The sequence below is a fragment of the Vibrio sp. D417a genome (genome assembly GCF_030248595.1).
GTDB classification, from domain to species: Bacteria; Pseudomonadota; Gammaproteobacteria; order Enterobacterales; family Vibrionaceae; genus Vibrio; species Vibrio alginolyticus.
This window is the reverse complement of the sequence record NZ_JAHGAM010000041.1, coordinates 1-57,671: the sequence shown is the minus strand read 5'-3', so window position 1 is coordinate 57,671 and position 57,671 is coordinate 1. Positions and strand designations below refer to the sequence as shown.

The window sequence follows — 57,671 nt, the reverse complement described above, 5'->3', positions numbered from 1 at the left end:
CTATATGCCAGACCCATCTTGTTCAGAGCCATCATCTTCGTGTAGGCCACATTCTCGCTTTAAGCCAAAGAATCGAGTTTCTTCCTCTGACATTCCCGGCTCCCATTTACGAGTAGTATGTGTATCACCAACTGAAAGGTAACCTTCATCCCACAATGGGTGGTATTTAAGGCCGTGTTGTTCTAAGTAGTAATGAACGTCTTTATTAGTCCAATCAATTACTGGTAGAAATTTAAACACACCGTTCTGAATTGATAGAATCGGTAAACCTGCACGAGATTTACTTTGCTCTCGACGCAGTCCAGAGAACCACGTTCCAACATTAAGCTCTTTTAACGCTCGACGCATCGGCTCAACTTTATTGAGCTTGTTGTATTTTTCAATTCCCTCTACGCCTTGCTCCCATAATTTTCCATATCGAGCTTCTTGCCAATTCGCACTTTCCTTGGCTCGATAAACTTTTAAATTTAGGTTGAGAGCATCTGTCAGCTCATCGATAAATCGGTACGTCTCAGCAAACAGGTAACCAGTATCGGTTAGAATGACGGGGATGTCCGCTTTGGCGCGAGTAACTAAATGAAGCATAACCGCGGCTTGAATACCAAAACTAGAAGAAACCGCGAACTCGCCTTCTAGATTATCTAAAGCCCACGCTACTCTCTCTTGTGCTGAAAGCTTTTCGAGCTCGACATTAATTTGAGCAAGACGGAGGATTTGCTCCGTCTTTGTTAATGTCAGTAACTCTGTGAGCTCCAGCTTGGATGCTACAGAATCAAGCATGAAAGTCCCTCTTTGATACGAGCACTTCTTGGATAATGCCAGCACGAATAGTGAAATCGCCAAAGGCTTCGCCTTCTTCACGCTCTTTCGACCATCGGGCCACCAGCAGATCAATCTCTTCTAAGATTTGCTTATCCGTGATGTTCTCTTTATACATTTTTGGTACTCGAGTACCGGCACGGTTACCACCTAGGTGCAAATTGTAACGACCCGGCGCTTTGCCAACTAGACCAATTTCAGCCAACATTGCGCGACCACAACCATTTGGACACCCAGTTACACGCAAAATGATGTTGTCATTTTCTGGTAGGTTGTGCTTCTCCAGAATCCCCTCCACATCAGTAACAAACTGAGGAAGGAAGCGTTCAGCTTCTGCCATCGCTAGCGGACAAGTTGGAAAAGCAACACAAGCCATTGAGTTCTTACGCTGTTCACTTACGCCGTCGTCCATTAAGCCATGTTCACGAGCGATCTTTTCAATCTTCGCTTTTTCGTTTTTAGGTACACCCGCAACAATTAGGTTTTGGTTTGCTGTCATGCGGAAATCGCCTTTGTGGATTTTGGCAATTTCAGCAACCCCCGTCTTAAGTGGTTTACCTGGAAAGTCTAATAAGCGACCGTTTTCGATGAAAAGCGCTAAATGATATTTACCATCAATTCCTTCTACCCAGCCAATACGGTCACCACGTTCTGTGAATTCATATGGACGGCTTTGCTCAAACTTAACACCAGCACGTTTCTCGACTTCCGCTTTAAAGACATCGCTACCTACACGATCCAATGTGTATTTGGTTTTTGCGTTCTTACGGTTTGAACGGTTACCCCAGTCGCGCTGAGTTGTTACTACAGCTGCGGCAACATCAAGTGTCTTGTCCAGCGGAATAAAGCCAAAGTCGTCAGCGCGGCGCGGATAAGTTGATGTATCGCCATGCGTCATCGCTAAGCCGCCGCCGACCAGGACGTTAAAACCAACCAGCTTGCCGTTATCTGCAATCGCTACGAAGTTGAGATCGTTAGCGTGTACATCTACGTCATTTTGCGGTGGGATAACCACTGTGGTTTTAAACTTACGTGGTAAGTAGTTCTTGCCTAGAATCGGTTCGTCTTCTTCCGTGCTTTCTACTTTTTCACCGTCTAGCCAAATCTCTGCATAAGCTCGTGTTTTCGGAAGCAGGTGTTCACTGATTCTCTTCGCCCATTCGTAAGCTTCTTGGTGTAACTCTGACTCCACTGGATTAGTGGTACACAACACGTTACGGTTTACATCACCCGCGGTTGCAATCGAATCAATACCAATACTGTTGAGCGTTTGATGCATCAACTTAATATTCGGTTTTAATACCCCATGAAACTGGAACGTTTGGCGAGTCGTCAGACGAATACTTCCATATAAAGAGTGCTCCGTTGCGAACTTGTCGATCGCTAACCATTGCGTTGGCGTGATGATGCCTCCAGGCATACGAGCACGAAGCATCACATTATGTAATGGTTCCAGTTTTTGCTTTGTGCGTTCATTACGGATATCACGATCGTCTTGTTGATACATACCGTGGAAACGAATTAACTGGAAGTTGTCGGCAGTAAAGCCACCAGTAATACGGTCCTGTAAATCTTGCTCAATGGTGCCACGTAATAAGTTGCTTTCTCGCTTCAGGCGCTCGTTATCAGATAGCGGCCCTAACTCTTCACCTAATACAACCTGCTTATTATTGTCCGTAGAAAAAGTCATTAGTACACATCCCTCTGATAACGTTTCGCTTTACGTAGGTCATTAATAAATTGTTCTGCATCGTCACGCGGCATCTTGCCTTCTTGTTCAGCAACGATAACCAATGCGTCGTGCACATCTTTTGCCATACGCGTTGCATCACCGCAGACATAGATATAAGCGCCTTCTTGGATCCACTGCCACACTTGAGCTGCGTTTTCTAAGATGCGATGTTGTACGTAAACCTTTTCTACTTGGTCACGACTAAAGGCAACATCCAATCGGCTTAGTACTCCTGACTTGAGATACTTTTGCCATTCCACTTGGTATAAGAAGTCTTGAGTGAACGTGCGATCACCAAAGAACAACCAGTTTTTGCCTTCAGCATCACGGTTTTCACGTTCCTGAATAAAGCTTCGGAATGGTGCGATCCCTGTGCCAGGACCAACCATGATAATTGGAGTGCTATCATCTTCCGGCAGTTTAAAGTTGTTGTTATGCTCAACAAATACTTTAACTTCATCTCCCTCTTCGAGACGCTGTGCTAAGAAACTAGACGCTCCACCATATCGTTTTTCGTCGTTTTGTTCGTACTCAACCAAAGCAACCGTTAGGTGTACTTCTTCATCGACCTCTTCTTGGCTTGATGCAATAGAGTAAAGGCGTGGAGTAAGACGACGAAGCAAACCAATCAATTCATCTGCGGTTAACTTGGTTTTCTTTTCTGCCAGTACATCAACGATTTGAGTATTTGCAGAGTACTCGCGAAGCTTATCTTTATCTTCAACTAACTTTTGTAGCTTCTTGCTACCGGATAACTCGGCAAACTTTGTGATGAGCTGTGGGTTAGATGTTGTGATTTCATATTTACTCACAAGAGCACTGTGGATTGACAAGCTTTCACCATCAACGTCAACAGTCTCAACCCCAGACAAACCGACCTTACCAAGAATGGCATTTGCAAGTTCCGAGCTATTTTCAAACCACACACCTAGTGCATCACCAGGCTGATACGTTAAGCCCGAGCCTTCTAAGTCGATTTCTATATGACGAACGTCTTTTCCAGAGTCACGGCCCGTGATTTTTTGACTGGTCAGTAACGTCGCAGTGTACGGATTTTGTTTATTGTAAGGAGAGTGCGCAGTCGCAGCTTGACCCACAGGAAGTTGAACCACATCCGCTTCAGAGCCAGAAGACAGTGTATCTTTTACCTTGTCTAACGCATTCTTACGCCATTCAGTTGCAGGGGCTTCATAATCCACATCGCAATCAAGACGCTCGATAAATGGAGTCGCGCCTAGCTTTGATAGGTAAGTGTCGAAGTCTTTACCGGTCTGACAGAAGAACTCGTAGCTAGAATCTCCCAATGCAATAACACCATATTGCAGGTTTGGCAGCTTAGGAGCCTTCTTCGATTGCAAAAACTCATGTAGCTCAATGGCATTGTCTGGCGCTTCGCCTTCGCCGTTAGTCGATGCCACAATAATGACATGCGTTTCTTTGGCTAAGTTTTTACCTTTGTAATCGCTTGCATCAAAAAGTTCGACTGCAATTCCTTCTGCTTTTGCTTCCTGTTCCAGAGCTTCAGCAACACCTTTAGCATTGCCCGTTTGGGAAGCAAAAATAATACTCAACTTACCTGCTGGCTTCGCTGATACGGCTGCCGTTGCTTGTGCAATTGGCGTTACCGCTGTGTTTGGTTGATTTTGAGCTAATCCCCAAAAATACCCACTGACCCAAGCAAGTTGCTGTGAAGACAACTCAGAGACAGTTTGTTGGAGTGAGCTAATTTGTTGGTCATTCAGAGGGCTTGCGATTGGAGGATTTCCTCCTTGCCCATTATTATCTTCAGACACATTCTTGTGAGAATACTCATTCTTTTGAAAAGACATTATCACGACATCCCTATTCATTGCGTGACGATAGAGTACCCACTCTCCTTAATAACAAGAAAGAATAGAAGTGAATGTTTTATAACTTTTTGGAAGTAAGAACGGCTTACTTTTTGCTCATCGATCTTCAATGCGGACTTGTTGAAAGCCTACTGCCATTGCCGATTTTGACGCAGCATCCAAATCTTCATAAAGACATTCTTCGCCGTGACTGTCCGTTAGAAAAACAAAACCACCGCGCGCATGTCTGAACTCTACAACCCAACCACCCTCTTGGATTGCAGGCTCAATAATCGCTTCGATAAGCTGATTTTCACGGAATAGATGTCGTAGTTCATTTATTGTCATCGCTATCCCTGCTTTAACTTTCACATTGCTCCTAGGTAAGCATGGTCTAAGTCAGCCAAATAGGGAGAAATTTCGATTAGATATAATGAAGTGATATAAAAAAACGCCGCTTATAAAGCGACGTTTTAAGTAAATCGAATATCTAATATGGCTGAGTTTAGAACGCGTATTCCGCACTCACAAAGAAGCCGTTAGCAAAAATAAACTCTTTCCCTAGATCCGACATGAATTTATCGGACTCTAAATCAATCACACGGTAACCTCCACGAAAAGCCAGTTGAGCTTTTTCGAGCGGTACATTGTATTGAACACCTGCCATGAAATCGGTGCTTTTGATACCTTTGTTGTCACCAAAGTTTATCTCACCAATCACATCAAAGTTTGTATCCGGAACTTGAATTTCTGCGTAACCATACCAAGCCCAAATCAGCTCATCAAATTCTTCTACACGCCTGCTTGAGCCAGCATCAATGTATTTAGTGTCACTTAAATTACTGAACGTGAGACCCGCATCAAAGTGCAATAAATCATGCTCTAGAACGTGGTAATACAAGGTTAAATCGAGCTTATCGAACCCCATGTAATCCGCATCAACACTTGAGTAACGAAGGCGCGCATTAGGGACATATTTAACATCATGTTCAATCGCCGCGTAAAAAGTGCCTGCGGTACTGCTATCTCGTCTCACTTCATTAACTTTAGTGTCGGCAGCCCATACCTCTGCGCCGACTTTTGTCGATACAGAGTACTCTGCAAAAACAGGAAAAGATACTGCCAACGATAATGCCGTTAAAGCGATGTTCGCTTTATTTGTCATGTAGTATTTACTCCGAGATAGCTGATATTCACGTAGAGGACGTGAGAGGAAATATACCATATTCTCACGCCTCTCCATCAACTAAATGATGTTACTCATTATTTATAGCGGGGCTGAGCGACGTAATTCTTGAAGAACCAAATACCCAATGCAATCACGATTAACCATGGTAATAGTTTAAGTACCGCTCCAACCATTCCCAGTAAAAACATCACAACTAACGCAATACCAGTTGCTGCGAATACGGTCATCATTGTGATACCCGTAACCAACAAGGTCGCCGCAAAGACTAAAATAAAGATTAGCTCCAACATAATCACTTCTCCATTTGTTTTCAATAAACAGAGCAGTTTCCATACCAACTTACAGAAACGAAGTTAAGATTATGATTTTTAATAAAAAAAAGTCAGAGGCATTTCTGCACTCTGGCTTTATCATTCTTTAGTTGGTAATTTTAGCCATTCACTGGCGAATTTTACACATTCAATTCTTTTGGAATCTTAGCTAGCGCGTCTTGCAATACTTCTAGACCAGAACCTGGTTTGTGCGCATTTTCACTGATATGACGACGCCATTGACGAGCACCGGGCATGCTTTGGAACAAGCCTAACATGTGACGGGTAATATGACCAAGGTACGCACCTTTCGCTAATTGCGCTTCAATGTATGGATACATCTCTTCAACAATTTCGCTGCGTTTCTTCACTGGAGCATTAGAGCCAAACAACTCTTGATCTACCGATGCCAGTAAATATGGGCTTTGGTATGCTTCACGACCAATCATCACACCGTCAAGATGCTGAAGATGTGCTTTTGCTTCTTCTAATGATTTCACGCCACCGTTAATCGCAATCGTTAGGTGTGAGAAGTCTTGCTTCAATTGGTAAGCGCGTGGGTAATCCAATGGTGGGATCTCACGGTTTTCTTTTGGGCTTAGACCACTTAACCATGCTTTACGTGCGTGGATAGTGAACTGCTCACAGCCACCCTTTTCTGAAACAATAGAAACGAAATCCGTTAGGAATTCGTAAGAGTCTTGATCATCAATACCAATGCGAGTCTTGACTGTTACAGGGATATCGACCACGTCTTTCATTGCTGCGACACAATCCGCAACTAACTGCGGTTCAGCCATTAGGCAAGCACCAAATCGACCGTTTTGTACGCGGTCAGATGGACACCCCACATTTAGGTTAATCTCATCGTAGCCACGCTCTTGCGCTAGCTTGGCACACGTAGCCAAATCTGCTGGGTTTGAACCACCAAGTTGAAGGGCTAACGGATGCTCTTCTTCGTTATAAGCCAGGAAATCTCCTTTTCCATGAATGATCGCACCTGTCGTCACCATTTCAGTGTACAACAGGGTTTCTTTGGTCATTAAGCGATGGAAGTAGCGACAATGACGATCAGTCCAATCTAACATGGGAGCGACAGAAAGGCGGGAAGATGGATACATAGTTAAAATCTCACTAAATTTCAGCGCCTTAGCTACATAATCCACTACGGCGAAACTGGGTAAAACTAGTCATTATCTCGCTGTTGTACCCCTAAATGTCCCTCAAGGGATTATTTTAGGGACACAAAAGGTACAGGACGAGCTGTGGGGTACGGGATTATACATACAGCTATCCAGTGCTTCAAATGTGGGCAATGGGAACTTTCATCAACAACCTCTCCTTCAATTAACGTATTTGAGAGGCTAAGTATGGCAACTATCGCTATTGAAAAAGTTGTAGGTAAAAAAGCTATTAAGCATAAAGCGCGAGTCAGACTAACGAGTAAAGGAAAGAGGCTTTTTGAACAGTCTAAAACCTTCCCTACTGAAAAGGAGGCGAAGAAGTGGGCGGATCAGCTTGTTACAAAGCTAGAATCAGAAGGTATACCATCTAAAGAGCCTAAGGCTCGAACCATACTCATTGGTGACCTGATTACAGAGTATCTAAATGATCCAATCACGTCCGCAGATATTGGCCGTTCAAAGTTCGCAGTTCTCAGCCGTTTAAGAGCCTATGACGTTGCTCTAGTTCGTGCAGATCACCTCACCGCCAATGACCTCGTGAACCATTGCCGTTACCGTAAATCTGAGCAGACTCAGCCTCTCCCTCAGACTATTTATCACGACATTACTTACCTAAAAAGTGTGCTCGACGTAGCCGGGCCTATGTTCGGATACGAAGCAAACACCAAAGCACACGATGATGCTATTCCGAGCCTGATAAAATACGGACTGATCGGTCGCAGTGTACGAAGAGAGCGCAGACCAACACCAAAAGAACTAGAACTCATGGAGCGAGGGCTAAAGAGAAGGCAATCACATAGAGCAGCCCATATCCCGCTAGTGGACATTTTTCACTTATCTCTTCTTACATGTATGAGATTAGGGGAAATTACCCGCATCACTTGGGACGACGTAAATTTCAAGGCATCTACATTAACCATCCGAGATCGTAAAGATCCAAGAAGCAAAAAAGGAAACCATTGCACCATCCCACTTTTTCCCAAAGCAAAAGAGATTATTCTTCGCCAACCACGAAAGGATGCTCGCGTCTTCCCATATAAAAAAGAATCTATCGGGGCGGCATGGCAAAGGGTGTGTAGAGAAGAGAGAATCGAAGATCTTCGTTATCACGACCTTCGGGCCGAAGGTGCTTGCCAACTTCTAGAGAGAGGATTGAGCATCGTAGAGGTTTCAAAAATTACAGGCCACAAAGATCTCAATGTGCTCAATAATGTTTACTTACGTATAAATATCCAGTCTATACATGAGCCAAATCAGGATAATTAAACCTACCCAAAGCTCGAAATGTGACAAGTGTCACTATTTTTGGTTTTAGTTGATTTTTTTTTATTACACCAAACCTACTTCTTAGATTACTGAAAGCAAAAGATCGTCAGAACCATGCGTTTTTTAGCCGTTTCTGGTGGTCTTTTCACTCCGAGACCAAAAACACCCCCACCGACCATTACCCCCTCAAAAACAGCCTTTTTTGAGCGTTTTTAGCGAATTGAGCATTTTCAAAAGTGCTCTTAGTATCAAAACCAACGCGGAATGACCGCATTTTTTATGATTTTCCCGAGGCGTGGCGAGTGGCAACTAAAGCTATTGAACCAGTAAATACCCAACGAGGCACGAGATACAAAGCTCGTGTTCGGGTTACGTCTCATGGGAAAACGCTAAGAGAGTGCAGCACAACTTTTGACACATATCCTGAAGCAGAAAAGTGGGCAGAGAAAACCGCAAAACTTGCAGATAGAGAAGGAGTTAAAGGACTACAAAAAGCAAAGAAGAACAAGCGAATTCTGATCGGTGATGTTATTAACATGACTCTCACCGAAGAACCAACAGCTAGCAACCTAAATCGAAGTAAAAGAGCAAATCTAAAAATGCTACTCAGCTATCCGATCGCTAAAGTTCCAGTAGAAAATTTGAGCGCAAAAGTACTATTTGAACACTGCAAAATTAGATGCGAGACAGTGAAGCCTCAAACTGTTTCGCATGATATTTCAAACCTGTGCACAGCATTAAAAGACGCAATCACATTCTACGGCATCTCATGTGATTGCACGGTATTTAATGATGCGCGATCTTCGCTGCAACGACATGGATTTATCGCTCGTAGCGATGAGCGTATTAGACGTCCAACACTTAAAGAGCTTCAACAAATTTCAGGAGCTCTAGAAACTAAAGAAAGTTGCTCAACGAGAATTCTTCCTTTGTCAGACATAGTCGACTTAGCGGTAGAAACTGCAATGAGACGTGGGGAAATAGTCAAAATGCAAAGAAGAGACTATTGCAAAAAAACGAAGACCCTTGTGATACGAGATCGTAAAGATCCGCGTAAATCGCAACGACATACAACCAAAATTTCTTTATCAGAAAAAGCTCTGGAGATATTAGAAAAGTACTCAGACAAAAAAGATGATGACTTAATCTTTGACTATAAAGCTGATGCTATTAGCAGGGCTTGGCGCAAGCTAACAAAAGACTTGAAGATTGATGATCTACGCTTTCATGATCTTAGAGCAGAAGCAGCTTCGCGTCTCTTTGAGTCTGGCCTAAGCGCCCCAGAAGTGGCACAGATAACTGGTCACAGAAGTGTAGATATTCTGAACAGACACTATCTGAGACTAAACCTAGTAGCTACAACATCCCATTAATTCTATTTCAGTGCGCTTGTAGCGAGCTGAATTTATAACTAAATTACAACGGAGAAAAAATGAATCCGACTCAAATTGATCTATTTAGCGGTAACGCTGCTCTACCTATTGAGCTAGTAAAACCAACTCAAAAGCGCTTCGGTAACCTAAAGTTCTCGATCGGCTCCTCTGGGTTTGACGCAGCTACAGAGTGGCTAGTCAAAGGCTTAATCCCGGCTTCGTCATTTGGGATGGTTTACGGCGCAAGCGGGTCTCTAAAGACATTTCTTACACTTGAGGTATCTTGCTCAGTTACAACGGGTAAAGCATGGAACAATAAACCCGTTCAACGTGGTGCAGTTGTATACATTGCAGCTGAGGGTCAGACAGGCGTCGCAAAGCGTGTTAAGGCATGGGAAATAGCAAATGGTGTTGAGACTCAAAACCTCTACATTCTAGGCCACAGTATGAACATTTCAGATGTAGATGATGTTACAACCCTAGCACATTCAATCAAAGAGCTAGAATTTAATGAAAACGTAAAAGTGCGGTTGGTCGTTATAGACACCCTCGCACGCTGCTACTCCGGTGACGAAAACACATCTCGCGATATGTCTGCATTTGTCAATGGCTGCGACAAAATCAAATCATTGATAGACACTACTGTTTTGTGTGTTCATCACTCTGGTCGCGATGAATCTAGAGGCGCACGGGGAAGCTCAGCACTGAGAGCGGCTTGCGATTTTGAATTTCAAGTGAAGCGTGACGGTAAGAGTAAAGTTCTGACGTTTTCCAACACCAAGCAAAAAGAAGGAAATGAAGCTCCTGATCTTGAAGTTGAGTTTGATTTGGTCGATCTCGGTATTCAATGTGATGAGAAACTGCCCGTAACATCTCTTGCAAGAGTAAAACCAGTGAAAGTCAAAGCGGAAAGGGATTATGAATCTGACAATCCCGTACTTACACTACTGAGTGAAAAATTTGACGGTACAGCTAACCGTATTGAGTTGCGTCAAGCTCTGTATTCATCGGACTCAAAACCAACTGACGCTCAGCGTAAAGCATTCAGTCGCTCACTCAAGAAGTTGCAATCGTCAGGTCGCATTTGTGTTGAGCAAGTATCATCACGCGCTTCTGACGAAGATATCATAAGTCTTACTCATTGATACTGTGACCATGTGACACACCTTTTGGTGTGTCACACAGTCACTGTAATAATGAGAAGACAACGCCTTAACCTTTCAACCGCGAATCGATAAAAAATGTATTTTTTGTCGGTTCGTGGTTACTTACCTCAGCCTACTCATGACAGGACAAATACACTATTGAGTATTTTCACACCCAAAAATCACAGCCAGAATGGGAAGGCTGAGAGCTTAATGTATGGGTGATTAAATGCTTTACAAATTTGTAAATAAACAGTTCATGGATGGATTCTTTGAACGTGGAAGTTTGAGACTTGGGACAATTTTAGACTTCAATGATATCGTCACACACGGCACAGCACGAGGTGACACGGGTGAAGGACAACATGGCATTGTTCGTCACATTGAAGGGGAATTAAAAGTTCAAGGAGGAAAGCAGGAACCAATCGTAGACGAATTTTTTAAAATTGAGGGCGGTGGCGAATTAACACTCGCTGATTTGAGCCTACAAACATCAAGACGTTGCGGGAATGGTTTCCTTTTCTGTACAAGCAATGAGTATACTAACGACCTTTTTAGACGCTGGAATCTAGAAGAACAGACAGACGCTTGCTACCAAATTTTTAATCCTCATGGCTTCTACCATGAAGTCACGAAAGTAATAAGAAACAGTGTGTCAGCGTATGGCTTTAGAGATGTAATATATACGCCAGATCCAATCCCTTACAACTCGCCACATGCTGAGGAGAGCCCTGCTTTCACAAAGGAAAAAACCAAATATTCTTGGCAAAAAGAAAACCGATGTGTTTGGCAACCGCTTTTCCCACCTACTATAGTCAAACCTTGGATTATTGAAGTTCCAGAAGCTCGAAAATACTGTCGACCATTTAAAGTTTGGGATAGAGGCTCTATCAAAAATTTTAGCGACACAATTGAAACCGTTTGAGTCTTCTTTAAATGAAATAACAGGGGGTCTCTTATTTAGTCGAACTCTGACAAGCTATATGCTTCATATCAACACTCTGCTTAGTGCTAAATGAAGATCCGGTACTACTTTTAGATTGGTTGATATCAGACTCCAAGACCCTCTTTGCAAGATTTCTTAAGATAGATGCCACTTTAGCCTCTATCTCGATTTGAACTTCCCCCATCCGCCTAGGATTCCCCTCGTCTATCATAACCTGCTCTAGCAAACTCAGAGATTGCAAGTTGAGTTCCAGTACCCTCTGATACCACTGATACCGAGGCGAATTATTTTCTTTGTCTTCAGTACTAAGAAAACCTGACTCTATACAATGTCTAAAAACAGCGGATTCAATTTGCTTTGTTTTTAATTTCGGCGTAGCTAAAGCATTCGCAAATCGCTTGTCAAAAGATTGATATTCCATACGTTTATTTTAAGCATATATATTCTAGGCTAGCCCTCAAAAATATTTAGGGGAGTTGAGAGGGGCCTCCTCTCACCAATGGACAACAAACGCACAGCGAAGCTCGAGGTTGTCCTATCTGGAATACCTGTGATACCACGACATTCAAATAGTGTTGTTGCATAAATGAGCAATAATTTCTTAATCTTTTAATAAAACATGATTAAGAACTGGACGATAACAACTGAAGCAATCAAAAATGGGGCCGATGGAGTTATGGCAACAGAACGCTACTTACTCTCAGAGAAGCACCCAAATCATAGAACAACAGAAAACATCATCTCTCTCATAGGAACGGCACATACATCGCAGCGAATAGCGCTACTGGGTGAGCAATTTCGAACAAAGCAACATCTCAACCGTCAAGGAGGTCGCCCTTTATCCAGTTATGCGATGAGCTACTGCTTAACTCTCCCCAAAGGACACAGACCAACGCCAGCACAATGGAAATCTATAATCAGTGATTGCTGTAAAGCAATTAGCGAACTGCTAGAACTGAAACCTGAAGAACTTAAGCCTTTTAAATCACAGATCCGCGCAGTGTTGCACCAACAGCAACAATCCGGAGTACGGGGGGCTGGTGATCATGTACATCTTCTAGTCGGAAAAGTGCTAAACGGAAGAGTTTTACGCGTTTTACAGCAAAAGAAGTGTACCGCTCTATTGAAGCAGGCCTTTAATACAGCTGTACTCAAGCACGCAGGCCTAGATAACAAGGAATACCAACCGCATGAATTAAACAGAGGGAGGCGGTTGGAGACTTGGAAGTATCGAGAGCAAAAAGCTGCTGATGCAGTGCACACCCAAAAACTTATCATTAAACTACAACATCAAGCTGACAAGTGGTTTACTGCAAAAGAAGAACAAGACTACAGGCAGCAGAACAGACAATTGAATCGACTACTGAAAACATTCGAGGAGCTGTCGACTTCTAATCTATCTACAACTCAGCAGCATCAAGTAGACAATCTAAAATCGAAAATAAGCCATGACAGATTAAAATGGTAAAAATGTCCCCTGAAATGGTGGAGAAGAGTAGAAGCAAACTCTATTAGGGGATAGTATTGATGTGAGGGTGTTGATGATGCCTGTGAATGTCCCCTCATGTCCCCTGCCTTACAACCACACGCTCAAGCCTTTGGTTTTATTGACGTTTATCGCCATAGAATCCAATCTAACATTGGTGCTACGGAGAGCCTGCAAGAATGAGTCATGATATAAACACCCGTTTTTATGTTGCCAAGGTCGAGCGCAGCAGTACGCTCAAAAAATAAGTCGGGTATTGTATACCCAAGCACCTCTGGGTGCTAGTTTCAGCGAGAATGATTTGGTTGGCTGACTAGCCAAGTGCTTAGGAATACGCAGAAGTAATACGAATCTGTCATTCGTTGATTCATTCTGTGATGATTATTCCGCCTTCACACCACCACCGACTTGCTTTAATTCATGATTTTCGTTCTGATAGTGGGTAAAATGAAGCATTTCTAAACGAACTTCGTATAGAAATGATTTATCATAGAGCACGTCCGATAGTTATGGTGAAAGGTTTGAACCCAACAATCATTGAACAAATTGAAAGTATCTGCGCAGAGCGTGGAGTACGACTGACTCCGCAACGCCGACGCGTATTTGAACTCATTTGTTCTAATCGCCGCGCCTCAAGTGCGTATGAGCTATTGGAGCAACTAAAAGAGAGTGAGCCTCAGGCTAAGCCGCCCACTGTTTATCGAGCATTAGATTTTCTCCTAGAACAAGGCTTCATCCACCGAGTGGAATCGACAAATAGCTTTATTACTTGTTGTTCTTTCAATACTCAGCAGCACTTTTTCCAATTACTAATTTGCGATAAATGTGGTGATGTCGTTGAACTCGAAGATGAGACGCTGATATCCTTGTTAGCCGAAAACGCCGAGAAGCATGGATTCAAACTGACCAACCAAGTTATTGAAACTCATGGTGAATGCCAGGCCTGTTCCTCCGAGACGAAAGAAAAAGTATAGAAGAACGTTATGCGCGCTGAATTTGTAAACCCGTTTTTAGCTTCTTTAATGAACGTGCTAAAAACTATGGCTTCTCTTGAGCTGAAGCCACAAAAACCGCGAATCAAAAAAGATGAGATCGCACGAGGTGACGTTTCTGGTCTGATTGGTATGGTAGGCCCACAAACTCGTGGTTCAATGTCGATCACCTTTGATGAAGCACTCGCCCTAGAAATCATGCAGAACATGCTTGGTGAACGTCCAAATGGGCTCAATGAAGAAGTGACCGATATGGTGGGTGAGATCACCAACATGGTTACTGGTGGTGCGAAACGCATTCTGGCGGAAAGTGGTTTTGACTTTGATATGGCAACACCGGTTGTGGTTTCGGGCCGAGGTCATACGATTCGCCACAAGTGTGAAGGCTCAATTATTATCATGCCTTTCTCTTCCCAATGGGGAAATGCCTTTATCGAAATTTGCTTCGAATAAAAGAGAAAGAATAGGTTGGCACTGGCCAACCTATTTTGTTTTTGCCTCAGGCAATAAAAAGGTCAGCATTTGCTGACCTTTTCTTTATCTATTCAAACATTAAGCTTTGAACGCTTTAAATGCGTTGATTAGACCGTTTGTTGAGCTGTCATGCGAGCTGATTTGAGACTCGTCTGCAAGCTCAGGTAGGATTTGGTTAGCCAGTTGTTTACCTAGCTCCACGCCCCATTGGTCAAAGCTGAAGATATTCCAGATAACACCTTGTACGAAAATTTTGTGTTCGTACATTGCGATCAAGTTACCTAGCGTACGAGGCGTGATTTGCTTCACTAGAATAGAGTTTGTTGGACGGTTACCTTCAAACACTTTGAATGGCGCAATCGCTGCCACTTCTTCAGCATTCTTACCTACTTTCACCAACTCTTCTTTCACGGTTTCTTCATTTTTACCAAACGCTAGAGCTTCAGTTTGCGCGAAGAAGTTAGACATCAGTTTTTGGTGATGATCGCTAGCTGGGTTGTGGCTAATTGCAGGTGCAATGAAGTCACATGGGATAAGCTTAGTACCTTGGTGAATTAGCTGGTAGAACGCGTGCTGACCGTTGGTACCTGGTTCACCCCAAATGATTGGGCCAGTTTGGTAAGTTACAGCATTGCCGTCACGGTCAACGTATTTACCGTTTGACTCCATGTTACCTTGCTGGAAGTACGCTGCGAAACGGTGCATATACTGATCGTAAGGTAGGATAGCTTCTGACTCCGCACCGTGGAAGTTGTTGTACCAAATACCAATCAAAGCAAGAATCACTGGAATATTGCTTTCTAGATCTGTTGATACGAAGTGCTTGTCCATCTCGTGAGCACCATCAAGCAACTCAACAAAATTGTCGAAACCTACTGCTAGTGCAATTGATAGACCGATCGCAGACCATAGTGAGTAACGGCCACCAACCCAGTCCCAGAATTCAAACATGTTCGCTGTATCGATACCAAATTCAGACACGGCTGTCGCGTTTGTTGAAAGCGCAGCAAAGTGTTTAGCCACATGAGCCTGATCACCCGCAGATTCTAGGAACCAATCACGAGCAGTGTGCGCGTTAGTCATGGTTTCTTGCGTTGTAAACGTCTTAGACGCGATCAAGAATAACGTCGTTTCTGGGTTAACTTTCTTCAACGTTTCAACGATGTGTGTACCATCAACGTTAGATACGAAGTGAAGGTTTAGATGATTTTTGTATGGCGCTAGAGCTTCCGTCACCATGTAAGGGCCAAGGTCAGAACCGCCGATACCGATGTTCACAATATCAGTAATTGCTTTGCCTGTGTAACCTTTCCATTCACCGCCGATAACGCGCTCAGTGAATGATTTCATTTTTTCTAGAACCGCGTTCACTGCTGGCATTACGTCTTCGCCGTCTACCATAACTGGAGTATTAGCGCGGTTACGTAGTGCAGTGTGAAGAACAGCGCGACCTTCTGTTTGGTTGATCGCTTCACCACTGAACATCGCTTCAATTGCAGATTTCAGCTCGGTCTCTTTCGCAAGAGCAAACAGGTGCTTCAGAGTTTCCTCATTGATGAGGTTCTTTGAGTAATCGACTAGGATGTCTGAGCCGAAACGTGCAGAGTATTTGTCGAAACGCGCTGCGTCTTGAGCAAACAGCTCTTTAAGATCCATATCTTGTGCAGATTCGAAATGCGCCGTTAGCGCTTTCCAAGCTTGTGTTTGCGTTGGATTGATATTTTTCAACATGGTCTTTATCCCGATGTTACAGTAGGTTCCATTCCTTACAGTCTAGCGAAAACTGTGGAATCCCCGATTTAGCAAATAGAATATAAATTAGATGTTTGGGCAAATTGCCACAAAACAAGTCTTTGTAATTTTTTTTCAGGCGCCAATTATGACCGAGAGCTTTTACACTCACATTGAGTTAGGTCACGTTCCCTGCCCTGAAATTGAACAATTCATTTACGATGACAAGAATCATATCATTTACTAATGACAGGCTCTAATTGGAATAGGATAGACGCCAATTTATAAATTTCCAAAGGAACACGTATGTGGGCACAAAAAACACTGCAATTAAAAGCGAGAAGCCGCGGTTTTCACCTGATAACTGATGAAATTGAACAACAATTACCACAAATAAACGAACTTTCAGTAGGTTTATTACACTTATTTATTCAGCACACCTCCGCCAGTTTGACCTTAAATGAGAATGCTGATCCAACCGTGCGTATGGACATGGAAGCGCACTTCAATAAGTTTGTGCCAGAGCGTGCTCCTTATTATCAGCACACCTATGAAGGTGACGACGACATGCCGGCACATATTAAAGCATCACTGCTTGGCAGTAGTGTGACGGTACCAATCCAAAATGGTCGATTAGCTTTAGGAACATGGCAAGGTATTTACTTGGGTGAGCATCGAGACTTTGGTGGTGGCCGCCGCGTTATTGCTACGATTAACGGTGAGTAGATAAAACAAAGGCTAACCTTGGGTTAGCCTTTCGTTGTTTATTTGGAGTATTCCATCTCGACGCGAGGCGTTAGCTTAGTCACGAGTTCATACGCAATCGTACCAATGTGACCCGCCACTTCTTCTACTGGGAGCTCTTTCCCCCAAAGAATCGCTTCGTCGCTGACTTTATCCGTTGCGTCTGGTCCCAAATCGACCGTCAGCATATCCATGGAAACTCGACCTGCAATAGGTACTTTACGGCCATTAACCCACACCGGCGTACCGTTTGGAGCACTTCTTGGGTAACCGTCGCCATACCCTACAGCGATGACACCCACTTTTGTATCTCGCTCACTGGTCCAAATACCACCGTAGCCAACACTTTCGCCCTTCTTCACTTCACGTACCGCAATAAGGTGGGATTTAAGTGTCATAACAGGTTGATACCCAAGATCTTGCGCCGTTTTGTCATCGAATGGCGACACACCATACATGATAATACCCGGACGAACCCAATCTAAATGGCTTTGAGGCCATGCCAATAACCCCGCAGATGCCGCCAGTGAACGTTCCCCTTGGCAACCAGAAGTCAACGATTTAAACAGCTCAATCTGTTGTGGGGTAATATCGCTATCCAGCTCATCTGCACAGCCAAAGTGGCTCATGTAACGCAACGGTTTCGCTACATTTGGACACTCCTTTAGCCGCGTTACAAACTCGTCATATTGTTCAGGACGAACCCCAAGGCGGTGCATGCCACTGTCAATCTTCAGCCACACGACAACCGGAGTTTCAAGGTCTGCTTGCTCCAAGGCGATAAGCTGCTCTTCACAGTGCACCACGGTTTGGATGTTGTTCGTCACAAGAACAGGTAAGTCACCAGGAGAGTAAAAACCTTCTAGCAATAGAATCGGCTTTACTACTCCACAAGCGCGCAGTTGCAATGCTTCTTCAATACGAGCCACACCAAACGCATCCGCATGGTTAGCATGTTTTGCAACATGACGTAATCCGTGACCATAACCATTGGCCTTGACGACAGCCATCACTTTACTTTGTGGCGCTTGAGCTTTTACGCGCTGTAAGTTGTGCTGCAACGCAGACAAATCAATGCACGCCTTGGCCGCTTTCATATAGCTCATGGGATTACTCATCATCAATATCGAATGCAGGACCCGCGTAGTTGTCGAAACGCGAATGTTGACCTTGGAAAGTGAGGCGAACAGAACCGATAGGACCGTTACGCTGTTTACCAATAATGATTTCGGCCGTACCTTTGTACGGACTATCTGGGTGATAAACCTCATCACGGTAGATGAACATGATCAAGTCAGCATCCTGCTCGATGGAACCGGATTCACGCAAGTCCGAGTTTACTGGTCGTTTATCCGCACGTTGCTCTAGGGAACGGTTTAGCTGCGACAGTGCCACAACAGGCACATTTAGCTCTTTTGCCAGCGCCTTAAGAGAGCGCGAGATCTCAGCAATCTCAAGAGTGCGGTTATCGGTTAACGAAGGCACGCGCATCAACTGAAGGTAGTCGACCATGATCATCGACAGACCGCCATGTTCACGAGCGATACGGCGAGCGCGCGAACGCACTTCGGTCGGAGTTAGACCAGAGCTATCATCAATGTACATATTTTTCTTCTGCATCAGGATACCCATAGTAGAAGAAATACGCGCCCAATCTTCGTCATCTAGCTGACCCGTACGGATCTTGGTTTGGTCTACACGAGACAAAGAGGCCAACATACGCATCATCAACTGTTCAGCTGGCATCTCTAACGAGAAAATAAGTACGGGCTTCTCTTGTTGCATGGCCGCATTTTCACACAAGTTCATCGCAAAGGTCGTTTTACCCATCGATGGACGCGCTGCGACAATCACCAAATCAGAGCCTTGCAAACCTGCGGTTTTCTTATTGAGATCGGTGAAACCGGTATCGACCCCCGTAACACCATCTTGTGGCGTTTTATACAACAACTCGATACGTTCTAACGTCTTTTCGAGGATGTTGTCGACGTTTTGTGGTCCTTCGTTTTCACTAGTTCGAGACTCGGCGATAGCAAAAACTTTACTCTCCGCCATGTCTATTAAATCTTCAGAACTACGACCTTGAGGGTCATAGCCCGCGTCCGCAATTTCATTCGCGACACCAATAAGGCCACGAACAATCGCACGCTCAGCGACAATATCAGCATACGCATTGATGTTAGCTGCACTTGGCGTATTCTTCGCCAAGTCAGCGAGGTAAGCAAAACCGCCTACATCTTCTAACAACTCATGACGCTCTAGATATTCCGATAAAGTAATAAGATCGAGAGGTTTACCCGCTTCAAGAATGGTTTTTACACCTTCAAAAATCAGGCGGTGTGGACGACTATAGAAATCACTGCTCACAACACGTTCGGCAACGGTGTCCCAACGTTCATTATCCAGTAAAAGACCACCAATTACTGATTGCTCGGCTTCTAGTGAGTGAGGTGGCACTTTGATTGCGTCGACCTGACTGTCTGAAGGTTTGCGATTTCTGTTTTCCGCCATGACTTTGCTCGATAACTACTATTGACCCACGATTATAACCTTAACCTAACTGAGATGCTTCCCCGAAGCGACAATTACTTGTTAAGAAATCATCATGTGAACCACCCGGGTAATAGCCTGGTTCTTCCGCCTAGCTCTAATAAAAATTAACCTACCATTGACCCAACCAAATATCTGTATCAGTATCATGCCCCTCCTTTTTGATTACGTTCGAGGTTGATGTGTCCCGATACTGGTTACTTAGCTTTAGCCTACTGTGCGCTAGTGCATCGTATGCTGACGAATCAGTACAGCCAGAGCAAAATATTGATGTACCCGACCCACTAAAAACCGAGGTGGAGTTCGGCTATCAAGCTCACACAGGTAACACGGACTCTCGTTCCCTGAATGCTCGTTTGAGTGCTGAATATACGTCAGGTCGACACCGTTCTAATGGTGAATGGAAGTACTACAACTTGTACAAAGACGGTGAAGAAGACAAACGCTCATCCACCTATTCCCTGCAGAGTGACTACAAGTTAGGCCCTAAGACGTATTTGTATGGCAGCTTTAAAGGAGTGGATTCTCGCTACAGTGCTTATTTTAAAGACTATACGTTGTCAGGTGGTTTGGGTTACCAGTTCTCCTACACTGAGAACTTCATTTTAGAGGTAGAAGTAGGCCCTGGTTTTCGCTATCAAGAGCCAAACTTAGACGAAATAGATGATGACGATATTGTCTTTCCCGATATCGTTAGAGAAGGCATTTTTCGAGGAAATATCAACACAACTTGGCATGCGTTGGATAATTTAAGTTTCGCCGCTGATATTACGTTGGTAACAGGTAGAAGTAACACACGTACTGATAGTGAACTCAGTGTAACCAATGATATTACTGAAGATATTGCACTGAAACTGGCGCACTCTCGTCAGTATCACGATAAAGTGCCTGAAGGCTTAAGCAAAGCGGACAGCGTATTTTCCGTTAATTTACTTTTCGCTTTTTAACCCTTTTTCTCTCAGTTTTAGAAATAAAAAAAGCACCTCCAAGGAGGTGCTTTTTAGTATTTCGTCTTGATACTGAATTACTCAGCAGCAACAACTTGTAGGTTCACAGTTGCGAAAACTTCAGAGTGAAGTTGAACGCTGATCTCGAACTCACCAGTTGTACGTAGAGCACCTTCAGGAAGGCGAACTTCGCTCTTAGCAACTTCAACGCCTGCAGCTGTGATAGCGTCAGCGATGTCACGAGTACCGATAGAACCGAATAGTTTGCCTTCGTCACCAGCTTTAGAAGCGATAACTACCGCTTCTAGAGCGTTAACTTTCTCTGCGCGAGCTTCTGCAGCAGCTAGTTGCTCAGCAACTTTAGCTTCTAGTTCAGCACGACGAGCTTCAAACATTTCAACGTTAGCTTTAGTTGCCATAACTGCTTTACCTTGTGGGATAAGGAAGTTACGAGCGTAGCCAGATTTAACGTTTGCAGTATCGCCAAGACCACCTAGGTTACCAATTTTATCAAGTAGAATAACTTGCATTGCTTAATCCTCTTTCTTAATAAAATGAACCGATTACTGATGCTTGTCAGTGTACGGTAGTAGAGCTAGGTAGCGTGAACGCTTGATAGCACGTGCTAGTTGACGCTGGTACTTAGCGCTTGTACCAGTGATACGGCTAGGTACGATTTTACCAGCTTCAGTGATGTAGTTTTTAAGAGTTGCTACGTCTTTGTAATCAATCTCTTGTACGCCTTCTGCAGTGAAACGGCAGAATTTACGACGACGGAAGAAACGAGCCATGGGCTATCTCCTGATCTTAAATTTGAGTAATGTTGTCGGCGTGTAACACTAATTTTCCCACGCCATTTCGGCCGGTTTGATAAGTGACAAAACCACTTACCTTAATGTTACTGCCTTGAACTAAATTCTGAGTTAGTGCTTGTGACCCAAGCCCGCTGACGACTACCGGCATACGACAATAAACTTGTCGAGGTAAGTCAGCTTCGATAATAGTAGAGCGATGCTCCAGCCAAAACCGACAGTGTTCAATGCCACCAGGGCTTTTACTACGAATGGGCGGTTTGGCAATGGTGCCGCTCAGCTCCATTCGATTGGCCATAAGAAAACTTACTCAGCAGCTTCTGACTTAGCTTCAGGCTTAGCTTCAGAACGCTCTTCACGACGTGGAGCACGCTCTTCTTTTTGCTTAAGCATGATAGATTGCTCAGTGATCGCTGCTTTAGTACGCATGATCATGTTACGTAGAACTGCATCGTTGAAACGGAAAGCAGTTTCTAGCTCATCAATTACAGCTTGGTCAGCTTCAACGTTCATAAGAACGTAGTGAGCTTTGTGAAGCTTGTTGATTGGGTAAGCCAGTTGACGACGGCCCCAGTCTTCTAGACGGTGGATTTTACCGCCAGCTTCAGTGATTGAACCAGTGTAACGCTCGATCATGCCAGCAACTTGCTCGCTTTGATCTGGGTGCACCATGAATACGATTTCGTAATGACGCATTGGTTGCTCCTTACGGATTATTCAGCTTCCACAAATGGCTCAGTCGTCCAGAGGAAGCAAGGAACTAAAGATAATTGACTGAGTTTAAGGAGCACGAATAGTACAGAAAGGGCGTAAAATAGGCAAGTGATTATTTGCTCAGCGCAGTGGATATTTAATTTCTTCTAATACTAGAAAACACAAAGGCTGCCAACAAGCTGGCAGCCTTTAAAATCAGCGTGTTATTGCACTGGCTTATCGGTGCTTATTTAACTTCAGCCAGTTCAGCGCGCATTTGATCGATCACTTGTTTATAATCTGGCTCACCGAAAATCGCCGAGCCTGCAACAAACGTGTCTGCGCCCGCTTCTGCAATTTCACGAATGTTGTCAACCTTCACACCGCCATCGATTTCTAAGCGGATATCACGACCAGACTCGTCAATCATCTTACGAACGGCACGCAGTTTATCTAGTGTATGAGGAATGAATGATTGACCACCAAAACCAGGGTTTACCGACATCAGTAGAATCATGTCGACTTTATCCATAATAAATTCAAGACTTGCAAGTGGCGTTGCTGGGTTTAGTACCACACCAGCCTGACAGCCGTGCTCTTTAATTAACTGCAGTGTACGGTCTACATGATCAGAAGCTTCTACATGGAACGTAATCATCGACGCACCCGCTTTTGCGAAATCAGGAATAATACGGTCAACGGGTTTCACCATTAGGTGAACATCGATTGGCGCTGTGATGCCATAATCGCGTAGTGCTTTACACACAGGCGCACCAAAAGTCAGGTTTGGTACATAGTGGTTATCCATAACGTCGAAATGCACCACATCCGCACCCGCTGCGAGTACTTTTTCTACATCTTCACCGAGACGAGCAAAATCTGCCGATAAAATGGATGGAGCAATAAGAAAATCTTTCATACCTGACCTCAGTAGTAATGAGCAAACAATCTGCGCGCAATTCTACCGAAGCCAGTGGGGAGATCCACTATTTAGATATAATAGTGTGAGAATTAAGAGTTTGATTTATCCATGTCTGGGGCATGAAAAAGCGCAAGTAGCTCATCAACTTTATTACGACCGTTACCATTACGGCTAATGGTACGCTTTACTTTTACCACATTAAGATCCGCACCGTGATACAACCGACGTGTCAAGGTAGTGTCGTGGTTAGAAATCAACACAGGAATGCCACGTTCAGTCGCTGTTCTTTCAGCAATGTCGGCTAATGCAGCTTGGTCGTCCAACGTGAAACCATTACCTGCGTATGAGGTGAAATTTGCCGTATTTGAAAGCGGCGCATAAGGTGGATCGCAATACACGACGCTCCCTTTGCGCGCACGACGAAATGTTTCAGGATAACCTTCACAAACGAACGTAGCTTTTTTGGCTTTTTCTGCAAAAAACTCCAATTCCGCCTCAGGGAAATACGGCTTTTTGTAAGAGCCAAACGGTACATTGAAGCCACCTTTTTTGTTGTAACGGCATAGGCCATTAAAACCAAAGCGGTTCATGTACAAAAACGCTAAAGAGCGGTACATCACGTCATCGGTTTTATTAAACTCAGCGCGAATGTGTAGGTAGGCTTCTTTGCGGTTGTTCTCAGCGACAAACCAACGCTTCGCTTCAGAGATATACTCTTCAGGGCGTTCTTTCAGCAGGTTGTACAGATTGATCAAATCTGGATTGATATCTGCAAGTAGATAATGGTCATAATCGGTATTCAGAAACACTGAGCCTGCACCAACAAAAGGTTCAACTAGCTTTCGAGCCGGCGGCAAATGACGTTGGATGTCTTCAACCAGTCCGTATTTTCCTCCTGCCCATTTAAGAAAGGCTCGTTGCTTTTTCATCTACTGCTCTATCTATCGACCAAAAATTAAGGCTGCGGAATGTAACATATTTTTCAGGGAAGCTCAGGTTTATTTCACTCGTTCAATTTCACGGTGAACCTGACGGAGTGATTTTGCCCAAGGACTCACCGACTTAACCGAATCTGGCAAGCTTGCGACGGCATCACGAGCCATTTGAATTGTCGGATAATCTTGATATGTGATGATATACCACTCAGTGTCATTACGAACGGTAGGATAAATTCGCACTTGATTATTCAGTTGATGCTCATTGAGAAAGGATTGTACATCTTCCATTGAGGTCATAGCTGCGAGTTGTAAAGTATAAGCTCTTGGCGATAGCGCTTTTAGTTCTTCACGAGCAAATGAAAACTTCACAACAGGTTGGTTTGCGTCACCCTCTTCTGACTGAGCAGGTGCTTGCGTCATATCTTGATTCGGTTTTACGACTTTAATCAAAGGGGAGCTAGTTTCATCGGCGGTTTCTGTCTTCTCAGTACCTACGACATCATCAATCGCTTTTGTGTCTGCTGAATCAGCTTTACCTTCAAGCAATGCATCGACCACATTCGACTCAATCACCACTCTTTGTTGATTGTCATCACTGCCTACGCTCGCTACTTCTTCTGTCACTGCTGGCGGTAATGAATCAGAATCATCAACCGCACCAGAGTTATCAAGACTGCTAGAGCCATCGGTTACAGGTTGCAGTGAAGATTGCGCTGCACTGATTCCTGACTCTTCAAAAGTTGGAATAGCCGTTTGCTCTAAACTGCCAGCAATTTGCTGCGCTTTATCATCAGGACTTGGTTGACTAAGCATCCACCAATAGCCACCCGCAGCAAGCAACAGTAATACTAATACCACCAACGCAATATTCAGGGGTGAACCGACAATCGAGCGGATAATGATCCTTTTTTCCACTTTCATCTCTCCTAACGCCATGATGTCACCCGGTACTGGGTCGACTTTTTTAAATGCATCTCGAACCCGTTTCTCAGACTCATCATCGACGTAGCGCGCAACAAGTGACTCAAAGAAACGACGAGCTTCCACTTCGGACAACATATCAATATCAAGCTCAACAGGCTTTATCTCTTGTCCATAACTGAGACGTGCTAGCAAACCTTCTAAACGTCCAGACTGTGTAAACAGTAAGACATTGATGGTCCAATTTGACTTATGGTGCGCCTCTAAGACCAGCATCCAAAGCTCAGAGATAAGTGTCTCACTCAATAAATGCGCATCATCTACAACAATTGCAATGTCACACGGCTCATCACCTAAAAGCCTTTCAAGGCTATCAAGTAAAGGCTCTTGCTGATTAAACAATGCGTCCGAAACTAGTTGACTCAAAATAAGGACGCGATGCTGCACATCGTCTTGATTAGAATGACAAAGTAACAAACATTGATTCTTGTTACTGGCACCCACTTCAAGGTATCGCTGCGCTAACCAAGATTTCCCGTACCCATCATGACCATTAATCGCAATGAGATTGGAACCAAAGTTAGTCAGTAGACCTAATCTATCAAGCAACTCGATTTGAGAATCTAATTCCAGTACGTGAGCAACACTCATCTAATAACCTTAATACACTACAAGAATGACGCCCAAAGGCGCCATTACAAGGTTAAATATCGCGACCGAAGTCTATTGCCTGTTTGAGTACGTCTTGTGTCGTATCAGCAATTACCTCGGCAGTGCCAATGCCTGTAGGCAAAACCAATCGTAATTGACCAGAGAGGACTTTCTTATCTCGCATCATGTGCTTGATGAAGTCATCGAAATTCATACTGTCTGGAGTATGCACAGGCAGTTTTGCACGACGCAAAATCGCAACAATACGCTCAAATTGCTCTTCCGAGATCAGACCACGTAGATGCGACGTTTTAGCCGCCATAACAGTGCCGGAAGATACCGCTTCACCATGCAGCCAATTGCCATAGCCAAGTTCCGCTTCAATCGCATGACCAAAGGTGTGACCTAAGTTAAGCAAAGCACGGATGCCCGACTCTTTCTCATCCTGAGCCACCACTTCCGCTTTTATTTCACAGCAACGTGCGATCGCATAAGTTAGTGCTTCTTCATCCAACGCATACAAGCGCTCAAGATTGTCTTCTAACCATACAAAAAAATCTGCATCGTAAATAATGCCGTACTTAATGACTTCGGCGATACCCGCAGCGAACTCACGTTCAGGCAACGTCGACAGGCAGTTGGTATCAATGATCACGGCTTTAGGTTGGTAAAACGCACCTATCATGTTCTTACCCAACGGATGGTTAACCGCGGTTTTTCCACCAACCGAAGAGTCCACTTGGGATAGTAATGTGGTCGGTATTTGAATAAAGTCGACCCCACGCTGGTAACAGGCAGACGCAAAACCCACAAGGTCGCCAATAACACCACCACCTAACGCGATGATCACAACATCACGAGCATAACTCCCTTCCAGTAAGAAGTTCATTACTTGATTAAATACATCCAAGTTTTTGTACTGTTCACCGTCAGGCAATTCTAACAAGGATGCACTACAACCGAGCTGCTCGAGTTGCTTTAAAATTTTGTCTGCATACAAAGGTGCCACTGTGACATTACTGATCACAACAACTTTTTGTTTTGCATTTTTGTTTGAGAGAACTTGAGAGAGGTACGCCGGGTCCTCAAATAACCCGGCGCCAATAGAGATTGGGTAGCTACGCTCAGCTAGGTTGACCGTAATCCGTTCCATCGGTTTGCTCCAATTAAAAAAAAGATAAAGACTTATCTCTCTTCTAGCATTTTTACGATCTGGTTGGCTACCACTTTTGCACTTTGATCGTCAGTGCGAACAGTGTAATCCGCTACTTCTTCATATAAAGGATTACGTTCTTCAGCTAATTGCTCCAGTACTTCGCGAGGGTTATCCGTTTGAAGTAAAGGACGCTTCTTGTCGCGGTTTGTACGCGCAAGTTGCTTTTCAATCGTCGTTTCTAAGTAAACAACAACACCACGTGCCGAAAGACGATTGCGGTTTTCTTTGCTCTTAACAGAGCCACCGCCAGTCGCAAGCACGATGCCTTGCTCTTGTGTTAGGTCTTCAAGTACCGCTTCTTCACGCTTGCGGAAGCCTTCTTCACCTTCTACATCAAAAACCCAAGAGATGTCTGCACCAGTGCGTTCTTCGATCACTGTATCGGAGTCAACAAACTCCATATGCAGTTGCTGTGCTAGATGTCTACCAATTGTACTTTTGCCGGCGCCCATTGGGCCAACAAGGAAAATATTACGTTTCTCAGCCATGTTTAGCAGTAATTTACAACATTGATTCAATAAGATCGCCACAAGAAAACACAGCTAAACTGCTGTTCTACAAGGCTTGTGGCACCAGTTCCTCACAGATAATTCGTGATAAGACCCGAAATTATCCAAGCATGGTGCCACTATTGCAACTTTATTTTTGATTTAATCAGTTTTTCCCGAGACAGAACTACTGAATCACCACCTTAGGCGTGACGAAAATTAACAGCTCACTTTTGCCAACATTCTCATAACTTCGACGAAAAAGAGCACCTAATAGCGGCAGGTCGCCCAACAAAGGCACTTTGTCCACCGAGTTAGTAATGCTGTGCTGAAAAATACCACCAAGAACGACCGTTTCACCGTTATTCACTAACACTTGCGTCCCGATACGTTGAGTATCAATCGCAACAGCTTCACCAGTGCCTGTCTTCACGACTTGTCCAGGTCTATCTTGCGTGACACTTAAATCCAACACTAAGCGGTTATCCGGTGTGATTTGCGGGGTCACTTTCAAACTTAATACCGCCTTTTTGAACGTCACCGTCGTTGCACCACTTGATGATGACTCAAGATAAGGAATCTCTGTACCTTGTTCAATATAGGCAGGCTTCTTATTGGTAGTGATCAAACGTGGGCTCGAGATAATCTCAGCTTTAGACTCTTGTTGCAGAGCAGAAAGCTCAAGATCCAACAAGGTGTCTGAACCTAACTTTGCGACCTGAAAAGCAATGCTGGTCGCATTCGGGCTGGTTGCAGCTAAGTTTACATTTAGGAAGTCATCGATCCCTACTCCATCACCGTCACCACCGTCATCACCCCCTTCTCCATTATAGAGACCGATCGTGGCGAGGTTGTTCTCAATAGAACCGCCCACTGTATTACTGCCATTAATAGACGTAAAACCCCAACGAATACCTAGCTCGTCCATGTTACCTTCATTGATGGTCACAATACGCGCCTCAATTTGAACCTGTTTAACTGGAATATCCAAAGACTCAATAATTTCTCGAATCACCTCGATGTTTTCAGGTAACTCTCTAATCAATAACGAGTTAGTTCGCTCATCAATGGTCATACTGCCGCGCTCTGACAGCATGCTGATATTTCCTTCTCCATTGATCATCTCCGCAATGTCTGATGCTTTAGCAAAATTAACTTTGATGATTTCAGATGAAAGCTCTCCCATTTCTTCCGTAAGTTTTTGTTTTTCTAACTGCTGCTTCTCACGCAAGTCCAACTCATCAGTCGGAGCAACTAAAATCACGTTGCCATCAACACGCTTATCTAACCCCTTAACTTGCAAAATAATATCCAGCACTTGCTGCCAAGGGACACCATCAAGACGAAGCGTGAGGTTGCCTTCTACAGAGTCGGAGACAACCAAATTGAATTGGTTGTAATCAGCAATAAGCTGCAAGACGTTTCGCACAGGAATATCTTGGAAGTTAATCGAAATAAGCTTACCTTCTCTTTCTAAAATGCTTTTATCTGGGGCTTTCTCATTGGGTTTGATCTTCGCTACTTTGATTTCCAAAAAACGCCCCGTTAAACGGTAATCATGCATGTATTCTTCATTGATGTGCGCAGCCAAGCGCGTCGTCGAGGTGTCGCGAAACACTTCTACGCTCTCAACCACAGTCGAAAAATCTTTCACGTCTAGGAGATACAATTGCTCGTCTTTTACTGAAGTGTTAAGCAAATCGATACTTAACCCTTCCTGTACACGCTTGATATCTACAATCGCGGCCGGTGACGCCAATTCGACGACAATCACGGCGTCTTTATCTTTATTAGTTCGAAAGTCGATACTTTTTAGGGCATTGGACGAAACTTCTTCAGCTGCCGCTAAAGGGGCTAAAAATACAAACAACCATAAGGAGAAGAGCCCAGTAAGTATCCTTGGTGTACGTGTTAATCCTTGTCTCATTTTCATTACTCAATATCAAAAATAAATGGGGCTATCTCAAAGCCAACTTAACTTTACGTTTTTGCCAACATCCTAAGCCGTCGGGCAACGTTTCATTAATCAACAAGTAGGAGTGGCTGACATGGGTCACTTTGCCATTATTGCGTCCGAGGTATTGACCCGGCTTAACTTTATAGACGGTGCCATTGGGAGCCTGAACGAGGCCAGAAACCGTGTTATCCATGCCCATGACACCTTTCAAACGTAATTGGCTTAATGGGAATTTTTCTAATTTACCAGTTCGCCTTCTTGAGGGCGGTTGCCAACAATCTTTTCTTGCAACTGGCTGAGTCGCGATAGTGGCTTCTTTGGGTAATTCAAAGGGTGCACGCTGTACTTCCGGTGCGTACGTGACTGCAACATACTTGTCTGCGGGCTTAAGCTTCTCGACCTCTCGACGCGCCTGTGTTTCCACTCCTCGAATAAAATCCGTCAATGATTCATCATTCGCCTGGCAGCCCATCAATAGAGAACCCATCAGTACCAGCAACAAAGACTTACTTGTCATTTTTCGTCTCCTCCGGCTTAAACTGATAGGTATTAGCACGCACCCGAAAGTGCAGGGTTTCGCTCTCTTGGCTGACACGTTGCCAAGTCACATCTTTAAACGTGATGATTCGAGGTAGCGTCGCTATCGCCTGAGAAAAATGGCCGATGTCATGAAAGTCGCCCGTTAACTCTATGTTTAAAGGAAGACGATAAAGGAAGTGCTCTGATTGTTTTTCGCCCCAGTCGATTCGGGTGAAAGTCAGCTTATTGTCGATGCCAAGCTCATTCACTGAAGCGAGCATTGTAGCCAGCTCTTTTTGCGCAGGCAGTTGTTGCAGTAATAACTCGTAACGAGTGGTAAGTTCATCCAATTGAGATTGAAGCTGAGGCAACGCTGCCACTTTGTTCGCTTTGATCTTCAATGCCACCTTGAGTGTCTGCTCCTGCTGAATCAAGTGATTCAACTGTTCTTCTTTCGGTTTAAGGTAAAACCAATAACCTAAGCCTTGAATCGCCATGATCAGAAGTACGATTACTACAATCTGGGGCAACAATGGCCACTCGGCCATTTCATCTATTTCGAGATCCTGCCAATCAACCACGTTGAGCCTCCAATTTCTTCTCCGTTACTTTGAACATGAAAGACACTTTGAATGTTTGAAACTCTTTCCCAAAACGGGCTTTGCCGTGAACGATGGAATGCATTTCTACGTCGTTCAACTTGGCCGAGCGCTCCATGTTGTCTAGCATCGTGGCAAGTTTTGGAGTGCTATCTGAGATCCCAGAGATCTCAATTTCCAGATCATTCATTTTGATCTTGTCGACATATACACCTTCAGGGATAACGGCAGGCATTAAGTTCATGAACTCGGTCGTTTTGTTTCGTCCGTTTTGTAAACCTTCAACGACCTTTAGACGTTCGAGGATTTTGCTGTGCTCTTGCTCTGCAATTTTCATTGCTTCAATACGCTGGTCGAGTTCGGCAATGTAGTGAGTGAGGTAATCGAGCCGCTCCTGTTGTTGATCTTGTTGGTACTCAAAAAACTTTCCAATACCCCACTGGATGCCAACAGCGACCAACATACCTAATGCGACCAAACTGATGAAACGACGTCGGTGCTCTTCTCTTTGATTCTCTCGCCAAGGAAGTAAATTAATGCGATAAAGCACGGGCGCCTCCTAGCCAATGAATGCCACGAACGGCCAGTCCGGCTGCTGTTGAGAAATGCTGCCAATCCACAGCACGACGCTTACGCTTAGACACCTTCATCTCAAATAGCCCTAGCGGATTTAGCAATTCACACTCTAACGACAATTGTTGAGACAACTCCTCTGCGAGCATGGGAGTGGAGGCCCCTTCCCCTGATAACCAGATACCCTTGATGTTTTGTGAGCCATTGATTGAGGTATAGAGCTGCATCTGGCGCTTTACTCGCTCTACGATTTGACGGTTAAACAGCTCTGTTTTCTCCTGAGCATCATCGGACAGAAAATCGACTGGAGAAGCGCTGTTTGCTCCGCGTGTGCCGTAAGCAAACTCTTTGTGAAACAGTTCACCTTGTTCGGTAAACATGGTGAAGGAGCTCGATAAAGTGCCAATATCGAGTAAGCAGTATTTGTTTTTGTCAGGAAAGCGATCGGCGGTGAGCTTCCAGATATGACCAAGGCTTTGCGAATGCACGTCCACTAAAACAGGTTTTAGTCCGGACTTTTGTAATGCATCGACTCGGCCTTCTACCACATCTTTTCTTGTCGCAAACACTTGATAGCTATCACTGCCACTCTGCCCGCCCTCAGCGCGAAGACGAACGAAGTCTAAACTCAGCTCTTCGACAGGGAATGGCGATTGATGAGAAAAGGCTTGTATCACTGCAAACTCAACTTCACTCTCTTCAAGATTTTGTTCTATTTGCAGTTTCTTGCTAATTACCGAGTTATCAGGAACTGAGATCGCAACTTTTTTAGCACCAAAAGGCAGTTCTTTTTTTATCTGCTTGAGGGTCTTTACAATTTCTTGATGATTTATGGTGTTATTTTCAGCGACAATACCTTCCTTTAGTAATATTTCTTTGTAACCCAACAGAGCGTAGTTGTTGCCTGTGGGTTTAAGTACTACGGCTTTGAGGCTGTTATGGCCTATATCGATGCCGGTAACGATTAGCTTATCCATCTCTTACTCTCGCTCCGAAATTTCTTCGTGCAAAGGTTGTTATTAGCATCCAAATAAGAGTTAATATCTCTTATGTGCTAAATTTTTGACCTAAGAGTACAAGGGTTTGCCGTTACACAGCCTCAACCAATCAGGGATTCTCCGGTGAAGTTCATAAAGCGTTTATTATTTTTAACATTGATTTGCATAATTCTTGGAGTCACCACAATATTTGGCTTCTATCAGTACGTGAAGCCTGAATTGCCAGATGTTGCAACTCTAAAAGACGTTGAATTACAAACACCTATGAAGGTGTTTAGTCAAGACGGGAAGCTGATCGCACAGTTCGGTGAAAAGCGTCGTATTCCTGTTACTTATGACGAAATTCCTCAAGACTTAATTCACGCGCTCATCGCAACCGAAGATAGTCGTTTCTATGAGCATCCTGGTATCGACCCTATCGGCATCACTCGTGCAGCGGTTGTTGTTGCGGTTTCAGGCTCGGCTAAACAGGGTGCAAGTACGATTACGCAACAGCTAGCTCGTAACTTCTTCTTATCTAATGAGAAGAAGATCATGCGTAAGATTAAAGAGATTTTTATTGCTATCCATATTGAGCAGCTTTTAAGTAAGCAAGAAATCATGGAGCTTTATGTCAATAAAATCTTCCTTGGTTACCGCTCATATGGCTTTGGTGCTGCCGCTCAAGTGTATTTTGGCAAGAGCCTTGATGAATTGACGTTAAGTGAGATTGCAACACTCGCTGGTATGCCAAAAGCGCCATCAACCATGAACCCAATTTACTCTCTTGAGCGCGCAACAAAACGCCGTAACGTTGTATTAATGCGAATGCTTGATGAGAAATACATTACACAAGAGCAGTATGACGAAGCACGCAATGAACCTATCGTGGCGCGTTATCATAGCGCTGAGATTGAGCTTTCCGCACCTTACGTAGCAGAGTTGGCTCGTGCATGGGCAGTAAAAGAGTACGGTGAAGAAGAAGCTTACACCTCTGGCTTGAATATCTACATGACTGTGGATTCTAAACTGCAAGATGCTGCAAATACGTCTGCGGTAAATAACCTCTTGTCATACGATGAACGTCATGGCTACCGTGGTGCAGAAAGTGTGCTTTGGAAAGAAGGGGAAGCGGCCTGGGACAATGAGCAAATAGAAAAGCACCTGAAGAAACAGCCAACTTATGGTGACCTTTACCCTGCGGTTGTGACGAAAGTCGATGATAAGACGGCACAAGTATGGGTTAAGAACCATGAAGAGCAAACCATCCCTTGGACTGGAATGCACTGGGCGCGTAAGTACATTACTGATAACCGCCAAGGCTCAACACCAAAGTCAGCGCATGATGTGCTAGCGACAGGTCAACAAGTTTGGGTTCGCGAAGTGAGTGAAACCGATGAAGATGACAACACAACACTGAGCTGGAAACTGAGCCAAGTGCCGACAGCAAACACCGCGTTTGTTGCGATGAACCCAGAAAATGGCGCGATATTGTCGCTGGTTGGTGGTTTCAACTTTGTTCACAGCAAGTTTAACCGTGCAACCATGTCAGTGCGTCAGGTTGGTTCAAGTATCAAGCCTTTCATCTACTCGGCAGCAATTGACAAAGGGCTGACTCTAGCCACTTTGATTAACGATGCGCCGATTAACAAGTGGGATGCAGGTTCTGGTTCAGCTTGGCGACCAAAAAACTCACCACCGACTTATGGTGGTCCAACGCGTCTTCGCCTCGGCTTAGCTCAATCAAAAAACGTCATGGCAGTGCGTACACTCCGTGAAGTTGGCCTCGAGGAGACACGTCAGTACCTTACTCGTTTCGGTTTTGATATTAACCAAGTACCACGCTCAGAGACCATCGCACTCGGAGCTGGCAGCTTAACACCAATGAAAGTGGCACAAGGTTACTCTGTGTTTGCGAACGGTGGTTATTACGTTGAACCATTCTATGTAGAACGCGTGGAAGATGCATTCGGTGAAGTACTGTTTAAAGCCAATCCAAAGAGTGTTTGTCATAAGGATTGTCCGCAAATGAGCGAGCAGCCAGAAAATCGCTACGCTGATGAATTTGGCGAACAAGACGTCGCAATTGATGGCCTAGCAACAGACAATGCCCTTGAAAATGATGAACCTCAATATGCACCGCAAGTTATCTCTGAACAGAATGCATTCTTAATGCGTGAGATGATGTACAGCAACATTTGGGGTGGCGGTAACTGGCGTGAAGGCACAGGTTGGAATGGTACAGGCTGGCGCGCGCAAAAACTTGGTCGTCGTGATATCGGGGGTAAAACGGGTACAACGAATGATTCCAAGGATGCTTGGTACAATGGCTATGGACCTGGTGTCGTTGCGATAGCTTGGGTTGGCTTTGATGATCATTCACGTGCACTTGGCCGCACCACTGTTAACAGCAACCTAGGGCAAGGCCAAATTTCTGGTGCCGAGTCGGGTGCGAAAACCGCAGAGCCTGCTTGGATTGACTTCATGCGTGTTGCGCTAGAAGGGACGCCGGAGCAAGGTAAAAATATTCCAGAGGATATTATTCGCGTTCGTATTGATCGCAACAGCGGTATGCTAACGCACAAGGTAGATAGCACATCAATGTTCGAATACTTTGAAAAAGGCACGGAGCCTACCGAATACGCTGGCGACCGTTTAGAAGATAGTATTTATTCTTCAGGTTCTGGCGCAGAAGAACTGTTCTAAATCACAAAAGCACAAGGGAGAGCATCAAGCTCTCCCTTTTTTATTTCTGCTTTTTATGCTGCAGCATTCAATGATGGATAAGAAGCCAACACCTCTTTAATCTTCGCTGCTAAAGCTTCAAACCTAGCTCGTAATGGTGAGCCCGGACGGTATACGAGAACGATATTACGCGAGGGGGTTGGGTTAACAGCTGGTACGTAGCATACGCCATCTTTTTGCTTCTCATTAGGGATAGAAAGCTGAGGCAATAACGTAATCCCCGCACCAGCAGCAACCATATTGCGTAACGTCTCCAAGCTGGTGGCTTTAAAACGCTCATCGTCTTTTGCACCAGCTGCAAAACAAAAACCTAACGCTTGATCTCGCAGACAGTGGCCGTCTCCCAACGCTAAAACGGTTTTACCATTCAGCTCCAACATATCAACATGATCGAGAGAGGCCCACTCGTGGTCACATGGCACTGCGACACTTAATGGCTCTTGATACACTTCGATCTCTTTAAATGGCGCAGTTTCATCAACCGAAGCTAAAACTAAGCAATCTAGTTTGCCTTCTTCCAATTGACGCACTAATTGATGTGTTTGAGCTTCGTGCAGAAATAGCTCCAGCTCAGGAAATGCTTCTTTTATCTGCGGCAGAATTTTGGGTAGTAGATAAGGCCCAACCGTCGGGATGAAACCAATATGCATCGGTCCAGTCATGGCTCCGCTTTGACCGCTTGCCATATCTCTGAAGGTTTTCACTTCACTTAAGATGCGTTTAGCCTGCTCCACCAGCTGTAACCCTGAATCGGTAAACAAAACACGTCGGCTGCTTCGCTCTAAAAGCGTGGTCCCGAGTTCATCCTCTAGTTTACGAATTTGCCCACTCAATGTTGGCTGGCTAACAAAACATGCCTCTGCCGCTTTGCGAAAGTGCTTATGTTCCGCAAGTGCAACTAAGTACTCAAAATCTCGAATATTCATAATTCACGCTTCGCTTCTTTAACAATAGCTAATACCTATCAAAACCATAACACCAAACGATTAGAGCTATCAAAGGATTTTTACAATAATGGGCTCAACAAAACGAAACAGAGCGACGAAAAACGCTAAGCTCTATACGCATAATTTAAAATAGTTAAAGGAAATCATTATGTTTGTATCTAAAGAAGGTCAACAAGTCCCTCAAGTTACTTTTCCAGTTCGTCAAGGTGACTCTTGGGTGAATGTAACGACCGATGAACTATTTAAAGGTAAGACCGTTATCGTATTTAGCTTACCGGGTGCATTTACTCCAACCTGTTCATCAAGCCATCTACCTCGTTACAACGAATTGTTCCCTGTATTTAAAGAGCACGGAGTGGATGAGATTATTTGTGTCTCGGTCAATGATACGTTCGTGATGAATGCATGGAAACAAGACCAAGAAGCAGAAAACATTACCTTCATCCCGGATGGTAATGGTGAATTCACCGATGGCATGGGTATGTTAGTGGATAAAAATGACATCGGCTTTGGCAAACGTTCATGGCGTTACAGCATGCTAGTAAAAGATGGCGTAGTGGAAAAAATGTTCATTGAGCCAAACGAACCAGGCGACCCATTCAAGGTGTCAGACGCAGATACGATGCTGAACTACATAGCGCCTGACTACAAAACGCAAGAATCCATCACGGTGTTCACTAAACCAGGCTGCCCTTTCTGTATGAAAGCGAAACAAAATCTAATTGACCACGGTCTTCAATATGAAGAAGTAATTCTGGGTAAAGACGCAACAACAGTTAGTCTACGAGCTATATCTGGTCGCACGACTGTTCCACAAGTCTTTATCGGTGGCAAGCACATCGGCGGTAGCGAAGAGCTAGAAGCGTATCTAGGCTAAGCTGTCCATAGCCTACACCCTCGGTCTCCGGTGCCTTTTGGCTCGGAGGCCAACCCTAAACCACTTCTTCTACTAGTCTAGATAAGTAGTCATCTGCCAATAAGGTGACTACTTATCCAGATTCAACTATCCAATTCACTCTCCAAGCTCAATGTAGCTAGCTTGGCTTAAAACAAAAGCGAGAGTTCACGATGAAACAAGTTAATGTCGACGTAGCGATTATTGGTGGCGGGACGGCTGGTCTTGGTGCTTATCGAGCAGCAAAAGCTCATACCAACAGCGTGGTAATGATTGAGGGCGGTCCCTACGGAACAACCTGTGCTCGTGTCGGATGCATGCCGTCTAAGCTGTTAATTGCGGCAGCAGAAAGTGTTCATCAAATCGAAAAAGCACCTGGATTTGGGATACACCCGCAAGGTGAAGTACTAATTAACGGACGAGAAGTTATGGATCGTGTAAAGCGCGAACGCGATCGTTTTGTTGGCTTTGTGCTTGAAAGTGTCGATGATATTCCCGCTGAAGACAAACTATCGGGCTACGCGAAGTTTGCCGATGACCACACTCTCATCATAGATGATCATACTCAGGTCACCGCACAGCGCATTGTTATTGCGACAGGATCTCGTCCAGCATATCCGGCAGCTTGGAATGAACTGGGTGATCGCCTAGTGATTAACGATGATGTATTTGACTGGGATGACTTACCAGAGTCCGTGGCAGTATTTGGCCCAGGAGTCATCGGCCTTGAATTGGGTCAGGCTTTACACCGCCTAGGAGTGAACGTGAAGCTCTTTGGCCTTGGAGGACAAGTGGGCCCACTGACAGACCCAGAGGTGATGGCGTATGCAGATAAAGCCTTTAAGGAAGAGTTCTACCTTGATGCAGATGTAAAAGTCGAAAGCATGAAACGCATTGCTTCGTCAGACAATGACGGCGAAGACAAGGTCGAAATCCAATTCATCAACCATGATGGCGAATTAGAAACTTTCGTTGTCGATTACGTATTGGCTGCAACGGGTCGTCGTCCAAACGTAGATAAGCTGACGATCGAGAACACCAATGTGGCGCTCGATGAACGTGGCGTACCAACGGCGGATCACTATACATTGCAAACTTCGGTAGAGAGCATCTTCATCGCAGGTGATGCAAGTAACCAAATTCCACTGCTGCACGAAGCCGCTGACCAAGGCCGTATTGCTGGAGACAACGCAGGCCGTTTCCCAGATATTCGTGCGGGTCTGCGTCGCTCACCAATTTCAGCCGTGTTCTCCGACCCTCAAATTGCTATGGTTGGCGAAACATATAAACAACTAGAAACACGTCTAGGCACATGTGGATGTTTCGCAACCGGTGAAGTCTCGTTTGAAAATCAAGGACGTTCGCGCGTCATGCTTCGTAATAAAGGCATTCTGCATGTCTACGGAGAGCAAGGCACTGGACGTTTTTTAGGTGCAGAAATGATGGGCCCGAATGCAGAGCATCTTGCTCACCTTTTAGCATGGGCGCACCAAAATAGGATGACGATTTCTGAGATGTTAGATATGCCCTTCTATCACCCAGTGATTGAAGAAGGCGTCCGCACCGCTCTACGTGATTTGAATGCAAAACTACACTTAGGGCCAGAAATGGTGAAACATTGTCTTGACTGCGGCCCTGGCTGCTAACGCTTTCAGGCTTCTATCTAAATATAAATCAAAGCCTCGTCATCAACGAGGCTTTGCTTTACTACTTCGGCGCAATGAAATCTCTCTTACGCTGCCATCATTGCATAGCGGCTGACCATACAAATCGCGACAACACCGATCATAAAGAACCCACCAGCGATACTCAGCGCAAGTTTCAACTCTGTCGACATCATTATATTTCCTGTTAAAGACTGACAGCGCACCATACATCAATTACGTGCCACAAAGCTTTTACAAAGCTAACTTTCCATTTTTTTACAAAGCTAACTTTCCATTTTTGGTTGTGTCATGGCGATCTAAGCCCGTGTAAGAAACGCTTTCCACCATTTAGTTAGATATATAATCTGAAGCAACACTAATGGTTTGGAAAACACTATGACTTGTCGCCGCTGCGAGGAACATTGGTTTTGGAAAAAACTTGGACGTTGCCAACGATGCTTGGATCAATTGACGGTGCTTTCTGTACTGTGTTGGATTGTGTGGTGGTTTACGCTCAAAGATGATCCACAAAGCATCGAGTCGATCGCTTTGATCTTTGCCGGCTTCGCTTTCAACGTTTTGTTGTTTCTACACTTATGGATGCGTTTTGTCATCTTGCCTTGGCAGCGTCGAAAGGGACAAAAAAAGGCGAATAAAAAAGAGAAAAGTGACAGATAGAAAAAAGCCCCAAAACCAATGTCAGTTCTGGGGCTCTCTTAGATTCTTCTAAGAAAAAGCAGTGGTACTTTAATAGACCGGGCTTCCTCTCAAAGGTTCCAAATTTTTTCGATTTTTTTAGCGAATACTGATGTAAGTAAACAGGAAAATGACTATGTCATTGAATGCTAATAAAATCACTCCACAACTTCAGTTCATGCCACATGCGTTTTTTGGATCACTTGCTCCATTAAATTGATCTCAAGCGCTACCTCATCACATGCATGTTGACGTGGGCACTGATCGCAATCTTTCAGAACTTTCTCCGGCAGTAATGACTTCGATGTCGGTAAAAAGCTTTGCTTCATAAAGAACTCAGGCGTTCGCGTTAGAACAAAGACTTTCTTGATCGCCATCTGGCGCGCTTTCTCAACCAAATAGTTCACAATCGCACTGCCCTGCCCTTGGCCTTGCCAGCCCGCTTCGATACCAAGAGAGCGTATTTCTGCCAACCCTGAGTCATACACATATAGAGAAGCGCAACCCGTCACTTCACCATGATGCTCAGCCACCGCGAAAGAGCCAATATCTCTCACGAGCTCATTACGAGAGCGCGGAAGATTCTCACCAAGGTTCGCCCAGTAAGCAACCATACCTTCCAACGTTTCAATGTCCGTCAAACGTGCAGGACGCACTTTCACCGCCGAGCTGTCACGCTGGCTCAGGCGCTTATCCGCTTGTTCTACCGCGTAAGCGACCTGGTGAGGCGAAACACCACCCAAAGCACAACGCTTTTCCAAACACGAATCGATAGTCAGAATGTCATACACATCCGCTTCAATGACTTCTGAGAAGGCTTTTAACTCTTCGATAGACAGCTCTTCTAGCGCACAACCTTTAGCAATAGCACCAACGACCGCGACACCGACGATGTGGTGAGCTTCACGGAATGGGATGCCTTTCGCCACTAGGTAATCAGCTAACTCCGTCGAGTTTGCGTAACCTTGTTTCGCCGCTTCTAGTGTGCGCTCGCCATTCACTTTAATACCGTCAAAACACAGAGCTGCCATTTCCATGCAGTCGTTCCATGTATCTAAAGCGTCAAACAACCCTTCTTTATCTTCCTGCATGTCTTTGTTGTACGCCAATGGCAAAGCTTTAACTGTCATCATCATGCTCGATAATGCGCCATAGACACGCCCTGTCTTACCACGGATCAACTCAAGTGCATCTGGGTTTTTCTTCTGTGGCATTAATGACGAACCAGATGTCACCGTATCCGCTAACTCAATGAAGTTTGACTCGCCTGAATTGTAGAAGATCATATCTTCTGCAAGACGAGAAAGGTGAAGCATAGAAATCGACGCCACCGACATCAGTTCCATCACATGATCACGATCTGAAACCGAATCGAGTGAATTACGCGTAGCACGGTGGAAACCGAGATTATGTGCTAATTGTTCGCGATCAATCGGATAAGCCGTTCCCGCTAAAGCACCCGAGCCAAGTGGACAAGTGTCGAGACGCTGTAAGGCATCATTCAGACGAGAGTAGTCACGCTCGAACATTTCAACATAAGCCAAGCACCAGTGAGCAAAGGTTACAGGTTGAGCACGCTGAAGATGAGTATAGCCTGGCAATACGGTGCCTTGGTGCTGTTTAGCAACATGGACCATTTGTGCTTGTAGGCGATCTAAAGCAATCAACAATTGCTGACCTTGCTGACGACACCAAAGTTTCAAGTCTGTGGCGACTTGGTCATTACGAGAACGCCCAGTGTGGAGTTTTTTACCTAAATCTCCCACTTTACTGATTAGCTGCTGCTCAACCCAAGAGTGGATATCTTCTGCATCAGAGCGAAGAATTTGGTGAGGGTCTTCCATCACTTCTAACTTCAGCTCATTTAAAGCAAGTTCCAGTTTTTGCTGTTCTTCTGCCGATAGCACATCAACAGAAAGCAGAGCTTTAGACCATGCGATTGAACCTACGATGTCTTGCTCAGCCAATCGGTAGTCAAAACGCAACGAATCATTGAACTCTTTAAATCTGGTGTCTGCCGCTTGGGTAAATCTTCCGCCCCATAATGCCATTGCGTCTCTCCTGATGACTATTGCTTACTCTAACGTTCTCGAATGAGTAGTAACCAATTTGATGGTCATTTGCTCACTTTTTCTTATGGGTCAACGTTACGGCAATTTCGATAAAAAATAAAGTATAAATTCAATATTTTTACATATATATTCAAAACAAATTTAGGTACCCGCTTTTAGAAACCAAAAGACCCGCCTATAAATGGCGGGTCTTTATTCAATCCAAGATGGATGTTAAGGGATTATTTCTTCTGGCTGTTCAATGCACGAATACGGCTTGATAGCGAGTAAAGACGGATGAACCCACCTGCATGGCTTTGGTCGTAAACTTCATCTTCACCAAAAGTCGCGAACTCTTCTGAATACAAGCTGTTGTCAGAACGTTTTTGCGTGACTGTCGCTTGACCTTTGTAAAGCTTAACAACCACTTCACCGTTAACGTCTTGCGCTAGCTCTTCTGAAGCAGCAAGGATCGATTTACATAGTGGCGTAAACCAACGGCCATCGTATACAAGGTGAGACGCTTTTAGACCTAGCTCCTCACGGAACTCGAATGATGATTTGTCTAGCACAAGCTGCTCTACAGCGCGCAGCGCTTCCATCATGATGGTGCCTCCCGGTGTTTCATAGCAACCACGAGACTTCATTCCAACAAGACGGTTTTCCACGATATCGATACGGCCAACACCGTGCTTAGCGCCCTTCTCGTTTAGGTAAACCAGTGTGTTGTATGGTGTCATCGCTTCACCATCAACTTCGACCACTTCACCTTTTTCTACTTTCAGCGTGACGTATTCCGCTTCATTTGGCGCTTGCTCTGGGTCGACAGTCCACACCCAGCAGTCTTCGTTTGGTGCGTTCCACGTATCTTCTAAAACGCCGCCTTCCGTCGAAATGTGCCATGCGTTTGCATCACGTGAATAGATCTTAGTAAGAGACGCAGAGCAAGGAATATTACGCTCAGCGAGGTAATCCAAACACTCTTCACGACTCACTAGGTCCCACTCACGCCAAGGTGCAATCACTTGTAAGTCCGGTGCTAGTGCTGCGAATGCGCCTTCGAAACGTACTTGGTCGTTACCTTTACCTGTACAGCCATGACACAGAGCGTCCGCGCCCACTTTACGTGCCACTTCAACCTGCGCTTTGGCAATGATTGGACGCGCCATTGATGTACCTAGCAGGTACTTACCTTCGTAGTACGCGCCAGTTTTTAGCGTTGGGTAAATGTAGTCTGCGACCATTTCTTCTTTCAAGTCAGCGATGTAGCACTCAGAAGCACCAGAGGCTTTTGCTTTCGCTTCAATGCCTTCTAGCTCTTCGGCACCTTGACCAACATCGGCAACGAAAGCCACTACTTCACAGTCGTAGTTCTCTTTTAGCCACGGGATAATTACTGAAGTATCTAGACCGCCTGAGTATGCGACTACCACTTTATTTACGTTCACTTTGCTCATGTTTTTTCTCCAAACTTAACTGGCGCTGCGCTCGGCGGTCAGTGCCAACTACGACTTCCTAATATTGAATTCTTTTGCTGATGCTTATTGAGGCAAGAATTGAGTACCAATACTTTCACCAGCGAATAACTGTGCTAATTTTTCTGGGTAACGCCAGGTCGCGACTTCAATTGGACGGCCAAGATCATTGGCGGCCTCCAAAGCGGCTTTAACTTTGACGATCATGCCATCGGTGATCACATGTCCATCGATCAACGAGTTAGCTTGCTGCTCTGACAGGGTTTTGATCAAATGGCCTTTTCCATCTAATACACCACTCACGTCTGATAACAGGACTAACTCCGCATCTAATGCGCCCGCAACCGCGACTGCTGCTTGATCAGCATTCACATTCATCATCTGGCCATCTTTGGTTAAACCAATTGAACTGATGATCGGCAGTGCACCTGTGTTTAGCACCGCTTGTAATAGTGCTGAGTCACCCGGTGATGCTTTGCCTACCGCGCCGAGTTCTGGGTCAAGTTCTTCAACAAGACACAAACCACCATCCGCAAGGCTAAGGCCCACAGCGTTAAGACCGTCCGCAATCGCTTGACCTTGAAGTAACTTATTCGCAGTGCCTGCAAGCGCGCCTGCAATCACAGGAATTTGATCGTAAGGCGTTACGCGTAAACCGTTTTTCTTAACGGTTTCAAGCTGAAGCTTTGCCATCAACTCATCAACTAGGTAGCCACCGCCATGAACGATGGCGATTTGTCGCTGTGCCGATTTTTGGTAAGCCGCAATGGCACCAAAAAGTTGTCTTAAGGTTTGAGTGCATGATAGAGCTGCACCACCTAGCTTAATGACTAAAGGAGCTTGATTGGTTTGCGTCATCGCATTTCCCTCTTTCAACGACTACAGCAACGCTGTCAGTTCTGGGTAACCGTAATGAATATTGAGACATTGCATCGCTTGACTCGATGCACCTTTAAGTAGGTTGTCGATAGCTGAAATCACAATGAGGTGTTCGCCTTGTACCTTCCAGCCGATATCACAGAAAGGGGTATTTTCGACATCCTGAATACGTGGAATACCGTCGCCTTTAAGACGAACCGCAGGCTTGCCTTGATAAGCTTGTTCAAACGCCTGTGCCACTTGTGCTTCTGTCACACCTTGCGCAAGCTTCATGGTGATAGTGGCAAGAATGCCGCGTTTAAAGTTGCCGAGGTGCGGAGTAAAAATCACATCGCAACCCAAGTGCTGAGCAATCTCTGGCTGGTGACGATGGTTAAATACACCATAGGGTTGCAAGCTCACTTCACAGAAGCTGTTAACCATGGAGGCTTTACGCCCTGCACCTGATACACCACTGGTTGCGTTGATCACTGGCCATTGGTTGGTATCGAGCAACGCATGTTCTAATAAAGGTTTGATTGCAAGCTGTGAAGCGGTTGGGTAGCAACCTGCTACTGCAATCAAAGGAGTGGTTTTTATTGATTCTTGGTTCCACTCAGCTAAGCCGTATGCTGCTTTATCTAGCCAGTTGTTATGTTGATGTGCGAAGCCATAAAAAGTGTCGTAAAAGCCTTCACTTTTCACACGGAATGCACCCGATAAATCGAATACCTGACAGCCTGCCTCCAAGAAAGTTGGGGCTAAATCATGGCTGACTTCGTGAGCCGTTGCCAAAAACACCACGTCCGATTCTTGAGCGATTTGCAGTGGATCCGTTAGTGGTAAAACTGGCATATCAATGATGCCCGCTAGCTTACCGTGCAGCTGCGCGATGCTCTTTCCCGCATCAACACTGTTGGCGGAAACGTATAAACCTGATAGCGTGAGTTGTGGGTGTTTATTAACCATTAACGCTAACTCTGCGCCGGTGTAACCGCTGGCTCCAATAATCGTGGTTTTTAGCATTGTGTGACATCCATATACTTAAAGGCTCAAATGACTATTCATATTTAATTTTTGCTTTATTTTGATTTTTTATTCATTAAATATGATTTAATATGTGTTTTACATTTTTGTGGTCTGTCTGTCAACAGGAGATTTGAAGAATCCATGCAATTACCAACTTTTCTAGAGGTCTATGAAGGACTCATCAGCACCTCTTCTATCAGCTCCACGGATCCGAGCTGGGATCAGGGCAATGCAAAAGTCATCGAAAAACTCGCATCTTGGTTTAAAGATCTGGGTTTTAGCGTTGAAGTGATCGAAGTCGAGCCAGGCAAGCACAATATGATCGCACGTATGGGAGAGGGAGAAGGTGGCCTTTTACTTGCTGGCCATAGTGATACCGTGCCATTCGATCAAGGGCGATGGAATTTTGATCCGCATAAACTGACGGAAAAAGACAACCGCTTCTACGGTTTAGGCACAGCAGACATGAAAGGCTTTTTCGCCTTTATTTATGAAGCAGTGAAGAAAGTCGATTGGAGCAAGCAGAGCAAACCACTCTACGTATTAGCCACTTGTGACGAAGAGACCACCATGTTGGGCGCGCGACATTTCACAGCAAACGCCCCATTTAAGCCGGATTACTGCATCATTGGTGAACCCACCAGCCTTGTACCAATTCGAGGTCATAAAGGGCATGTGGCAAATGCCATTCGCGTAACAGGCAAGTCCGGTCACTCATCGGACCCAGCGCTTGGCGTTAACGCTATTGAGATCATGCATGAAGTCATGTTCGCCATGATGCAACTGCGTGACAAATTGATTAAAGAATATCAGCATCCGGGTTTTGCCATTCCAAGCCCTACCCTAAATCTTGGACACATTCACGGTGGTGACAGCGCTAACCGTATTTGTGGTTGCTGTGAGCTGCATTACGACGTGCGTCCTCTTCCCGGCATTAGCCTTGATGGTTTAGAGAACATGTTGCGCGGAGCATTAAAAGAAGTCGAAGCGAAATGGCCTGGGAGACTGGAGATTATTCCATTGCATGAGCCTATTCCGGGTTACGAATGCCAACATGACCACCCATTTATCGGTGGTGTTGAAGAGATCTGCCAAACCAGTTCAGAAACCGTGAACTATTGTACTGAAGCACCATTTCTACAACAGTTGTGTCCAACCTTGGTGCTCGGCCCTGGGTCAATCGAACAAGCCCATCAACCGGATGAGTTTCTATCCTTCGACTTTATCGACCCCACAATTGATGTGCTTTCAAAGGCAATGGTCAAGTACTGCTGTTAATACGCGTTTAAGCTCAAAAGTCTGTGCAGCTCGATTGAGCTGCATCTTTTTATCTTCACAATTTAGCGCTAGTCTTAACACTTATTTAACTTGTTATTTTGTAATTAATTTTCACTTCTTACTCTATGGCTGCCGTAAATTTGCTCTAAATCAGGAGACAGCGGAATAATTGCAAACTTAGTCTGCTTTATTTGACTATAACTGGTGCTTTTCGCTAGATTGGAGTCTTAACAAGGACAATGGATGTAGTTTTTTTACGAGGCAGGACGACAATGAACGAGAAATACGCCGCACTCAAAAGTAATGTGCGCATGTTAGGCCACTTATTGGGTAACACCATTCGCGATGCCCATGGCGAAGAAATCTTCGAGAAAGTGGAAACCATTCGTAAATTATCCAAATCAGCTCAAGCAGGGAATCAAGCAGACAGGGACAGCTTGATCGAAGAAATCAAACATCTACCTGATGAGCAGCTAACGCCCGTTACTCGCGCGTTTAACCAATTTCTAAACCTCACCAATATCGCTGAGCAATACCACACGATTTCACGCCATTGTGAAGAGCACATTTGTGAACCAGACGCGATTAACTCGCTGTTTTCTAAACTGGTACAAAACGATGTGAGCAAACTGGACACTGCCCAAGCGGTTCGTGATCTAAATATTGAATTGGTATTGACGGCTCACCCAACAGAAATTACGCGCCGTACGATGATCAACAAACTGGTCAAGATAAACGAGTGCTTATCAAAGTTGGAGCTAAGCGATCTTTCTTCTAAAGAGCGCAGAAAAACCGAACGCCGCCTAGAGCAACTGATTGCCCAAGGCTGGCATTCAGACGTGATTCGACAACAACGCCCTACTCCGTTGGATGAAGCAAAGTGGGGCTTTGCGGTCGTTGAAAACTCGCTATGGGAAGCAGTACCTGACTTCCTACGTGAGATGAATGACCGTCTAAAATCTTACCTTGGAGAAGGTTTACCCATTGATGCTCGCCCAGTGCACTTCTCCTCTTGGATGGGCGGTGACCGTGACGGTAACCCGTTTGTTACTCACAACGTTACGCGTGAAGTCTTACTATTGTCTCGTTGGAAAGCCGCCGATCTTTATCTCAATGACATCAACGAGTTGATCAGCGAGCTGTCTATGACAGTTTCAAACGATCAAGTCCGTGAGCTTGCTGGCGAAGATCAGCACGAACCATACCGTGCGATCCTGAAGCAATTACGCACTCTGCTCAATGAAACCAAAGATATTCTCGATGCTAAGATCCACGGTCAAAAACTGGCCGTTAAAGCACCACTGCAAAAAGTCGAGCAACTTTGGGAACCGTTGTATGCCTGCTACCAGTCACTAAACGAATGTGGCATGGGTGTAATAGCCAACGGCTCATTACTGGATACACTACGCCGCGTAAAAGCATTTGGTATCCATCTTGTACGTCTTGATATCCGCCAAGAGAGCACGCGTCACTCAGACGTCTTGTCTGAACTAACTCGCTACTTAGGTATTGGTGATTACGAACAATGGAATGAGCAAGATAAGATTGCTTTTCTAACTAACGAGCTTGCATCTAAACGTCCGCTTCTCCCTCGTGATTGGGAACCGTCTGAACCCGTCAAAGAGGTTTTGGATACCTGCAAGATTGTTGCAGCACAACCGCGTGAAGCGTTTGGCGCTTACGTTATTTCAATGGCACGTACCGCCTCTGACGTACTAGCCGTTCATCTACTGCTACAAGAAGCTGGTTGCCCTTACCGCATGGATGTGTGTCCTCTGTTCGAAACGCTAGACGATTTGAACAACGCGGAATCGGTCATCAAGCAGCTTATGGGGATTGACCTTTACCGTGGTTTTATCCAAAACCACCAGATGGTCATGATTGGTTACTCTGACTCAGCGAAAGATGCAGGTGTTATGTCTGCAGGTTGGGCTCAGTATCATGCGATGGAATCGTTAGTTAAAGTGGCTGAAGAAGAAGGCGTTGAGCTAACTCTATTCCATGGTCGTGGGGGCACAGTCGGTCGCGGTGGCGCACCTGCGCATGCTGCGCTTTTGTCGCAACCACCAAAAAGCTTGAAAGGCGGTTTACGTGTAACAGAGCAAGGCGAGATGATCCGCTTTAAACTGGGTCTCCCAGATGTCGCAGTAAACAGCTTTAACCTATACGCAAGTGCGATTCTGGAAGCCAACTTGTTACCGCCACCGGAGCCAAAACAAGAATGGCGCGACTTGATGGAAGTGCTATCAGAAGTAAGCTGTGAGTCTTACCGAAATGTGGTTCGTGGCGAGCCAGATTTCGTGCCTTACTTCCGCCAAGCAACACCAGAACTCGAACTCGGTAAGTTGCCACTTGGTTCTCGTCCTGCAAAACGCAACCCTAAGGGCGGAGTAGAAAGCTTACGTGCAATCCCGTGGATCTTCTCATGGAGTCAAAACCGTTTGGTACTTCCTGCATGGCTAGGCGCAGGTGAAGCGATTCAATACTCGATCGATAAAGGCCACCAAGCATTGCTCGAAGAGATGTGCCGCGAATGGCCGTTTTTCTCTACTCGTCTCGGCATGCTAGAGATGGTGTACTCGAAGTGTAATATTGATATCTCTCGCTACTACGATGAGCGATTGGTGGATGAGTCGCTCCGTCCACTCGGTGAAAAACTTCGTGCTCAGCTTCAAGAAGACATCAAAGCGGTACTGAATGTAGAGAACAATGAAAACTTGATGCAGCATGACCCTTGGGGACTCGAGTCGATTCGCTTACGCAATATCTACGTTGAGCCATTGAATATGCTACAGGCAGAGCTACTATACCGCACGCGTCAAACCGAAGAAGCTTCTGCAAACTTGGAAGAAGCGTTGATGGTGACGATTGCTGGTATTGCTGCTGGTATGCGCAACACAGGCTAATCGTTTCATTTTTAATAAAAAGCTGGGCAAATGCTCAGCTTTTTTTTATCACAGGATAATCGCACCAAAACAAAGGCAGTTAAATACACCACTACAGACCCAAAAAATACCAAAATAAAAGAATAAAAAACCACAAGTTAACACTATTGATTATTATGTTAGTTTTTTAGGGTAATTTTGTCCTACTATTCCACTTTATGCTTATTATTTATATACTACTTGCCTGCTGAGAGCTCATAAATCCAATCATACCTGCTCCAGCCTTGATGGGACTCCCCATCTCTCTAGGTGATAAACGGCTTTAAGGTGACAGGACCAACATTGTTGGTGCTACTTATACATTAAAAAACTCAAGTGCCAGTAAGAGCGCAGCTGAAAGTATAAGTAGCTTGTTTACAAGTTTATTGACCATTTGGATTGAAGACATGTCATTACCACACGTAATCTTAACTGTTCTTAGCACTCGCGACGCAACCGGTTACGATATCACTAAAGAATTCTCTGCTAGCATCGGTTACTTCTGGAAAGCAAGCCACCAACAGGTGTACCGTGAACTCAACAAAATGGCTGAGAAAGAACTGGTTACTTGCGTATTAGAACCCCAAGAAGGCAAACCAGACCGCAAGGTTTACTCCATTACAGACGCTGGTCGCAGCGCTTTAGGAGAGTGGTTTGATCAACCAACTGCACACCCAACAGTTCGTGATGAGTTTTCAGCGAAATTGATGGCATGTGCCGTTCAACCAGCGGCTCCATTCCGTGACCAACTCGCCGAGCTAGTTGAAGAGTCTCGCAAACTGGTTTCTCACTACAAAGAAATTGAAGCGGCTTACTACGCAACGCCGTCAACTTTAGATAAACAAGCTCGCCTAGAACGTCTAACGCTTCGCCGTAACCTACTGTTACGTGAAACTTGGATCACTTGGGCAGAAGAAGTTCTAACTGAACTTGAAGTGATTGGTTAAACTCCTTTTGCTTTGATAAAACGAAAAAGGCTTGCCACTTGGCAAGCCTTTTATCTTTTTGAAACTAGGTTTACGCACCGACTACTGCGCGAGGACGAACACCCAACGTATGGCATAACGCGTAAGTCATCTCTGCACGGTTTAGTGTGTAGAAGTGAAAATCCTTAACCCCTTCACGACTCAGTACACGCACCATATCAATAGCTTGGCTAGCTCCTACAAGCTGGCGAGTCACCGGATCATCATCCAAGCCATCGAATTGTTTGCTCATCCATCCTGGCACTTTCACATTGTTCTGTGCCGCAAAGCGAGAAGCTTGCTTAAAGTTCGATACAGGCAAAATTCCTGGCACAATCTCTACGTCAATTCCTGCCGCTACACAACGGTCACGGAATCGCAGGTAAGACTCAACGTCAAAAAAGAACTGAGTAATAGCACGGTTTGCACCTGCATCTACCTTACGTTTTAGGTTCAATAAGTCAGACTGTGCGCTTTTAGCTTCAGGGTGAACCTCAGGGAATGCAGCAACGGAGATATCGAAATCGTGGCGTGATTTCAGCAGCTCAACCAAATCCGAGGCATACATATCAGGCGCACCGCCACCTGGAGGAATATCACCACGCAGAGCGACGATATTTTCAATACCATTGTTCCAATAGTCATCGGCAATATTAATCAGTTCTTCACGAGTCGCATCAATACAAGTGAGATGGGGAGCGGCAACCAATCCGGTTGTTGCTTTAATTTCTTTAATGATGGAGTGTGTTCTGTCACGCTCGCCGGAGTTCGCACCGTAAGTCACAGAAACAAATTTAGGTTGAAGCGTTTTAAGACGGTGCACTGAATTCCAAAGTGTTTCTTCCATCTTAGCGCTGCTTGGCGGAAAAAACTCAAACGATACATTGATGTTATCTGATAACTCAGCAATATTCTGGTTCAAGGCGTCGATATGGCCTGCGTGCGTATATCCCATCTTACTCTCCCTGCGGCACTCCGCCACGAAAACAAATCCTTAAAATCGACGTTTAGACGTCTATATGTCTACAGAATGTATTGAATACGATTTAATGTCAACCTTGTAATTATGAATTTTTCTCAAGTTAATAATGAAGATAGTTCAAGTTTCTACTTGAGCATCATCTCGCCATTTTGCACGGGTTATGACTTCAGTATGGCACTGATAGGGGAATAAAAAACCCTGGATTAATTCCAGGGTTTTTAGGTCAATCGCAACTTTAAAATAAACCAGCCAATCGGTTGAGGTCGGATTGAATAGCGCCGGCTGTCACTTCTCTGCCTGCGCCTGGTCCTCGAATGACCAGAGGGTTATCTTTGTACCACTTGCTTTCTATGGCAAAAATGTTATCGCATGGCAATAAGTTGGCGAGCGCGTGCTCACGAGATAACGCTTCGACTCCCACCGTTGCTTTACCATTTTTTTCTAAACGCGCCACATAGCGAAGCACTTGATCGTTTCTCTGTGCTTTTGTCAGACGCTCTTGAAGTATTTCACTCAACAACGCTCCATTATCGAAGAAATCATCTAAGCTCAGTTCTCTTAATTCTTCTGGCACCAAAGACTCAACTTTAACGCTGTCTGGTTCTATATCTAGGCCCGACTCTCGAGCCAAGATGACTAACTTGCGCATTACATCGGAGCCATCTAAATCAGAACGAGGATCAGGTTCGGTTAAACCTTGCTGCCAAGCAAGATCGACTAAATCATTAAATGGCACAGAACCATCAAACTGTTGGAACAGCCATGATAGCGTCCCCGAGAAAATACCCGATAGAGCGACGATTTCATCCCCACTTTCACGAAGATCTCGCACGGTATGGTTTATCGGTAACCCAGCACCAACCGTTGCGTTGTATAGCCAATGACGACCAATTTTAGCGAATGCATCTTGAACCTGATGGTAGTACTGGCTATCTGCGGAACCGGCAACTTTGTTAGCGGAAATCAAATGAATGCCTTGCTGTGCGATTTCTACGTAGCGCTGAGCCAACTCTTTACTCGCGGTAACATCAAGCACGACGGCTTCATCGTAGCTTTTAAGCGCTCCCAAACGTGCCAGCCAATCCCCATTGTTTGCTATGCTTTCATCATCAAATCGTTCAGCAACACTCGCCGCCTCAATACCTTGCTCATCGAACCAATAGGTTTGGCTATCCACAACCGCGACAAGATCAAAGCTCATACCATGACGTTTTTCGAGCTCACTTTTTTGCGTCGCAAATAAATTTAACCAACTAGAACCAATATTACCCTTGCCACATAAAGCCACTGCAACGCGTTTTTGCGCTTGGAACAACTGGCTATGAATCGTTTGAACCAACGCCTCGGTATCAGTACGGCGCAAAACAGCGACTAGGCTCAGTCCTGAGTCTGTTTCAGAGATAAATTCTACCGGAGAGTGCTTTAGCTTCTGATAAAAGCCAAAGCAATGATTGGCGTTTTTCGTAACGCCTGCACCTACCGCAGCTAAGAGCGAGTAACCTTCTTTTAGCTTAATTTCTGCCTCTACCGCAAGCTCTTGCAAGTGTTTCAATGCACCACCGGCGATTTCTGCGGTGTAAGCCAAGCGTAGCGTGTGCTGATCGGATTGAGCTTCAAATGCCAGTGGCTCTAATTGCGCGCGCTGCAACGCTTGTAATACATCACTCTGTGTTTTTTCGAAGTCGTGCCCATGCATGAAAGACAACTGCACCAATAAAACATCATCCAGTGAAGTAATAATTTTAGCGCCACGACCAGATGCCAATACACGCTCAATACGAGTAGAACCCGACTCTGGCAGATAGCTACACTTGAGATTAAGGTCCATGGTACTTTGCGCCACAGGCTGAAGCGTACGACTGTGTAGCACTGGGGCAGCTAAGCGAGCAAGTTCACTGGCTTCATCCAATCGAAGTAACGGTAATAAACAAGCGTCAGACACCAAACGTGGATCGGCACTATAGACACCAGCAACATCACTCCAAATCGTGACAGTACTGACTTCAGCAAGCGCGCCTATGACCGTTGCAGAATAGTCAGAGCCGTTACGACCAAGTAGAATGGTTTCTCCTGCCTCGTTCTGAGCCATAAAGCCAGTAATTACCACACGTTTATGGTTATGCTGCGCGAGGATCTCTTTAATTAAAGGGTATGAACGAGCGCGATCAACCTCTGGTTGAGTTCCCGCTTCTGCACGTAAAAACGCTCGTGCATCTTGTGCAACCGCAGGGATAGAACGTTGAGATAATAACGCGGCCAATAGGCGAGCAGACCATACTTCTCCGTGCCCCAGTACCGCGGCTTTTTGCGCATTAGTGAGTGGTGCAGTCAGCTCCGAGAGAGTACTGAACTCATCATGTAATAAAGCTAACAGCTCTTCTTTTGCTTCACTCTCCAACAAGCTTTCTATTAGCTCAGTTTGGAACTGTCTCAAGCTTTGAAGCGCTTCATGCGCAATTCGGCCATCTTTACTTAACCCTTCCAAAAACTCAATCAAGCGGTTAGTGGTTTTTCCTGCAGCAGAGACGACCACAAGATCATTTTCTGTCGAATACTCCTTGAGAATACCCACAACGCGTAAGTAGCATTCTGGGTTTGCTAAGCTACTGCCACCAAACTTATGCAGCTGACGTTGTACAGTCATTGTTATCGTCTCCTATTACTGGGTAGCTTTAGCGAACGCTTGTTCTAAATCTGTGATGAGGTCTTGTGCATCTTCCAAACCGACAGACAAACGCAATAGTTGATGAGAGACCCCAGCCTCCGCCAGCGCCTCCTCACCCATTGCACGGTGCGTCATGGATGCTGGGTGGCAAATCAAACTTTCTACACCACCTAATGACTCTGCTAATGAAAACAGTTGGAGCTCTTTCACAAACACCTTTAACTGTTCAAACGAACCAGCAAACTCAAAACTCAACATAGAGCCAAAGCCCGTTTGCTGCTTTTTAGCGATGTCATGACCTGGATGTTCCGGCAGGCTTGGATGATAGATAGTTTTAACTAACGCTTGTTTCTGTAGGTAAGCCAGTACCTGCTGTGAGCTCTCCTCATGTACTCGCATACGAGCACCAAGCGTACGAATACCTCGCAGCGTCATATAACTATCGAAAGGTGTGCCCGTTGCACCAATACAATTGCCCCACCATGCAAGCTCTTCTGCATGCGCCTCTGTGTTGGTGATGATTACTCCACCAATTACGTCCGAATGACCGTTGATGTACTTTGTTGTGGAGTGGATAACAAAATCCGCACCTAGCTCTAAAGGTTTTTGGTACACGGGTGTCAAAAAGGTATTGTCCACCGCAACTAACGCGCCGATTTGTTTCGCTTTTTCACAAGTAGCTGCAATATCCACTACGCGAACCAGAGGGTTTGACGGAGTTTCTAGCAAAATGAGTTTTGGTTTTTGTGCCAATGCAGCATCTAAAGCCTGTTCGTCTGATTGATCGACAAACTGAACCTTAAAATCGCCTTTGCTAGCTCGGGTATTAAAAAGACGATAGGTGCCGCCATAACAATCGTGAGGAGCAATAATGAGATCATCTGGGCCGAGAAAAGCGGAAACCCATAAATTTAATGCCGACGTACCGCAGTTAGTAACAACCGCTCCTTTTCCAGACTCAAGTTCAGATAGCGCACTTTCCAACAGTCCGCGGTTTGGATTACCAGATCGTGTGTAATCATACTTGGGCACTTCACCAAAAGCAGGAAAACCATAGTTAGTGGAAAGATAAATAGGTGGAACGACAGCATGATATTGGCTGTCTGATTCAATACCAGTGCGTACTGCAATGGTCGCAAGTTTGCGAGTGCTCATGGGTGTATCCTTTCACGGGTAATGACTTCTAAATAGGAATGCGCTATATCTAATGAGTAACATAAAGTGATCAACACGCTTCCTTTGCTGTTATGTTCACTTTACTCGTCAAAAAATGAGACGTCAACACTTCTAGACGTCTATATGTCTTTGCTTATGGCGGTAAATGCAGCTAAAATCAGCACCTAAATTATTTTTAACCGATTACATAAATGAAGGTGTGCAATGGCTGACTGGAATGGCGAATACATTAGCCCATATGCAGAGCACGGCAAAAAAAGCGAACAAGTAAAAAAAATTACCGTCTCTATCCCGCTAAAAGTTTTAAAGGTGCTAACTGATGAGCGTACTCGCCGTCAGATCAATAACTTACGCCATGCAACCAATAGCGAATTGCTATGCGAGGCATTTTTGCACGCGTACACAGGTCAGCCACTTCCGACAGATGAAGACCTTCGTAAAGACCGTCCTGATGATATTCCAACAGAAGTAAAAGCGCTGATGACGGAAATGGGCATCGAATTTGAGTCATTCGACGAAGAATAAAAAAGCCTGATAAGAGGTTTCAGGTAATAACTCTTGCCTCGAGCCAAATGAATGACATAAAAAATGGGACGCAATAGCGTCCCATTTTTGTGTATCACATCTGAAAGATATATTACTCTGCCATGTAGTTTTCAGGCATCTCGATACGAGCTACACCTGAATTAACCGCCGCCTGAGCGACCGCTTTTGCAACACGTGGTAGCAAACGTGAATCCATTGGTTTTGGAATAATATAGTCCGCACCAAACTCTAGCTTATCAACACCTGCAGCCTTCAATACGGCTTCAGGTACAGGCTCTTTTGCTAGCTCACGAATCGCCTCAACGGCTGCAAGTTTCATTTCATCATTGATTTCACTTGCACGCACATCAAGAGCACCGCGGAAAATGAATGGGAAACACAATACGTTGTTAACTTGGTTAGGATAATCACTACGGCCAGTACCCATGATCAAGTCATCACGAACTGCGTGAGCAAGTTCCGGCTTGATTTCAGGATCCGGGTTAGAACATGCGAATACGATTGGCTTATCTGCCATCAACTTCAACGCTTCCGCTGGCAATAGGTTTGGACCAGATACACCTAGGAACAGATCTGCACCTTCAATCACGTCTTCTAGTGTGCGCTTATCTGTATTGTTCGCAAATAGCTGCTTATATTCATTAAGATCATCACGACGAGTGTGAATCACACCTTTGCGATCTAGCATGTAGATTTTTTCGCGCATTGCGCCGCATTTGATCAGAAGCTCCATACACGCTACAGCGGCAGCGCCAGCGCCAAGACAAACAATTGTTGAATCTTCAAGTTTCTTACCTTGAAGTTCGATTGCATTCAGCATACCCGCTGCCGTTACAATAGCAGTACCATGTTGATCATCGTGGAATACTGGTACATCACAACGTTCAATCAGACGCTTTTCAATCTCAAAACAGTCTGGTGCTTTAATATCTTCAAGGTTGATACCGCCAAAAGTGTCTGCAATGCTCGCAACAGTATCAACAAATTCATCGATCGTGCGGTGCTTAACTTCAATATCAATAGAGTCAAGACCTGCAAAACGCTTAAACAGTAACGCTTTACCTTCCATCACTGGCTTAGATGCAAGTGGACCTAGGTTACCTAGACCTAGAATAGCGGTACCGTTAGAAATAACAGCAACCATGTTCCCTTTTGCAGTGTACTTGTACACGTTATCCGGGTTTTGTGCGATTTCACGCACTGGCTCTGCAACACCAGGGCTATATGCAAGGGCAAGATCACCCGCCGTTTCCGCAGGCTTTGTCAGTTCGACAGCAATCTTTCCTGGAGTTGGATAAGCATGGTAATCCAATGCTTTTTGGCGATGTTCTTCTTCTGGAGTGGCTGCTTGGTGGTTGTCTTCAGACATGGACGTTTCTCTTTTTTATTTTTAGGTAAGGGGGCATAAATTCTATCGGATAGAAATCAAACTTCATAGGCAAGATTGCGAGCAATATCCTTAAAAAGCCGATAATAAAAGAGATTAGACCAGATAACGGGGTTAAGCACCCGATTTTCGAGTCAGGTGCTCTTTCTTCTTACTATTATTGGAGTATGCAAACTTAGAAAGTATCGTTACTCTTCGTCCACGTATTGCGCTTGGAGATAATTCTCAATACCAGACATTTCAATCAAGCCAAGTTGCGTCTCTAGCCAATCAACATGTTCTTCTTCATCTTCAAGAATATCTTGGAAGAGATCTCGAGACACATAATCTCGAATGTCTTCAGCGTAGGCAATCGCATCTTTTAAATCTGGAATAGCCGCCATTTCAAGCTTTAAGTCACACTCGAGCATTTCCTTGGTATCTTCACCAATCATCAACTTACCTAAATCTTGTAGGTTCGGTAGGCCTTCAAGGAACAAAATACGCTCAATTAGATGATCGGCATGCTTCATCTCATCGATAGATTCGTGATATTCCTTGTCTGCTAGGTGCTTTAAGCCCCAGTCTTTATACATTCGGGCGTGAAGAAAATACTGATTAATAGCGACGAGCTCGTTACCGAGCACTTTATTGAGATGTTGAATGATGATTGGATCGCCTTTCATGACAAAACCCTCCTCTTTGGCTTCATTTAAATGTAGAAGCAAATGAGAAGGTGTCAAAATGTAAGGCAAATAATTACTGCATACTTACAGCAATTAGCTGGCTTGTTTAAATTCCGTGTAACTAGTTTCCGCTAAAATTTCCTTGGCCTGTCTGATGCACTTACCACATTGGCTGCCCAATGCCGTGCACTTTTTGATTCCTTTAATATCTGTTACGCCTTCATCTATCGCCAACTTCCTAATTTTTTTGTCGGAGACACCATGGCAAAGACAAACGTACATACTCAAAAAACCTATAAAACTAATCTGTGACAAACAATATAAACAAGAATAGTTCTTGTTACCAGTCGCATTATGGTGTCCGCTCAGAATATTTGGTTATAACGATTTTACCGCTGCAGGAAAAGATCAAAGGGTTAAGAGGGGTGAGTAAAAGCGTTAAGAAACAAAGCCGGTAAAACTCTGTTTTTAAATCGAAAAAGTGACGTCTTTTATTTCAACACTTATAACTAAATGTAATCTAGAAATGAAAAAGGGAAGCCTAAGCTTCCCTTTTCGATGCGCTTTCTTCAAAAAGAAGAACAGTGCAAGATTTCGTTTAATTCGTTATGAATTAGTCGAAGATCTTAGCAACAACACCAGCACCTACTGTACGGCCACCTTCACGGATCGCGAAACGTAGACCTTCGTCCATTGCGATTGGTGCGATTAGCTCTACAGTCATCTGTACGTTGTCGCCTGGCATTACCATTTCTAC

Annotated in this window: 52 protein-coding genes and 1 pseudogene; 17 read left to right on the top strand and 36 right to left on the bottom strand. The window is 44.8% G+C overall.

Annotation, left to right across the window (positions count from 1 at the left end; translation table 11 throughout):
- From KI742_RS22335 to dusA, 7 genes are all read right to left on the bottom strand, one after another.
- Entirely contained in the window at positions 1-780 is a 780-nt protein-coding gene (locus KI742_RS22335; RefSeq protein WP_005382748.1) for a phosphoadenylyl-sulfate reductase, read from the bottom strand.
- A complete protein-coding gene (gene cysI, locus KI742_RS22330) occupies positions 773-2,509 on the bottom strand; it encodes an assimilatory sulfite reductase (NADPH) hemoprotein subunit (RefSeq protein ID WP_017821724.1) in 1,737 nt (578 codons plus the stop codon). Before cysI ends, KI742_RS22335 begins: the two co-directional genes overlap by 8 nt.
- Positions 2,509-4,380, bottom strand: coding sequence for an assimilatory sulfite reductase (NADPH) flavoprotein subunit (locus KI742_RS22325; protein ID WP_005381262.1), 1,872 nt, complete (start codon positions 4,378-4,380; stop codon positions 2,509-2,511). The genes cysI and KI742_RS22325 overlap by 1 nt, the downstream gene beginning before the upstream one ends.
- A 117-nt stretch (positions 4,381-4,497) precedes the next feature.
- Positions 4,498-4,728 carry a hypothetical protein gene (locus tag KI742_RS22320; RefSeq protein ID WP_285385861.1) on the bottom strand — a complete coding sequence of 77 codons (231 nt, stop codon included), beginning with the start codon at positions 4,726-4,728 and terminating at the stop codon, positions 4,498-4,500.
- Positions 4,729-4,885: 157 nt separating this feature from the next.
- Positions 4,886-5,545 carry a TIGR04219 family outer membrane beta-barrel protein gene (locus KI742_RS22315; protein WP_285385863.1) on the bottom strand — a complete coding sequence of 220 codons (660 nt, stop codon included), beginning with the start codon at positions 5,543-5,545 and terminating at the stop codon, positions 4,886-4,888.
- A 98-nt stretch (positions 5,546-5,643) separates the two neighbouring features.
- Complete coding sequence (gene pspG / locus KI742_RS22310) at positions 5,644-5,859, bottom strand: envelope stress response protein PspG (RefSeq protein ID WP_005381266.1); 216 nt, start codon at positions 5,857-5,859, stop codon at positions 5,644-5,646.
- A gap of 161 nt (positions 5,860-6,020) precedes the next feature.
- Positions 6,021-7,001, bottom strand: coding sequence for a tRNA dihydrouridine(20/20a) synthase DusA (gene dusA, locus KI742_RS22305; RefSeq protein WP_226084096.1), 981 nt, complete (start codon positions 6,999-7,001; stop codon positions 6,021-6,023).
- A 249-nt stretch (positions 7,002-7,250) separates the two neighbouring features.
- Between dusA and KI742_RS22300 the strand changes: the two genes are divergently transcribed.
- From KI742_RS22300 to KI742_RS22270, 7 genes are all read left to right on the top strand, one after another.
- Positions 7,251-8,330: a site-specific integrase gene (locus KI742_RS22300; protein ID WP_226084095.1), complete on the top strand. Its 1,080-nt coding sequence runs from the start codon at positions 7,251-7,253 to the stop codon at positions 8,328-8,330.
- Between the two features lie 302 nt (positions 8,331-8,632).
- On the top strand, positions 8,633-9,703 hold the full coding sequence (locus KI742_RS22295; RefSeq protein WP_226084094.1) for a tyrosine-type recombinase/integrase: 1,071 nt from the start codon (positions 8,633-8,635) through the stop codon (positions 9,701-9,703).
- 59 nt (positions 9,704-9,762) lie between these two features.
- Positions 9,763-10,848 (top strand): helicase RepA family protein, encoded by a 1,086-nt coding sequence (locus tag KI742_RS22290; protein WP_191685700.1) that lies wholly within the window; start codon positions 9,763-9,765, stop codon positions 10,846-10,848.
- A gap of 229 nt (positions 10,849-11,077) precedes the next feature.
- Positions 11,078-11,773, top strand: coding sequence for a hypothetical protein (locus tag KI742_RS22285; RefSeq protein ID WP_191685699.1), 696 nt, complete (start codon positions 11,078-11,080; stop codon positions 11,771-11,773).
- A 697-nt stretch (positions 11,774-12,470) separates the two neighbouring features.
- Positions 12,471-13,262, top strand: coding sequence for a hypothetical protein (locus KI742_RS22280; RefSeq protein WP_306309106.1), 792 nt, complete (start codon positions 12,471-12,473; stop codon positions 13,260-13,262).
- A gap of 527 nt (positions 13,263-13,789) precedes the next feature.
- A complete protein-coding gene (gene zur / locus KI742_RS22275) occupies positions 13,790-14,254 on the top strand; it encodes a zinc uptake transcriptional repressor Zur (RefSeq protein ID WP_005381268.1) in 465 nt (154 codons plus the stop codon).
- A 9-nt stretch (positions 14,255-14,263) separates the two neighbouring features.
- Positions 14,264-14,725, top strand: coding sequence for a chemotaxis protein CheX (locus KI742_RS22270; RefSeq protein WP_005381269.1), 462 nt, complete (start codon positions 14,264-14,266; stop codon positions 14,723-14,725).
- 99 nt (positions 14,726-14,824) lie between these two features.
- Here the strand turns inward: KI742_RS22270 and pgi are convergent, their stop codons facing one another.
- Positions 14,825-16,477: a glucose-6-phosphate isomerase gene (pgi, locus tag KI742_RS22265; RefSeq protein WP_005381270.1), complete on the bottom strand. Its 1,653-nt coding sequence runs from the start codon at positions 16,475-16,477 to the stop codon at positions 14,825-14,827.
- A 306-nt stretch (positions 16,478-16,783) separates the two neighbouring features.
- Here pgi and KI742_RS22260 point away from each other — a divergent pair, with 306 nt between their 5' ends.
- Positions 16,784-17,203 (top strand): secondary thiamine-phosphate synthase enzyme YjbQ, encoded by a 420-nt coding sequence (locus tag KI742_RS22260; protein ID WP_005381271.1) that lies wholly within the window; start codon positions 16,784-16,786, stop codon positions 17,201-17,203.
- A gap of 38 nt (positions 17,204-17,241) precedes the next feature.
- On the opposite strand, the gene alr is transcribed toward KI742_RS22260, so the two are convergent.
- Both alr and KI742_RS22250 read right to left on the bottom strand, forming a co-directional pair.
- The gene (alr, locus tag KI742_RS22255; RefSeq protein WP_031777284.1) at positions 17,242-18,318 is read right to left on the bottom strand and encodes an alanine racemase; all 1,077 of its coding nucleotides are present in this window, start codon (positions 18,316-18,318) and stop codon (positions 17,242-17,244) included.
- Positions 18,319-18,331: 13 nt separating this feature from the next.
- Entirely contained in the window at positions 18,332-19,732 is a 1,401-nt protein-coding gene (locus tag KI742_RS22250; RefSeq protein ID WP_005382759.1) for a replicative DNA helicase, read from the bottom strand.
- A 221-nt stretch (positions 19,733-19,953) separates the two neighbouring features.
- Between KI742_RS22250 and KI742_RS22245 the strand changes: the two genes are divergently transcribed.
- A complete protein-coding gene (locus tag KI742_RS22245; RefSeq protein WP_005381276.1) occupies positions 19,954-20,718 on the top strand; it encodes a DUF481 domain-containing protein in 765 nt (254 codons plus the stop codon).
- 77 nt (positions 20,719-20,795) lie between these two features.
- Here the strand turns inward: KI742_RS22245 and rplI are convergent, their stop codons facing one another.
- The 14 genes from rplI to pilM all read right to left on the bottom strand — a co-directional run bounded on the left by rplI (position 20,796) and on the right by pilM (position 31,984).
- Positions 20,796-21,248 carry a 50S ribosomal protein L9 gene (gene rplI, locus KI742_RS22240; RefSeq protein WP_005381278.1) on the bottom strand — a complete coding sequence of 151 codons (453 nt, stop codon included), beginning with the start codon at positions 21,246-21,248 and terminating at the stop codon, positions 20,796-20,798.
- A 33-nt stretch (positions 21,249-21,281) separates the two neighbouring features.
- Positions 21,282-21,509: a 30S ribosomal protein S18 gene (gene rpsR / locus KI742_RS22235; protein WP_000090472.1), complete on the bottom strand. Its 228-nt coding sequence runs from the start codon at positions 21,507-21,509 to the stop codon at positions 21,282-21,284.
- 16 nt (positions 21,510-21,525) lie between these two features.
- Positions 21,526-21,828: a primosomal replication protein N gene (gene priB, locus KI742_RS22230; protein ID WP_005381298.1), complete on the bottom strand. Its 303-nt coding sequence runs from the start codon at positions 21,826-21,828 to the stop codon at positions 21,526-21,528.
- A gap of 8 nt (positions 21,829-21,836) precedes the next feature.
- Entirely contained in the window at positions 21,837-22,226 is a 390-nt protein-coding gene (rpsF, locus tag KI742_RS22225; protein ID WP_005381299.1) for a 30S ribosomal protein S6, read from the bottom strand.
- 244 nt (positions 22,227-22,470) lie between these two features.
- Positions 22,471-23,142: a ribulose-phosphate 3-epimerase gene (gene rpe, locus KI742_RS22220; RefSeq protein WP_285385846.1), complete on the bottom strand. Its 672-nt coding sequence runs from the start codon at positions 23,140-23,142 to the stop codon at positions 22,471-22,473.
- Between the two features lie 92 nt (positions 23,143-23,234).
- Positions 23,235-24,074 carry a Dam family site-specific DNA-(adenine-N6)-methyltransferase gene (locus KI742_RS22215; protein ID WP_005381301.1) on the bottom strand — a complete coding sequence of 280 codons (840 nt, stop codon included), beginning with the start codon at positions 24,072-24,074 and terminating at the stop codon, positions 23,235-23,237.
- 69 nt (positions 24,075-24,143) lie between these two features.
- A complete protein-coding gene (locus tag KI742_RS22210) occupies positions 24,144-25,655 on the bottom strand; it encodes an SPOR domain-containing protein (RefSeq protein ID WP_285385847.1) in 1,512 nt (503 codons plus the stop codon).
- A gap of 52 nt (positions 25,656-25,707) precedes the next feature.
- Positions 25,708-26,808 carry a 3-dehydroquinate synthase gene (gene aroB, locus KI742_RS22205; RefSeq protein WP_005381318.1) on the bottom strand — a complete coding sequence of 367 codons (1,101 nt, stop codon included), beginning with the start codon at positions 26,806-26,808 and terminating at the stop codon, positions 25,708-25,710.
- A 32-nt stretch (positions 26,809-26,840) separates the two neighbouring features.
- A complete protein-coding gene (gene aroK, locus KI742_RS22200) occupies positions 26,841-27,359 on the bottom strand; it encodes a shikimate kinase AroK (RefSeq protein WP_005381319.1) in 519 nt (172 codons plus the stop codon).
- 187 nt (positions 27,360-27,546) lie between these two features.
- Positions 27,547-29,292, bottom strand: a complete 1,746-nt coding sequence (locus KI742_RS22195; protein WP_262580159.1) for a type IV pilus secretin PilQ — start codon at positions 29,290-29,292, stop codon at positions 27,547-27,549.
- Between the two features lie 25 nt (positions 29,293-29,317).
- A complete protein-coding gene (locus KI742_RS22190; protein WP_005382766.1) occupies positions 29,318-29,833 on the bottom strand; it encodes a pilus assembly protein PilP in 516 nt (171 codons plus the stop codon).
- The gene (locus tag KI742_RS22185) at positions 29,823-30,416 is read right to left on the bottom strand and encodes a type 4a pilus biogenesis protein PilO (RefSeq protein WP_005382767.1); all 594 of its coding nucleotides are present in this window, start codon (positions 30,414-30,416) and stop codon (positions 29,823-29,825) included. Before KI742_RS22185 ends, KI742_RS22190 begins: the two co-directional genes overlap by 11 nt.
- Entirely contained in the window at positions 30,409-30,984 is a 576-nt protein-coding gene (locus KI742_RS22180) for a PilN domain-containing protein (protein WP_005381323.1), read from the bottom strand. The genes KI742_RS22185 and KI742_RS22180 overlap by 8 nt, the downstream gene beginning before the upstream one ends.
- Positions 30,968-31,984: a type IV pilus biogenesis protein PilM gene (gene pilM / locus KI742_RS22175; protein ID WP_005381324.1), complete on the bottom strand. Its 1,017-nt coding sequence runs from the start codon at positions 31,982-31,984 to the stop codon at positions 30,968-30,970. Before pilM ends, KI742_RS22180 begins: the two co-directional genes overlap by 17 nt.
- 144 nt (positions 31,985-32,128) lie before the next feature.
- On the opposite strand from pilM, the gene KI742_RS22170 reads away from it, so the two are divergent.
- Positions 32,129-34,690: a penicillin-binding protein 1A gene (locus KI742_RS22170; protein WP_005381325.1), complete on the top strand. Its 2,562-nt coding sequence runs from the start codon at positions 32,129-32,131 to the stop codon at positions 34,688-34,690.
- Between the two features lie 53 nt (positions 34,691-34,743).
- Here the strand turns inward: KI742_RS22170 and oxyR are convergent, their stop codons facing one another.
- Positions 34,744-35,655 (bottom strand): DNA-binding transcriptional regulator OxyR, encoded by a 912-nt coding sequence (oxyR, locus tag KI742_RS22165; RefSeq protein ID WP_005381326.1) that lies wholly within the window; start codon positions 35,653-35,655, stop codon positions 34,744-34,746.
- Positions 35,656-35,824: 169 nt separating this feature from the next.
- Between oxyR and KI742_RS22160 the strand changes: the two genes are divergently transcribed.
- From KI742_RS22160 to KI742_RS22150, 3 genes are all read left to right on the top strand, one after another.
- Positions 35,825-36,553: a redoxin family protein gene (locus KI742_RS22160; protein WP_005382781.1), complete on the top strand. Its 729-nt coding sequence runs from the start codon at positions 35,825-35,827 to the stop codon at positions 36,551-36,553.
- Positions 36,554-36,744: 191 nt separating this feature from the next.
- Positions 36,745-38,217: a dihydrolipoyl dehydrogenase gene (locus KI742_RS22155; RefSeq protein ID WP_256896294.1), complete on the top strand. Its 1,473-nt coding sequence runs from the start codon at positions 36,745-36,747 to the stop codon at positions 38,215-38,217.
- Positions 38,218-38,613: 396 nt separating this feature from the next.
- Positions 38,614-38,895 carry a DUF3624 domain-containing protein gene (locus tag KI742_RS22150; protein ID WP_025768083.1) on the top strand — a complete coding sequence of 94 codons (282 nt, stop codon included), beginning with the start codon at positions 38,614-38,616 and terminating at the stop codon, positions 38,893-38,895.
- Between the two features lie 194 nt (positions 38,896-39,089).
- Here KI742_RS22150 and argH read toward each other — a convergent pair whose 3' ends face one another.
- From argH to argC, 4 genes are all read right to left on the bottom strand, one after another.
- A complete protein-coding gene (argH, locus tag KI742_RS22145; RefSeq protein ID WP_005381331.1) occupies positions 39,090-40,964 on the bottom strand; it encodes an argininosuccinate lyase in 1,875 nt (624 codons plus the stop codon).
- Positions 40,965-41,206: 242 nt separating this feature from the next.
- Positions 41,207-42,421 carry an argininosuccinate synthase gene (locus tag KI742_RS22140; RefSeq protein ID WP_285385856.1) on the bottom strand — a complete coding sequence of 405 codons (1,215 nt, stop codon included), beginning with the start codon at positions 42,419-42,421 and terminating at the stop codon, positions 41,207-41,209.
- Positions 42,422-42,505: 84 nt separating this feature from the next.
- A complete protein-coding gene (argB, locus tag KI742_RS22135) occupies positions 42,506-43,297 on the bottom strand; it encodes an acetylglutamate kinase (protein WP_171346291.1) in 792 nt (263 codons plus the stop codon).
- Between the two features lie 21 nt (positions 43,298-43,318).
- Entirely contained in the window at positions 43,319-44,323 is a 1,005-nt protein-coding gene (gene argC, locus KI742_RS22130) for an N-acetyl-gamma-glutamyl-phosphate reductase (RefSeq protein ID WP_171346292.1), read from the bottom strand.
- 144 nt (positions 44,324-44,467) lie between these two features.
- On the opposite strand from argC, the gene argE reads away from it, so the two are divergent.
- From argE to KI742_RS22115, 3 genes are all read left to right on the top strand, one after another.
- Positions 44,468-45,604 carry an acetylornithine deacetylase gene (gene argE, locus KI742_RS22125; RefSeq protein WP_285385859.1) on the top strand — a complete coding sequence of 379 codons (1,137 nt, stop codon included), beginning with the start codon at positions 44,468-44,470 and terminating at the stop codon, positions 45,602-45,604.
- A 272-nt stretch (positions 45,605-45,876) separates the two neighbouring features.
- Positions 45,877-48,510: a phosphoenolpyruvate carboxylase gene (ppc, locus tag KI742_RS22120; protein ID WP_086047071.1), complete on the top strand. Its 2,634-nt coding sequence runs from the start codon at positions 45,877-45,879 to the stop codon at positions 48,508-48,510.
- A gap of 425 nt (positions 48,511-48,935) precedes the next feature.
- Positions 48,936-49,475 (top strand): PadR family transcriptional regulator, encoded by a 540-nt coding sequence (locus KI742_RS22115; RefSeq protein ID WP_005382791.1) that lies wholly within the window; start codon positions 48,936-48,938, stop codon positions 49,473-49,475.
- A 70-nt stretch (positions 49,476-49,545) separates the two neighbouring features.
- Here KI742_RS22115 and metF read toward each other — a convergent pair whose 3' ends face one another.
- From metF to KI742_RS22100, 3 genes are all read right to left on the bottom strand, one after another.
- Positions 49,546-50,448, bottom strand: a complete 903-nt coding sequence (metF, locus tag KI742_RS22110) for a methylenetetrahydrofolate reductase (RefSeq protein ID WP_005381345.1) — start codon at positions 50,446-50,448, stop codon at positions 49,546-49,548.
- 262 nt (positions 50,449-50,710) lie between these two features.
- Complete coding sequence (locus tag KI742_RS22105; RefSeq protein ID WP_115386339.1) at positions 50,711-53,119, bottom strand: bifunctional aspartate kinase/homoserine dehydrogenase II; 2,409 nt, start codon at positions 53,117-53,119, stop codon at positions 50,711-50,713.
- Between the two features lie 15 nt (positions 53,120-53,134).
- The gene (locus tag KI742_RS22100; protein WP_054579553.1) at positions 53,135-54,295 is read right to left on the bottom strand and encodes an O-succinylhomoserine (thiol)-lyase; all 1,161 of its coding nucleotides are present in this window, start codon (positions 54,293-54,295) and stop codon (positions 53,135-53,137) included.
- 225 nt (positions 54,296-54,520) lie between these two features.
- Between KI742_RS22100 and metJ the strand changes: the two genes are divergently transcribed.
- Positions 54,521-54,841 carry a met regulon transcriptional regulator MetJ gene (gene metJ / locus KI742_RS22095; protein WP_005381353.1) on the top strand — a complete coding sequence of 107 codons (321 nt, stop codon included), beginning with the start codon at positions 54,521-54,523 and terminating at the stop codon, positions 54,839-54,841.
- A 112-nt stretch (positions 54,842-54,953) separates the two neighbouring features.
- On the opposite strand, the gene KI742_RS22090 is transcribed toward metJ, so the two are convergent.
- The 4 genes and pseudogenes from KI742_RS22090 to tuf all read right to left on the bottom strand — a co-directional run.
- Positions 54,954-56,231 (bottom strand): malic enzyme-like NAD(P)-binding protein, encoded by a 1,278-nt coding sequence (locus tag KI742_RS22090; protein ID WP_005381358.1) that lies wholly within the window; start codon positions 56,229-56,231, stop codon positions 54,954-54,956.
- A gap of 206 nt (positions 56,232-56,437) precedes the next feature.
- Entirely contained in the window at positions 56,438-56,914 is a 477-nt protein-coding gene (gene bfr, locus KI742_RS22085; protein ID WP_005381359.1) for a bacterioferritin, read from the bottom strand.
- A 93-nt stretch (positions 56,915-57,007) separates the two neighbouring features.
- Complete coding sequence (locus KI742_RS22080) at positions 57,008-57,196, bottom strand: (2Fe-2S)-binding protein (protein ID WP_005381360.1); 189 nt, start codon at positions 57,194-57,196, stop codon at positions 57,008-57,010.
- Between the two features lie 331 nt (positions 57,197-57,527).
- Positions 57,528-57,671: pseudogene (gene tuf, locus KI742_RS22075) on the bottom strand (elongation factor Tu); the annotation flags it as partial.

What these genes read in the sequence shown, in the direction of transcription:
- KI742_RS22335 (WP_005382748.1), bottom strand. Translation starts at nt 780, where the DNA reads ATGCTTGATTCTGTAGCATCCAAGCTGGAGCTCACAGAGTTACTGACA.
- cysI (WP_017821724.1), bottom strand. Translation starts at nt 2,509, where the DNA reads ATGACTTTTTCTACGGACAATAATAAGCAGGTTGTATTAGGTGAAGAG.
- KI742_RS22325 (WP_005381262.1), bottom strand. Translation starts at nt 4,380, where the DNA reads ATGTCTTTTCAAAAGAATGAGTATTCTCACAAGAATGTGTCTGAAGAT.
- KI742_RS22320 (WP_285385861.1), bottom strand. Translation starts at nt 4,728, where the DNA reads ATGACAATAAATGAACTACGACATCTATTCCGTGAAAATCAGCTTATC.
- KI742_RS22315 (WP_285385863.1), bottom strand. Translation starts at nt 5,545, where the DNA reads ATGACAAATAAAGCGAACATCGCTTTAACGGCATTATCGTTGGCAGTA.
- pspG (WP_005381266.1), bottom strand. Translation starts at nt 5,859, where the DNA reads ATGTTGGAGCTAATCTTTATTTTAGTCTTTGCGGCGACCTTGTTGGTT.
- dusA (WP_226084096.1), bottom strand. Translation starts at nt 7,001, where the DNA reads ATGTATCCATCTTCCCGCCTTTCTGTCGCTCCCATGTTAGATTGGACT.
- KI742_RS22300 (WP_226084095.1), top strand. Translation starts at nt 7,251, where the DNA reads ATGGCAACTATCGCTATTGAAAAAGTTGTAGGTAAAAAAGCTATTAAG.
- KI742_RS22290 (WP_191685700.1), top strand. Translation starts at nt 9,763, where the DNA reads ATGAATCCGACTCAAATTGATCTATTTAGCGGTAACGCTGCTCTACCT.
- KI742_RS22285 (WP_191685699.1), top strand. Translation starts at nt 11,078, where the DNA reads ATGCTTTACAAATTTGTAAATAAACAGTTCATGGATGGATTCTTTGAA.
- KI742_RS22280 (WP_306309106.1), top strand. Translation starts at nt 12,471, where the DNA reads ATGGCAACAGAACGCTACTTACTCTCAGAGAAGCACCCAAATCATAGA.
- zur (WP_005381268.1), top strand. Translation starts at nt 13,790, where the DNA reads ATGGTGAAAGGTTTGAACCCAACAATCATTGAACAAATTGAAAGTATC.
- KI742_RS22270 (WP_005381269.1), top strand. Translation starts at nt 14,264, where the DNA reads ATGCGCGCTGAATTTGTAAACCCGTTTTTAGCTTCTTTAATGAACGTG.
- pgi (WP_005381270.1), bottom strand. Translation starts at nt 16,477, where the DNA reads ATGTTGAAAAATATCAATCCAACGCAAACACAAGCTTGGAAAGCGCTA.
- KI742_RS22260 (WP_005381271.1), top strand. Translation starts at nt 16,784, where the DNA reads ATGTGGGCACAAAAAACACTGCAATTAAAAGCGAGAAGCCGCGGTTTT.
- alr (WP_031777284.1), bottom strand. Translation starts at nt 18,318, where the DNA reads ATGAAAGCGGCCAAGGCGTGCATTGATTTGTCTGCGTTGCAGCACAAC.
- KI742_RS22250 (WP_005382759.1), bottom strand. Translation starts at nt 19,732, where the DNA reads ATGGCGGAAAACAGAAATCGCAAACCTTCAGACAGTCAGGTCGACGCA.
- rplI (WP_005381278.1), bottom strand. Translation starts at nt 21,248, where the DNA reads ATGCAAGTTATTCTACTTGATAAAATTGGTAACCTAGGTGGTCTTGGC.
- rpsR (WP_000090472.1), bottom strand. Translation starts at nt 21,509, where the DNA reads ATGGCTCGTTTCTTCCGTCGTCGTAAATTCTGCCGTTTCACTGCAGAA.
- priB (WP_005381298.1), bottom strand. Translation starts at nt 21,828, where the DNA reads ATGGCCAATCGAATGGAGCTGAGCGGCACCATTGCCAAACCGCCCATT.
- rpsF (WP_005381299.1), bottom strand. Translation starts at nt 22,226, where the DNA reads ATGCGTCATTACGAAATCGTATTCATGGTGCACCCAGATCAAAGCGAG.
- rpe (WP_285385846.1), bottom strand. Translation starts at nt 23,142, where the DNA reads ATGAAAGATTTTCTTATTGCTCCATCCATTTTATCGGCAGATTTTGCT.
- KI742_RS22215 (WP_005381301.1), bottom strand. Translation starts at nt 24,074, where the DNA reads ATGAAAAAGCAACGAGCCTTTCTTAAATGGGCAGGAGGAAAATACGGA.
- KI742_RS22210 (WP_285385847.1), bottom strand. Translation starts at nt 25,655, where the DNA reads ATGAGTGTTGCTCACGTACTGGAATTAGATTCTCAAATCGAGTTGCTT.
- aroB (WP_005381318.1), bottom strand. Translation starts at nt 26,808, where the DNA reads ATGGAACGGATTACGGTCAACCTAGCTGAGCGTAGCTACCCAATCTCT.
- aroK (WP_005381319.1), bottom strand. Translation starts at nt 27,359, where the DNA reads ATGGCTGAGAAACGTAATATTTTCCTTGTTGGCCCAATGGGCGCCGGC.
- KI742_RS22195 (WP_262580159.1), bottom strand. Translation starts at nt 29,292, where the DNA reads ATGAAAATGAGACAAGGATTAACACGTACACCAAGGATACTTACTGGG.
- KI742_RS22190 (WP_005382766.1), bottom strand. Translation starts at nt 29,833, where the DNA reads ATGACAAGTAAGTCTTTGTTGCTGGTACTGATGGGTTCTCTATTGATG.
- pilM (WP_005381324.1), bottom strand. Translation starts at nt 31,984, where the DNA reads ATGGATAAGCTAATCGTTACCGGCATCGATATAGGCCATAACAGCCTC.
- oxyR (WP_005381326.1), bottom strand. Translation starts at nt 35,655, where the DNA reads ATGAATATTCGAGATTTTGAGTACTTAGTTGCACTTGCGGAACATAAG.
- KI742_RS22160 (WP_005382781.1), top strand. Translation starts at nt 35,825, where the DNA reads ATGTTTGTATCTAAAGAAGGTCAACAAGTCCCTCAAGTTACTTTTCCA.
- KI742_RS22155 (WP_256896294.1), top strand. Translation starts at nt 36,745, where the DNA reads ATGAAACAAGTTAATGTCGACGTAGCGATTATTGGTGGCGGGACGGCT.
- KI742_RS22150 (WP_025768083.1), top strand. Translation starts at nt 38,614, where the DNA reads ATGACTTGTCGCCGCTGCGAGGAACATTGGTTTTGGAAAAAACTTGGA.
- argH (WP_005381331.1), bottom strand. Translation starts at nt 40,964, where the DNA reads ATGGCATTATGGGGCGGAAGATTTACCCAAGCGGCAGACACCAGATTT.
- KI742_RS22140 (WP_285385856.1), bottom strand. Translation starts at nt 42,421, where the DNA reads ATGAGCAAAGTGAACGTAAATAAAGTGGTAGTCGCATACTCAGGCGGT.
- argB (WP_171346291.1), bottom strand. Translation starts at nt 43,297, where the DNA reads ATGACGCAAACCAATCAAGCTCCTTTAGTCATTAAGCTAGGTGGTGCA.
- argC (WP_171346292.1), bottom strand. Translation starts at nt 44,323, where the DNA reads ATGCTAAAAACCACGATTATTGGAGCCAGCGGTTACACCGGCGCAGAG.
- argE (WP_285385859.1), top strand. Translation starts at nt 44,468, where the DNA reads ATGCAATTACCAACTTTTCTAGAGGTCTATGAAGGACTCATCAGCACC.
- ppc (WP_086047071.1), top strand. Translation starts at nt 45,877, where the DNA reads ATGAACGAGAAATACGCCGCACTCAAAAGTAATGTGCGCATGTTAGGC.
- KI742_RS22115 (WP_005382791.1), top strand. Translation starts at nt 48,936, where the DNA reads ATGTCATTACCACACGTAATCTTAACTGTTCTTAGCACTCGCGACGCA.
- metF (WP_005381345.1), bottom strand. Translation starts at nt 50,448, where the DNA reads ATGGGATATACGCACGCAGGCCATATCGACGCCTTGAACCAGAATATT.
- KI742_RS22105 (WP_115386339.1), bottom strand. Translation starts at nt 53,119, where the DNA reads ATGACTGTACAACGTCAGCTGCATAAGTTTGGTGGCAGTAGCTTAGCA.
- KI742_RS22100 (WP_054579553.1), bottom strand. Translation starts at nt 54,295, where the DNA reads ATGAGCACTCGCAAACTTGCGACCATTGCAGTACGCACTGGTATTGAA.
- metJ (WP_005381353.1), top strand. Translation starts at nt 54,521, where the DNA reads ATGGCTGACTGGAATGGCGAATACATTAGCCCATATGCAGAGCACGGC.
- KI742_RS22090 (WP_005381358.1), bottom strand. Translation starts at nt 56,231, where the DNA reads ATGTCTGAAGACAACCACCAAGCAGCCACTCCAGAAGAAGAACATCGC.
- bfr (WP_005381359.1), bottom strand. Translation starts at nt 56,914, where the DNA reads ATGAAAGGCGATCCAATCATCATTCAACATCTCAATAAAGTGCTCGGT.
- KI742_RS22080 (WP_005381360.1), bottom strand. Translation starts at nt 57,196, where the DNA reads ATGTACGTTTGTCTTTGCCATGGTGTCTCCGACAAAAAAATTAGGAAG.